Here is a 57671-nt window from a genome sequence, read left to right on the forward strand (position 1 = left end):
CCGCGACGCGCTGCGCGGCCCGCACCGAATGCAGCAGCACGATCCGGCCCGCCGCCGCCGCGGTGAATTCGGCCGCATCGACCGGCACGTCGGCGCTCGCATAGACGATGACGGTCGGGTGGCCGCTGTCGATATGCTCGCGTCCGGCGAGATGCAGCGGCCGGTGCAGCCCCGCCGTGGCGGCGGCGGCCAGCGCCTCGTGCACGCCGCCGTCGCCGGTGACCGCGACGTGCAGCCCCGCCGCGCGCGCCACCGCCGCCGATTCCGCGCCGACCGCGATCACCGGCAGCGACGCGAGCCGCGTCAGCCCGGCGCCGGCGAGCCGCACCGCCTGGGCGCTGGTCACCAGCAGCGCATCGAACGCCGAAGCGTCGGGGGGCGTCCAGTCGATGGCGGCGGCGGCGAACAGCGGCCGGCTCAGCACCGCGCCGCCGCCCGCGCGCAGCCGCGCCGCGGTGCGGGCATTGCCGGGCTCGGGCCGCACGACCAGCAGGCTGGACGGGGTCACGGCTGGAACAGCCGCCGGACCACGTCGGGCGCGCGCGCGAGCAGGTCGGCGGCGAGTTCGGCGGCGACGAGGCTGCCGTCGGTGCCCTCGCCGCTGCCCTCGACGAAGGCGCTGCCGTCCTCGGCGATCAGTTCGGCGCGCAGCGTCAGCATCTCGCCCGACAGCGCCGCCAGCGCGGCGACCGGCGAATGGCAATCGGCCCCCAGTCCGGCGAGCAGCGCGCGCTCGGCCAGCACGCAGGCGCTGGTCGCGGGATCGTCGATCGCCGCGACGATCCGGGCGGCATGGCCATCTTGGGCGCGCACCTCGATCCCCACCGCGCCCTGCGCCGGCGCGGGCAGCATCGTGTCGGTCGGGATGGCGCGGCCGACGCCGTCGCGTCCCAGACGGTCGAGCCCCGCGGCCGCGAGCAGGGTCGCGTCCGCCTCGCCCGCGGTCAGCTTGGCCAGCCGCGTGTCGACGTTGCCGCGGAACATCACCACCGAAAGGTCGGGCCGCAGGCGCAGCAGTTGCGCGCGTCGTCTCGGCGAGCTGGTGCCGACCACCGCGCCCGGGGCGAGGTCGGCGACGCTCTCCGCGCCGATCAGCCGGTCACGCACGTCGGCGCGCGGCAGCATCGCCGCGATGCCGATCGCGGCCGGGCGGATCGTCTCGACGTCCTTCATCGAATGCACCGCCGCGTCGATCTCCCCGTTGAGCAGCGCGCGGTCGAGTTCCTTGGTCCACAGCGCCTTGCCGCCGATCTCGGCGAGCGGCCGGTCCTGCACCCGGTCGCCGGTGGTGCGGATGACGACGAGCGCGACATCGTCCTGCGCCCAGCCGTGCGCGTCGCACAGCGCGTCGCGCACCATCCCCGCCTGCGTCAGCGCCAGCGGCGATCCCCGCGTTCCCAGCCTGAATTTGGTCGCCAATGTTCTGCTCCCTTTTACTGCGCCCCTTCGCCGCCTTTTCCTCTGCCGTTGCGGACAGGACGCCGCCGGGGGAGCCGGACGGGAAGGGGGAGCGCAGCAATCTTTCATCCGCCATGGCCGAAATCCCCACCCTTCGACAACCTCCGGCAAGTTGCGTAAAGACTTGGCCATGCCCCCCCGGATCATCCTCGGCCTCGAATCCTCCTGCGACGAGACCGCCGCCGCGCTCGTCACCAGCGACCGGCGCGTGCTCAGCCACCGCCTGCTCGGCCAGGAGGCGGCGCACGCGCCGTTCGGCGGGGTGGTGCCCGAGATCGCCGCGCGTGCGCATGTCGAGGCGCTCGAACCGCTCGTCCGGGCCGCGCTCGACGACGCCGGCCTGCGGCTCGATCAGGTCGATGCGATCGCCGCGACCGCCGGGCCCGGGCTGATCGGCGGCGTCATGGTCGGGCTGGTCACTGGCAAGGCGCTCGCCCATGCCGCGGACAAGCCGCTGATCGCGGTGAACCATCTCGAAGGCCATGCGCTCAGCCCGCGCCTGTCCGATCCCGATCTGGACTTCCCCTATCTGCTGCTCCTCGTCTCGGGCGGCCATTGCCAGCTGCTGCTGGTCGAGGGCGTCGCCCGCTATCGCCGGCTCGCCACGACGATCGACGATGCCGCCGGCGAGGCCTTCGACAAGACCGCCAAATTGCTCGGCCTCGGCTTTCCCGGCGGGCCGATGGTGGAGAAGGCCGCCGCCCTCGGCCGTCCGATCGTGCCGCTGCCGCGTCCGCTCAAGGGCTCGGCGGAACCGCATTTCTCCTTCGCCGGCCTCAAGAGCGCGGTCGCCCGCGCCGTCGGCAGCCACGCGCCCGAGGATATCGCCGCATCCTTCCAGGCCGCCGTGGTCGACTGCCTGATCGACCGCACCCGCCGCGGCATCGCCGGCATCCAGGCGACCGCCCTGGTCGTCGCCGGCGGCGTCGCCGCGAATGGTGCCGTGCGGACCGCGCTACAGGATCTCGCCGCGGCCAATGGGCTGCGTTTCGTCGCGCCGCCGCTGTGGTTGTGCACCGACAATGCCGCAATGATCGCCTGGGCCGGCGCCGAACGGTTCGCCGCCGGGCTGACCGATCCGCTCGATACGCCGGCGCGGGCCCGCTGGCCGCTCGATCCCGACGCGGAGGCGGTGCGCGGCGCCGGGGTGAAGGCGTGATCCGCGGCAAGCAAGGGAGCGTAAGCGCATGAAGATCGGCGTCATCGGCGGCGGGGCCTGGGGCACCGCATTGGCGCAGGTCGCCGCCCACCGCGGCGAATCGGTCACGCTCTGGGCGCGCGAGCCCGAGGTGGTTGAGGGCATCAACACCGCGCACGAGAACCGCCTGTTCCTGTCCGGCGTGCCGTTGTCGCCGTCGATCCGCGCCACGGCCGACTTCGCCGACCTGGCCGATCGCGACGCGCTGCTCGTCGTCGCGCCTGCGCAGCATGTGCGCAGCGTGCTTGCGCAGATCGCGGTGGGCACCCGCCCGCTGGTGCTCTGCGCCAAGGGGATCGAGGCGGGCACCCGGCTGCTCGTCGGCGAGGTGGCGCGGCAGGTCCATCCGCAGGCGCCGGTCGCGGTGCTCTCCGGCCCGACCTTCGCGCACGAGGTGGCGGCGGGTCTGCCCACGGCGGTGACGCTGGCGGCGGCGGACGAGGCGCTCGGCCGTGCGCTGTCCGAACGGCTCGCTGCGCCGCATTTCCGCCCCTATGCCAGCCGCGATGTCGCCGGGGCGGAGATCGGCGGCGCGGTCAAGAACGTGCTCGCCATCGCCTGCGGTGTGGTCGACGGTGCCGGCCTCGGCCAGAATGCCCGCGCCGCGCTGATCGCGCGCGGCTTCGCCGAGATGACCCGCTTCGGCCTCGCGCGGGGCGCGCGGGCGGAGACGCTCGCCGGGCTGTCGGGTCTCGGCGACCTCGTCCTCACCTGTTCCTCGACCAGCAGCCGCAACTTCTCGCTCGGCGTCGGTCTCGGCCAGGGCCGGGCCGCCGCGGACCTCCTCGCCGACCGCCGCACCGTCGCCGAGGGCGCCTTCACCGCCCCCGTCCTGCGCGAGGCGGCCGCCGAGGCGGCGGTCGACATGCCCGTCACCGCCGCCGTCTGCCGCCTGCTGGAGGGCGCGCCGGTCGGCGACGTCATCGGTGCGCTGCTCGCGCGGCCGTTGCGGCCGGAGAGCTGAGGGCCGGCGCTCCGTCGCGGAGGGAGGGGCGCGGCGTAAGCCCTCAACGACCATTGCTCTCGCTCCAGGACGACGATGCCGCCATGCCTGAAGCCGCGCCGGTCGCGATCCGCGCTGCCCTCCGGGGCGCCATCGTGTGCGGCTTACCGCGCCAGTTCGCGCCAGCCGATATCGCGGCGGCAGAAGCCGTCCGCGAAGTCGATCGCATCCACCCCGCGATAGGCGGCGTCGCGGGCCGCGCGGATGTCTGCTCCGGTCGCGGTCACCGCCAGCACGCGGCCGCCGGAGGCCACCAAGGCATCGCCCTCACGCCGCGTTCCCGCCTGGAAGACGATCGCGCCCGTCGCCTCCGCTGCCTCGATCCCGTGGATCGCGCCGCCCGCCTTGGGCGTGCCGGGATAGCCCGCCGCCGCCAGCACCACCGTCATCGCCGCCGCATCGGTGAAGCGCGCCGGCGGCAGCGCGCCGAGCCGCCCCTCGGCGACCGCCAGCATCGTTTCGACCAGGTCGCCGTCGAACCGCGGCATCAGCACCTGGCATTCGGGATCGCCGAAGCGCGCATTATATTCGATCAGCTTGGGCCCGGTGCTGGTCAGCATCAGCCCGGCGTAGAGCACGCCGCTGAACGGAATGCCCTCCTCCGCCAGCGCCCTCACCGTCGGTGCGACGATCTCGTCGATCGCGCGGCGCTCCAGTTCGGGGGTCAGCACCGGTGCGGGGCTGTAGGCGCCCATGCCGCCGGTGTTCGGCCCGGTGTCGCCCTCGCCGACGCGCTTGTGGTCCTGCGCGCTGCCGAACGGCAGCAGCGATACGCCATCGGTGAGCACGAACAGGCTCGCCTCCTCGCCGTCGAGGAATTCCTCGAGCACCACCGGAGCATCGCCGCCGGCGAACATCGCGTCGAAGGCGGCCGTCGCCTCGGCTTCGCTGGTCGCGATCACCACGCCCTTGCCTGCGGCAAGGCCGTCGGCCTTGATGACCACCGGATAGGAGAAGGTGCTGGCCAGCGCCGCGTCCGCCGCGGCACGGCTGCCGACGCGAACATAGCCCGCGGTCGGGATGTCGGCACGCCGGCACAGGTCCTTGGTGAAGCCCTTCGACCCTTCGAGCTGTGCCGCCGCCTTGCCGGGCCCGAACACCGGTACGCCGGCGGCGCGCAGGGTATCGGCAAGGCCGTCGACCAACGGCGCCTCCGGCCCGATCACCACCAGCCCGACGTCATGCGCCGACACGAAATCGACCACCGCGGCATGATCGGTCGCATCCAGCGCGACGCACGTCGCATGGGCGGCGATGCCGGGGTTGCCAGGCGCGGCATAGAGCGTATCGAGGAGGGCCGACTGCGCCAGTTTCCATGCGAGTGCGTGCTCGCGGCCACCTGAGCCCAACAGCAGGACGTTCATGCCAGAGTTCCTATCCGATACCGACGACGCCCGGCTGCTAGCCGAGGAGCGGCCCGGCGACAACGCGCTCGCCATGTCGGTCGGCGAACTCAGCTTCAAGCTCAAGCGGATGGTCGAGGGCGAGTTCGGCCATGTCCGCATCCGCGGTGAGATCTCGGGCTACAAGCGCGCGACCTCGGGCCATGTCTATCTCGCGCTCAAGGACGATGCCGCGGTGATCGACGGCGTGATGTGGAAGGGGCAGGTCAATGCGCTCGCCTTCGCGCCGCAGGACGGCATCGAGGTGATCGCCACCGGCAAGCTCACCACCTATCCCGGCCGCTCGAAATATCAGATCGTCATCGAACGGATGGAGCTTGCCGGTGCCGGCGCGCTGATGGCGCTGTTCGAGAAGCTCAAGGCGAAGCTGGCGGGCGAGGGGCTGTTCGAGGGCGCGCGCAAGGTGCGCCTGCCCTATCTGCCGCAGACGATCGGCGTCGTCACCTCGCCGACCGGCGCGGTGATCCGCGACATCCTCCACCGGCTCGAGGACCGCTGTCCGACGCATGTGCTCGTCTGGCCGGTCAAGGTGCAGGGGCAGGGGGCGGCCGAGGAGGTCGCCGCCGCGGTGCGCGGCTTCGACGCGATGCCTGCGGATGGCCCGGTGCCGCGCCCCGACCTCGTCATCGTCGCGCGCGGCGGCGGCTCGATCGAGGATCTGTGGGCGTTCAACGAGGAGGCCGTCGTCCGCGCCGTCGCCGGCTGCACGATCCCGATCATCTCCGCGGTCGGGCACGAGACCGACACGACCCTGTGCGACTTCGCCGCCGATCTGCGCGCGCCGACGCCGACCGCCGCGGCGGAGCTGGCGGTGCCGGTGCTCGCCGACCTGCGCCATACGATCCAGAGCCACGCCTCGCGCACCCAGCGCTGCGCGCATCGCTATGTCGAACGGGGGCGCGAGCGGCTGACCGCGCTCGCCCGCCTGCTGCCCAAGCGCGACGCGCTGCTCGGGCCGCAGCGCCAGCGCGCCGACGATGCGGGCCAGCGGCTCGACCGCGGACTCGAACGGCGGGTGACGATGGCGCGGGGGCAGCTCGACCGGTCGAGCGGCGCGCTGCGCCCCGCGGTGCTGCAGCAGCAGGTCGATCGCAACCGCGACCGGCTCGCGGCGACGTGGCGGCTGGTCCAGTCGCTCAACCCCGATGCGGTGCTCGACCGCGGCTATGCGCGGGTCACCACACGCCGCGACGGCGGCGGCGGCGAGACCTTGTCGTCCGCCGCGGCGGTGCGCGAGGCGGGCGCGGTCACGCTGCGCTTCCGTGACGGCAGCGTCGATGCCGTGGTCGACGGCGGCAGCGTCCAGCCGGTCGCCGCCGGCGCGCCCGAGCGCAAGGTTGAGCGCAAGCCCGCCAAGGCCTATCCCAAGCCCGATCAGCCGACGTTGCTCTGACAGGATTTCCGATGCTCGTTTCCAATTCCGACCGCCCGGCGCGGCTCCATTACATGCCCAACGGCTTTCGCGTGCTGACCCCCGGCGATCATGTCGTCTGCGGCGTCAGCGGCGCGCGCATCCCGATCGAGCTGCTGCGCTATTGGAGCGTCGCGCGGCAGGAGCCGTTCGCCAGCGCGCATCTCGCCAGCGAGGCGCTTCGCCCGCAATGAGGCTGTCGGCCGCGCTGCTGCCGCTGGTCTGCCTCGCTGCTGCCGCGCCGGCACCGCAGGCCGCCGCTCCGGTCCCCGCGCCGGCGTTTCGCTGGACCGGGCTACCGACCCAGGGTGGTTTGATCGCGGGCACCGCACCGGCGGGGAGCGTGGCGGTGACGCTCGACGGCCAGCCGATCGAGGTGGAGGCCGGGCGGTTCATCGCCGGCTTCGATCGCGACGCCGGACCGCAGGCGCTGCTCGTCGCGACGCTCGCCGACGGCCGCCGGATCACCCAGCCGCTTGCCGTCGCCCCGCGGGCATGGCGGATCGAGCGGCTGAACACCTTGCCCCGATTTCCGGCGCCCGACCCGGTGATGGCCCGCCTTCGCCCCGCCGAACTCGCGCAGATCGCCGCGGCGCGGGCGCAGGAGACCGACGCGCAGGGTTGGCGCCAGCCGTTCCGCTGGCCGGCGACCGGCCGCATCTCCGGCCTGTTCGGGGCGCAGCGCATCTATCGCGGCGAACCGGGCAGCTACCATTCGGGGATCGATATCGCCAAGCCGACCGGCGCTCCGGTCGTCGCCCCTGCCGACGGCGTCGTCATTCTGGCGGCCGACCCTCCCTTCACGCTGGAGGGTAAGCTGCTGATGATCGATCACGGCCACGGCCTCAACAGCGCCTTCCTCCACCTGTCGCGGATCGACGTGCGCGTCGGCGAGCACGTCCGCCAGGGGCAGGCGATCGGCGCGGTGGGTGCGACCGGCCGCGCCACCGGACCGCATCTCCACTGGAGCCTGCGCTGGCACGACGCACGCCTCGATCCGCTGCTGGTTGCAGGAGCGATGCCGGGGGCGTGACGCCTGCCTGCTAAAACGACAGATCGCGTCGTTATGCTGCAATTGCGAGCAGCCATCGCATAGTCGGTTGGCGAATAGGCCAATGATTGTGTCATTTGGGAGACACTCTCTCGTAAAGCTGTGGGCCCTTCGCAAGCGTGCTTTACAGCAAAAAAATACCACTTCATTCCAGATGCATGTCTCTTGAGGGCTGCCGCGGCGGTCGAGGGGGGCTTGGCAAATACCCGGGCCGACACCGTCACAGCGGGTCGATCACGTTTGGGTCAAGCAAGGGAAGCATATGTTTACGATCCATCGTTCCACGCGGAAGGCGGCGCTGCTTGCTGCTGTCACGCCGTTCGCTCTGCTCTATGCTGGCGCCGTATCGGCGCAGACGGCACCTGAGGGCGCTTCTACCGATGCCGCATCTATTGCGCAGCAAACTCAGGGCACTGAGGCAGCAGATGACCAAGTCGGCAACGACATCGTTGTCACGGGTTCTATCATCCGCGGCACTGATTCCGGCCCATCGCCGGTCAGCACGATCACGACTGAAAATCTCGATGTTCGCGGCATCAATACGGTCCAAGCCGGTATCCAGGCGCTTTCATCGAACAATGGACCCGCACTAACCAATTCTTTCACTGCCAATGGCGCTTTCGCTTCCGGTGCCTCGTCGGTGTCGTTGCGCGGCCTCTCAACCAACTCTACGCTTGTGCTGTTCGACGGTTTGCGTGCGGCATATTACCCGTTATCGGACGACGGTTCGCGTAACTTCGTCGATCTCAACACCATTCCCGACGACATCGTCGAGCGGGTGGACGTGCTGCGCGATGGCGCATCGTCGAGCTACGGTGCGGACGCGATCGCCGGCGTGGTGAACATCATTACCAAGCGTTCGTTCCAAGGCGTATCTGGCCGTGCGGAAGCTGGTATCTCTGAGCGTGGCTATAACGCCAACCAGCGCCTTTCGCTGACCGCCGGCACGGGCGATTTGGATGAGAAAGGCTATAACGCTTACATCAGCGGCTTCTATTACCGCAGTGAGGGCGTGCAGTCTAAGTCGCTGCCGGCACCGTACAACAGCAGTGATGAGCGCGGTCTGTGTGGTGATCGCACCGGTCAGCGGGTCTGCGGTCCGAACAACGTTGCCAATGGTTTGGACGCCAATGGGGCCTTTACCAACGGGTTCGCGATCGGGACTGGTAACTTCTATGTCCGTCCCGCCGATGCGACCAACACCACCGCCCTTGGTCGTTACCAACTACTGAACCCGACGGCGGGCTGCCGTGTCGGCAACCCTTACAATCCGACCGCGGCCGAATTGGCACTGCCGATCAATGCCACGGCTCCTGGGACGGTCTGTCAGGTCGATACTCAGAACCTCTACGGCAATGTGACGCCTGATATCGAACGCTTCGGCGGCTCGGCGCGCTTCACCGCCAAGGTTGGTGATACGTCGGAGGCCTATTTCCAGGTCAATTTCCAGCAGTCGACGGCCAGCTATACCGGCATCCCGGCGACGATCCGCGCCAACGCACCCGCAGGCATCCTCTTCCCGCAATATTCGACGTCACAGAACGCGACGCCGGCGATCGATCCTCGCTCGGCCATCCTCGCCCTGCCGGTCTACATCTGCGCACGCGGCACGGCGACGTGCAACGCAACCAACGGAACGCTGAACCCGAACAACCCGTTCGCTGCGTCGGGGCAGGTTGCACGTCTGGTCGGTACGCTGGCCAACGAGCGCGAATTCAATGAAACCCGCAGCCGCGTGTACCGCGCCGCGATGGGCATCAACGGCACGATCTTCGGTGACGTCGATTACCGGGTCGATGCGACCGCGATGCACACCGACCTGCGTCGTCGTACGGACGGCTATGTCTACATCCAGCATCTGCTCGATGTGATCGCTGATGGCAGCTACAATTTCGTCAATCCGGAACTCAACAGCCAGGCGACGCTTGACTATCTGACTCCGCAGAACATCACCAACAGCAGTTCGGACCTGTATCAGGCGCAGTTTACGCTCGGTAAGGCCTTGTTTGCCCTGCCTGGCGGCGACCTTCGCGTTGCGGTCGGCGGATCGATCTTCTACGAAGCGGTCGATGCGCCCAGCGGCAACCCCGATACGAATGGCCCGACGCAGCGTTATTTCCGTCAGAATGCCTTTGGCACCAGCGGCAATCGCACCGTCACCTCGGCATTTGGCGAAATCAATGCACCGATCCTTGATCAGCTGACGCTCAATGCTTCGGGTCGCTACGATCACTATTCAACCGGTCAGAGCAACTTCTCGCCGAAGCTCGGCGCGATCTTCACCCCGATCCAGCAGGTCACGGTACGCGGTACTTATTCGCGTGGATTCCGTATTCCTTCGTTCGGCGAGGCGAACGCACTGCCGACGACCGGCTATGTGACGCAGCAGCTTTCAAGCATCCCGGCCGCGTTCCTCAGCCAGTACAGCACCAATCCCGGTGCCGGTCAGATCTGTACCGTAAATACGCCGGCAAATTGCTCGGCCTATATCACCGCTTACTCGATCGGACAGACCACGCTCGCATCGCCGGACCTGAAGCCGGAGAAGTCGCGCAGCTTCACCGCCGGCATCAAGTTCGAACCGATCCGCAGCCTGTCGCTGACGGTCGATTACTATAACATCAAGAAGACCGGTGCGATCACCACGCCGGACCTTTCGCCGGCGATCGCTGCTTATTATGCGGGTTCGGCAATCCCGACGGGCTTCGAAGTGATCCCGGACGCGGTCGACGTGAACAACCCGACTGCCAAGCCGAAGATCGCTTTCGTCCGCTCGCAGTTGATTAACGCACAGACGATCAAGTCCGAGGGTATCGACTTCGGCGCCAATGGCTTTGTTGATTTCGGTGGAGTGAAGTGGACCACCAACCTCAATGCCAGCCTTATCCTCGAGCTGAGCACCACGGTCGACGGCGTTCGTCAGACCTATGTCGATACGCTCGGCAACTTCAACCTGACGGCGGGTTCGGGTACGTTCGAGTGGAAGGGCAACTGGTCCAACACCTTCGACTTCGGCGATTTCGCGCTGACGGGGACGGTCAATTACACGTCGGGCTACGATCTCTCGGCGATGGATCAGGGCGACGCATATAAGGATTGCGGCCAGGCACCGGCTTACTCGGGTTGCCGCGTGAAGAGCTACATCACGGCCGATGCCAATGCGACGTTCAAGGTCAACGACAAGTTCTCGTTCTACGTGAACGCGTTGAACATCTTCAACCGTCTGCCTCCGATCGATCCGGTCACTTACGGCGCGTATCTGTACAACGCGGTGCAGGGTGGCGACGGCATTTTCGGCCGTTCCTATCGTGCCGGCGCGAAGTTCAACTTCTAAACGCCTCGTCTTCGAACGGAAAAGGGCGGGTCTCACGACCCGCCCTTTTTTATGCGGCTTCGCAAATCGCTTGTGGTCTATTCCACCGTCAGCACCAGCTTGCCGTCGCCCTCGTCGACATGCACCGTGGCGCCGTCCTTGACCTCGCCGCGCAGGATCATGTCGGCGAGCGGGTCCTGCAGGTAGCGCTGGACCGCGCGCTTCAGCGGGCGGGCGCCGTACACCGGGTCGTAGCCGACGCGGCCTAGCCAGTTGCGGGCGGCATCGGTCAGCTCCAGCGTCACCTTGCGATCGGCGAGCAGCTTGCCGACGCGCGACACCTGGATGTCGACGATCGGCGCCATGTGGCTCTGGCCCAGCCGGTGGAACAGGATGATCTCGTCGAGACGGTTGAGGAACTCCGGCCGGAAATGGGCGCGGACGACCTCCATCACCTGCGGCTCGACGCTCTCGACCTCCTGCCCCTCCTCGACCGCGGCGAGATATTGCGAGCCGAGGTTCGAGGTGAGGATGATCAGCGTGTTGCTGAAATCCACCGTGCGCCCCTGGCCGTCGGTCAGCCGGCCGTCGTCGAGCACCTGGAGCAGCACGTTGAACACGTCGCCGTGCGCCTTCTCGACCTCGTCGAACAATACGACCTGATAGGGCCGGCGCCGCACCGCTTCGGTCAGGACGCCGCCTTCCTCATAGCCGACATAGCCCGGCGGCGCGCCGATCAGCCGTGCGACCGCGTGCTTCTCCATGAATTCGCTCATGTCGATCCGGACCATCGCGGAAGGGTCGTCGAACAGGAATTCGGCGAGCGCCTTGGTCAGCTCGGTCTTGCCGACGCCGGTCGGGCCGAGGAACAGGAAGGAGCCGAGCGGCCGGTTCGGGTCCTGCAGTCCCGCCCGCGCGCGCCGCACCGCCGTCGACACCGCGCGCACCGCCTGCGCCTGGCCGATGACGCGCTGGCCCAGCACCTCTTCCATGCGCAGCAATTTGTCACGTTCGCCCTGCAGCATCCGCTCCATGGGGATGCCGGTCCAGCGGCTGACGACGCCGGCGATGTCGTCGGCGGTCACCTCCTCGCGCAGCATCGCGCCCTGCGTCGCACCCTGTGCCTCGGCGAGTTGCTTCTCCAGCGAGGGGATGCGGCCATAAGCGAGCTCGCCCGCCTTGGTCAGGTCACCGGCGCGCTGCGCCTGTTCCAGCTCGAGCCGGGTGGCGTCGAGCTGTTCCTTGAGCTTCGCCTCACGGCCGATCTTGTCCTTCTCAGCCTGCCAGCGCTGGGTCAGCGCGGCGGATTGCTCCTCGAGGTTGACCAGCTCCTCCTCCAGCGCAGCGAACCGGTCGCGCGAGGCCTCGTCGGTTTCGCGGCGCAGCCCCTCGCGCTCGATCTTGAGGCGCAGGATGCGGCGGTCGAGGCTCTCGATCTCCTCGGGCTTGCTCTCCACCTCCATGCGGATGCGGCTCGCCGCCTCGTCCATCAGGTCGATCGCCTTGTCGGGCAGGAATCGGTCGGTGATGTAGCGGTTGGACAATGTCGCCGCCGCAACCAGCGCGCCGTCGGTGATCCGCACGCCATGGTGCAGTTCGTACTTCTCCTTGAGCCCGCGCAGGATGCTGATCGTGTCCTCGACGGTCGGCTCGCCGACGAACACCGGCTGGAAGCGCCGCTGCAACGCCGGGTCCTTCTCGACATATTTGCGATATTCGTCGAGCGTCGTCGCACCGACGCAGTGCAGCTCGCCGCGCGCCAGCGCGGGTTTCAGCAGGTTGCCCGCGTCCATCGCCCCTTCGGATTTGCCGGCACCGATCAGCTGGTGCATCTCGTCGATGAACAGGACGATCTGGCCCTCGGCCTGCTTCACCTCGTCGATGACGCCCTTCAGCCGCTCCTCGAACTCGCCGCGATATTTGGCGCCCGCGATCAGCGCGCCCATGTCGAGCGCCATCAGCGTCTTGTCCTTGAGCCCGTCGGGCACGTCGCCATTGGCGATGCGCAGCGCCAGCCCTTCGACGATCGCGGTCTTGCCGACGCCGGGCTCGCCGATCAGCACCGGGTTGTTCTTGGTACGGCGGGCGAGCACCTGGATCGTGCGGCGAATCTCTTCGTCACGCCCGATCACGGGGTCGAGCTTGCCGTCACGCGCCGCCTGGGTGAGGTCGCGCGCGAACTTCTTGAGCGCGTCATAGCGATCCTCGGCGCTGGCGGTATCAGCGGTGCGGCCGCCGCGCAGGTCGTTGATCGCGGTGTTGAGCGCCTCGGCAGTGACCCCGGCGGCGGCCAGCGCACGACCCGCAGCGGTGGTGGTCGCGAGCGTCAGCGCGAGCAGCAGCCGCTCGACGGTGACGAAGCTGTCACCGGCCTTCTGCGCGACCTGTTCGGCCTGATCGAGGACGCGGACGGTATTGTTGTCGAGCCCCGGCGTCTGCTGCGCGCCCGATCCCGACACGGCCGGAATCTTGGCGAGTGCCGCGTCGGTCTCGCTGACCGCGCGCTTCGCATCGCCGCCTGCCGCCTGGATCAGTCCGGCGGCCATGCCCTGCTCGTCTTCGAGCAACGCCTTCAACATATGTTCCGGGGCGATCCGCTGATGGTTCATGCGGATCGCAACGGTTTGCGCCGATTGGAGAAATCCCTTGGCGCGGTCGGTAAATCGTTCGAGGTTCATAACATCCCCTTGCCTGTCTGGGTCGGATGTAGTGTTGCTTTTCTGCAACACAAGGGTTTCGCCGTCGCGCGGCGATAAACGCGTCGGCCCTCCGCCGCGTTGCCAAAAAAGCCGCTGGGTCGCTTGTCAGTGTTCATGCCCCGGCTATGCTCGCCCAATTCATATGTTCGGGACGTACCGGGGGGACTCTATTCTCATGACGAAGCTTATCGCACTTGCCGGCGTCGCATCGATCGCGCTGATCGCGCCGGTGCACGCGCAGACCCAGGCCGCCACCGCCGCGCCGGTCAAGGCCGCTCCGGTGTCCGCGCTCGTCAAGGCGGTGGACATTCCCTATCAGCAATTCACGCTAAAGAACGGCCTGCGCGTCGTCGTCCACACCGATCGCAAGGCGCCGGTCGTCGCGGTCAGCGTCTGGTACGACGTCGGCTCGAAGCACGAGCCGCAGGGATCGACCGGTTTCGCGCATCTGTTCGAACACCTGATGTTCAACGGCTCGGAGAATGCGCCGGGCGACTTCTTCGCGCCGCTCAAGCAGGTTGGCGCGACCGATTTCAACGGCACGACCTATTTCGATCGCACCAATTATTTCGAGACGGTGCCGACCGCCGGGCTGGAACGCGCGCTGTTCCTCGAATCGGATCGCATGGGCTATCTGCTCGGCGCGATCACGCAGGGCGTGCTCGACGAGCAGCGCGGCGTCGTCCAGAACGAGAAGCGGCAGGGCGACAATCGGCCTTATGGTCTGATGGGCTATGCGGTGACCGAGGGCCTGTTCCCGCCGACGCATCCATATGGCCACGACACGATCGGTTCGATGGCCGATCTCGATGCCGCCAGCCTGGATACGGTGAAGAACTGGTTCCGCAGCCATTACGGCCCGAACAATGCGGTGCTGGTGCTCGCCGGCGATATCGACGTCGCCACCGCGCGGACGCTGGTCGACAAATATTTCGGCGCGATCAAGCCGGGGCCCAAGAGCGTGCTGCCTGCCGCGCCGATCGTCACCCTGCCCGCTGCCAAGACGGTGACGCTGAAGGATCGCGTCGCGGCGACGCTGATCAGCCGCAACTGGACGGTGCCGGGCCTCAACGACAAGGACAATGCCGCGCTGGAGGTCGCCGCCGGCGTGCTCGGCGGGCTGGACTCGTCGCGCCTGACCAACGTGCTAATCCGGGAGGAGAAGCTGTTCACGTCGGTGTCGGCGAACAACAGCGCCTTCGCGCAGGTCGGCATGTTCGCGGTCGAGGGGCTGGTGCGCCCCGGCGTCGATCCGGCGGTGGCGGCGAAGCGGCTCGACGCGGTCGTCGCCGACTTCCTGCGCACCGGTCCGACGCAGGACGAGGTGTCACGCTTCGTCACCACCCAGGTCGCCGGCCGTGTACGCGGTCTGGAGGCGGTCGGCGGCTTCGGCGGCAAGGCGGTGGCCCTGGCCGAGGGCGCGCTCTATTCGAACGATCCGGGCTTCTACAAGAAGCAGCTTGGCGCGCTGGCCGCGCAGACCCCGGCGAGCGTCAAGGCCGCGGCGGACAAGTGGCTGAGCCGCCCGGTGCTCGCGGTCAACGTCGTGCCCGGCGCGCGCGACGCCTATGCCGAGGCGAAGGTGCCGCCGAAGGTCGATGTCGCCGCCGCACCCGAACAGCCTGCCAAGGGCACGCGCGGCGCGATCCCCGGCGTCGGCGCGGTCACCGGCCTGACCTTCCCCAAGGTCGAGCGCAGCCGCCTGTCGAACGGCATCGAGCTGGTCTTTGCGCAGCGTGCCGCCGTGCCGGTGACGCAGGCGGTGATCAGCTTCGATGCCGGCTATGCCGCCGATGTCGCGGGCAAGCTCGGCACGCAGCTGGTCGCGCTCAACATGCTCGACGAGGGGACGGAGCATTATGACGTCAACGCGCTCGCCGAGGCGCGCGAGCGGCTCGGCATGCAGCTGGCGTCGGGCGCGGGCAACGATCGCAGTACGCTGTCGATGAACGTGCCGAGCGCCAATCTCGGCGCGGCGCTCGACCTGTTTGCCGAGGTCGTGCGGCGGCCGGCCTATCGCGAGGCGGAGGTCGCGCGCTTCAAGGCCCAGCAGGTCGCGAAGATCCAGCAGGAGCTGACCAGCCCCGGCGCGCTCGCGCAGCGCATGTCGACGCGCGTGCTCGCCGCGGGCACGCCCTATGAGAAGGCGCAGGGCAGCGGCGATCCGGTCGCGGTGGCGAGCCTGACCCCCGCCGACCTGCGCCGCTTCCAGCAGGCGTGGCTGCGCCCCGAAAAGGCGAAGCTGTTCGTCGTCTCCGACCGACCGCTCGCCGAGGTGCAGGCGGCGCTCGAGGCGCGGTTCGGCGACTGGCAGGGCAGCGGCCCGGCGGGCAGCAAGGCGTTCGGCGCCGCGCAGCCGCCGCTCACGCCCAACATCGTCCTTGTCGACCGTCCCGACAGCCCGCAGTCGATCATCGTCGCCGGCCAGCGCACCGGGCTGAAGGGCACCGACGACCTGCTCGTCCTCAACACGGTCAACGACGCGCTCGGCGGCAGCTTCCTCAGCCGGATCAACATGGACCTGCGCGAGGAGAAGCATTGGTCCTATGGTGCCGGCGGCCGCTTCCAACCGTCCGAGTTCGCCGCCCCCTATCTGTTGCAGGCGGGCGTGCAGGCGGACAAGACCGGTCCGTCGATCGCCTCGGTGCGCGAGGACGTGGCGCAATTCGTCACGACCAAGCCGATGACCGAGAGGGAATTCGACTTGGCGATCAAGGGCGCGACGCTGCAATTGCCCGGCCAGTTCGAAACGTCGCGCGCGGTGCTGGACGCGATGCAGGCGAACGACCTGCTGAAGCGTCCCGACGATTATTACGCGACGGTCACGACCCGCTATCGTGCGATGACGCTGCCGCAGCTGCGCACCGCGGTGGCGCAGACGATCGATCCCGCCAAGCTGACCTGGATCGTCGTCGGCGAGGCGGCCAAGGTGAAGCCGCAGCTTGACAGCCTCGGCCTGCCGGTCGAGGTCGTCCCGGCAAGCGCAGTGGCCGGCGCCCCCGCCGGTACCGCGACCGCAGCGAAATGAGGAGAGAGGCAATGGCAGACGTCGATGGCAGCTGGGACTGCACCGTAAAATCGCCGCTGGGTGATCAGAACCTGACCCTGACCGTCACCAGCAACGGGGCGAGCTTCACCGGCACCGCGTCGGGCGCAATGGGTTCGAGCGACGTCACCGGCGAGGTCGACGGCAACACCATCCGCTGGAAGCAGCAGATGACGGTGCCGATGCCGATGACGCTGGATTGCGAAGCGACCGCCGAGGGCGACACGCTGACCGGCACGGTCGGCGCGGGCGCATTCGGCAGCTTCCCGCTGTCGGGCAAGCGTAGCGCTTGATTCGCCGGCAATAATCGCGACACATTGCGGCCCGCCTCCCACCGGAGGCGGGCCGTTTCGTTTTGGGGTTGCCGCCGCATGATCCGTCCGCTTCTCGCCGCCTGCGCCCTGGGCGCGCTTGCCACCGCCGCCCTTGCCGGTGCGCAGAGTTACGACGAGCGGCCGGCCAAGCTGGCGCCGCGCGACACCAATTACGACTATGTCCGCAAGGCGGTCGAGATCCCGATGCGCGACGGGGTCAAGCTCCATACGGTCATCGTCATCCGCAAGGGGACGAAGGACGCCGGCATCCTGCTCACCCGCACGCCCTATGACGCCGATGATCAGACGCGCGCGGACAGCGGCACCTTCGCCGGCATCCTGTCGCATGGCGACGGGCCGTGGGACCTGATCGCGGCGGACGGTTATATCCGCGTCATCCAGGACGTGCGCGGCATGCATGGCAGCCAGGGCATCACGCTGATGAACCCGACGCCGGCCGGATCGCCCAACAATCCCACCAAGACCGACGATTCGACCGACACCTACGATACGATCGCGTGGCTGGTGAAGAACGTGCCGGAGAGCAATGGCCGCGTCGGGATCAGCGGCATCAGCTATGACGGCTTCCTGCCGCTGATGGCGCTGATCAACCCGCATCCGGCGCTGAAGGTGTCGGTGCCGATGAACCCGATGGTCGACGGCTGGCGCGGCGACGACTGGTTCCACAACGGCGCCTTCCGCCAGATCGGGCTGCCCTATATGCTCGGCCAGCAGGGGACGCGCGACGCGAGCACGCCGTGGATCACCGACACCGCCGACGATTACGATTACTGGCTGCGCAACGTGTCGGCGGGCGCGGTGGCGAAGGCGCAGGGCGTCGACCAGGCGTCGGGCTTCTACCGCAAGGTCGCGGCGCATCCCGCCTATGACAGCTATTGGTCGAGCGCGGCGATGGACAGGATCCTCGCCGCCCAGCCGCTCAAGGTGCCGACGATGCTCGTCGCCGGCCTGTGGGACCAGGAGGACATCTATGGCGCCCCGGCGGTGTATCGCGCGCTCGAGCCCAAGGACGCGAACAACGACATGGTCTATCTGACGCTCGGGCCGTGGTACCATGGCCAGGAGGTCGGCGACGGCAGCGCGCTCGGCGCGATCAAATGGGATCAGGACACCGCCAAATGGTGGCGCTGGCACGTGCTGCGGCCGTTCCTGGCGCATTACCTCAAGAGCGACCAGCCGGCGATGGACGTCGCGCCGGTCACCGCCTTCCAGTCGGGCGCCAACCAGTGGCAACGCTTGCAGGCCTGGACGCAGCCGACGCCGACGCCGACGCCGCTCTACCTCAAGCCCGGCGGCGCCCTGGGCTTCGCCGCGGCGGGCGGGGCGGCGCAGACTGCGGACTATCTCTCCGACCCGGCGCATCCGGTGTCCTATCGCGTCCGGCCGACGCGACCGATCTATGCCGAGGGTTCGACGTGGAAGAACTGGCTGGTCGACGACCAGCGCGCCGTATCGGGGCGGCCGGACGTCGTCACCTTCACCAGCGACGTGCTGACCGCGCCGGTGACCGTCGCCGGCACGCCGCAGGTGCATCTCACCGCCTCGACCAGCGGCACGGACAGCGACTGGGTGGTCAAGCTGGTCGATGTCTATCCGGAGGTGATGCCCAAGCAGGCGGAGATGGGCGGATACCAGCTCGCCGTGGCGATGGACATCTTCCGCGGCCGCTATCGCGAGGATCTGGCCGTCGCCAAGCCGCTTGTCGCCAATGCGCCGCTGAAATACCAGTTCGCTTTGCCCGAGACCAACCACGTCTTCCTGCCCGGCCACCGGATCATGGTGCAGGTCCAGTCGAGCTGGTTCCCGCTGTACGATCGCAATCCGCAGACCTTCGTGCCGAACATCTTCTTCGCCCAGCCCAAGGACTATGTGGCGGCGACGCAGAAGATCACCGTCGCCGGGCCGGATGCGAGCTATATCGCGCTGCCGGTCGTCAAATGACGGCGCGCCGGTGAGACGCCGCCATGCCCCCGATCGTCCGGCGCTCGCGCTGGCGCTCGGGGTGCATGGCGCGTTGCTGTTGCTGTTCCTGACGATGCGGCCGCCGCTGCCGGTGCCGGCGGTCCCGTCCCTGACGCTGTTCGACGTCGCGCCACCGCCGCCGCCGCCGCCGGAGCTGCCGCCACCGCCGAAACGGCCGCCCCCTCCGGCCGCGGCTCCGCCGGGCGGCGCGCCGCCGACGGCCTCGCGACCGCCGCCGCCACCGTCGATCGACACCACGCCGCAGCCGCTCGCGCCGCCGCCGCCGCCGCGCGCGGTGGTGACGTCGCCGTTCGGCGCGGATCAGGACGTCGCGCACCTCGTCGGGCCGCCGTCGACCGGGGCGGGGCTGGGGACGGGAACCGGCCGCGGTGCCGGCAGCGGCGCGGGCGATGGCGGCAGCGGCAAGGTGCGGTACGCGCGGGCGAGCTGGATCTATCGGCCGTCGGACGCCGAGATGCGCCGTTTCTGGCCCCCCGCCGCGGTCGGCAACCGCATCTCCGGGCGTGCGGTGCTCGCCTGTCAGGTGCCGCGATCGGGCCGGCCCGACCGGTGCTGGGTGGTTTCGGAAACGCCCGCGGACATCGGCTTCGGCGCGGCTGCGGTGGCTATGGCGCCGCTATTCCGGATCCGGCCGGTGCTGCGCAACGGCAAGGTCCTGCCGGTGCCGGTGATCGTTCCGGTCGCCTATGATATCGCGCAAGCGTCGCCGAAGAAGACGCCGTGACCCGGCTCAGCGCCGGACGCGGGTGATGTGGCCCATCTTGCGGCCGGGCCGCGCCGCGCCCTTGCCGTAGAGGTGGAGGTGCGCGCCGGGCTCGGTCAGCGCCGGCTGCCACGCATCGTCGCCGATGAGGTTCTCGAGCGCCACCGCGCTCCCCGTCAGCGCGGTGCTGCCGAGCGGCAGGCCGCAGATCGCGCGGATATGGTTCTCGAACTGCGAGGTTTCGGCGCCCTCGATCGTCCAATGGCCCGAATTGTGGACGCGTGGCGCCATCTCGTTGAACACCGGGCCATCGGCGGTGGCGAAGAATTCGCAGGCGAGCACGCCGACATAATCGAGCTCGGCGGCGATGCGGCAGGCGAGGGCGGTCGCCTCCTCGGCCTGGTCGAGGATCGGCTGCGGCGCCGGCACGCGCGACGTGCGCAGGATCGCGTCGACGTGGACGTTCTGCGGCGGATCGTAGCGGACGGTCGTGCCGTCCTGTCCGCGCGCGATCAGGATGGAGAATTCGTGGCTGAAGTCGACGAACGCCTCGAGCACCGCGGGGCCGCCGATCGCCTCCCACGCCGCATCGGCGTCGGCGGGGCCGTGGAGGCGCATCTGGCCCTTCCCGTCATAGCCGAAGCGCGCCGTCTTGAGCACCGCGGGGGTGCCGACATGGTCCAGCGCCGCGGTCAGCGAGTCGCGGCTGTCGACCGCGGCCCAGCGCGCCGGACGGCCGCCGACGCGCTCGACGAAGCGCTTCTCGGCGATCCGCTCCTGCGCCGCGGCGAGCGCACGCGGATGGGGATGGACCGGCACGCGCTTGGCGAGCCATTCGACCGGGCCGAGCGCGATATTCTCGAACTCGTAGGTGACGACGTCGCAGGCGGCGGCGAAGTCGGCGAGGACGATGCGATTATGGTAATCGGCGCGGGTCAGGCTCGCCGCGGTCTGCGCCGCGACGCTGTCCGCCTCGGGGGCGAGCACGTGCGTGCGATAGCCGAGTTGCGCCGCGGCGACGGCGAGCATCCGGCCCAATTGGCCGCCGCCGAGGATGCCGATCGTGCTGCCGGGGGCGAGCATCAGGCGGGCTCGTCGGCGACCGCGTCGGTCTGCCGCTGGCGCCAGGCTTGCAGGCGTTCGGAGAGCGCGGCGTCGTGCGTCGCGAGGATCGCCGCGGCGAGCAGGCCGGCGTTGGTCGCGCCCGCCTTGCCGATCGCCAGCGTGCCGACCGGGATGCCGGCGGGCATCTGGACGATCGAGAGCAGGCTGTCCTGACCGGACAGCGCCTTGCTCTGGACCGGCACGCCGAGCACCGGCAGGTGGGTCATCGCCGCGGCCATGCCTGGCAGATGCGCGGCACCGCCGGCGCCGGCGATGACAACCTTGAGGCCGCGGTCCGCGGCGCCCTTGGCGTAGTCGTAGAGCCGGTCGGGGGTGCGGTGCGCGGAGACGACCTTCGTCTCATGCGCGACGCCCAATTCGGCGAGCACGTCCGCCGCGTGCCGCATCGTGTCCCAATCGGACGTCGAACCCATGATGATGCCGACCAATGTCATAGACGGCGGTTAGCGGCAGAGCGGAGGGAGGGCAACGGCTTGCACCCGTCCCGACCGCAGCGTGTCCGGCAACATGGACGAGACGGGCACCTTAACGGAAACGATCCGAGTTTATCGTTTCGGATTTTGTGATGATCGGGTCACGATGAGGCCGAGCGTGACGGGTGTAGCGCATACGGGTCGTGTAGGAGAGCGCGGGGGCGGCACTCGCCCGCGCCACCCGTCACCTCGGACTGATTCCGGGGTCCACCGGGCTGCCCGAGCGCGATAGAGCCTCAGGCCCTTTCGCCCGCCGCAGAGTGGACCCCGGAACCAGTCCGGGGTGACGAATGGGGGTGGCGCCGTTTCGAGCCTCGGCGCCCCGGCTTACCGCTCGCTGAGATAATAGCGGTCGGTGGCGTTCAGCGCGTCGTCGAGTTCGTAGACGATCGGCTGCGCAGTCGGGATTTCCAGGCCGGTGATCTCGTCGTCGGGGATGTTCGACAGATGCTTGACCAAGGCGCGCAGCGAATTGCCGTGCGCGGAGATCAGCACGCGCTGGCCGTCGCGCAGCGCCGGCACGATCCGTTCCTCGTAATAGGGCAAGACGCGCGCGATCGTGTCCTTGAGGCTCTCGGTGGCGGGAATGGCGATACCGGCATAGCGGCGGTCGGCCGACAGGTCATAGTCGCCGCCCGCCTCCATCGGCGGCGGCGGCACGTCGAAGCTGCGCCGCCAGATCCTGACCTGTTCCTCGCCATGTTTGGCGGCGGTCTCCGCCTTGTCGAGGCCGGTGAGGCCGCCGTAATGGCGCTCGTTGAGCCGCCAGTCCTTCTCGGTCGGCAGCCACAGCCGGCCCATCGCCTCCAGCGCGAGGTTGAGCGTCTTGATCGCGCGCGTCTGCAGCGAGGTGAAGGTCATGTCGAAGTCGAGGCCCTTGGCGGCCATCATCTCGCCGGCGGCACGCGCCTCGGCGGCGCCCTTTTCGGTGACGTCGACGTCCCACCAGCCGGTGAAGCGGTTTTCGAGGTTCCAGCTGGACTGGCCATGGCGGATCAGGACGAGGCGCGGCATCGGAAGCTCCCTTTAGGATCGAGGACGAAGGTCGAGGGCGAAGAACTGGTTGTGCGGGCTCGGGCGATAGTCGGCGAACGGCCCGGTGTCGATGAAGCCGGCGCGGCGGTACAGAGCGACCGCCGGCGCGTGCAGGGCGGCGGTGCCGGTTTCGAGGCTGAGCCGGTCGTAGCCGCGATCGCGGGCGACCGCGACGACATGATCGAGCAGCGCGCGGCCGACGCCGGTGCCGCGCGCGGCCGGGGCGGCGCGCATCGACTTGACCTCGCCGTGGCGCGGATCGAGCTGCTTGAGCGCGACGAAGCCGACCAGCGTGCCATCGCGCCACGCGGTCCAGAAGGTCACCGCCGGTGCGGACAGGCCGCCGGCATCGAGCGCGAAGGCGAAATCCGCCATCTGCCCGCGCAACTCCGTGAGGTGATGCGCGAGCAGGTCCGCGACATAGGGCGCGGCGGGATCGTCCTGCTTGATCTCCATCAGATCTCGTCGATCATACCGGCGAGCACTTCGAGGCACGACACGCCGAGCGCACGCGAGCGGTCGGGCGACCAGCCGAATTCGGCATCGGGATTGGGATCGTGGTCCTTGAACGGCATCTCCAGCGTCACCGACACCGCGCCGAAGCGATGCGCCAATTGGTTGGTCGACATCGAGAGATTGGCATTGCCCGCGCTCGACTTCTCATAGCCCTTTTCGGTTTGGAAATCGGGCGTGTGCTCGGCGAGGCGGCGGCCGAAGGCGTAGAATTTGGCGCCATGTTCGTCGGTCCAGTTGGGAATGCCCTCGAAGCCGGCGATGAAGTTCGCCGGGATCGCCTCGTCGCCGTGGACGTCGATCGCGAAGGCGACGCCGGTCTCGTCCATCGCATCGCGAACGCAGAGCACTTCGGGGCTGCGCTCGGGCGTCGGCGCGTGCCATTCGCGGTTGAGGTTCACCCCCGCCGCATTGGTGCGCAGATGGCCGCGGCGGGTGCCGTCGGGATTCATGTTGGGGACGACATGGACGGTCGCCTTGGCGAGCAGCGGCGCGGCGGCGGGGCTGGTCAGCCAGTCGAGCGCGCCCTCCATCCAATATTCGGTCATCGATTCGCCGGGATGCTGGCGGGCGTAGAGCCATACCGGCTTGGGACCGTCGCCGATGCGGAAATAGTCGATGCTCTGCCCGTCGAGCGAGGTGCCGAGCTCGCGGTGCGTGACGCCGGGGCGGGCGGCGATGCGCGCGACGAGATCGTGGTGCATCTCCATCGTGTAGGGCGCGAAATAGGCGAACCAGGCGAGTTCGCCCTCGACGGTATGATCGAACGACAGCACGCCATTGTCATAGGCGGTGTCGATCATCCGCCACGCCTGCCGGTCGGTGCTGACGCGCGTCTTGTAGCCGGGCCAGCCGAACGGATAGGCGGACTGGCCGGCGTTGACGATGCGGAAGCTGAGCCGCCGGCCGTGCGCGCCGGCGACGCGGAAATAGAACCATTGGAAGAAGTCGGAATCGCGATCCTTGACGATCTCGAGGTCGATGCGGTCGCCCTCGATGGCGACGACGCGGATGTTGCCGCCGTCGAAGGCGGCGTTGATGCTGAGGGTCATGAGGCGTGCCTGATTGGTAGAGGATGCTTGGCGAAGGGGATGACTTCACCCTCACCCTTTCGGCGCTTCGCGCCTCCCTCCCTCTCCCGCCGGGAGAGGAAAGACGCCGCAGGCGGCGCAGGGTGAGGGTGAGAGCGGTCACCTCACCGTGATGGTGCGCCCCGATTCGCCGGGGAAGCCGGTGAACAGCGCGCGGGCGAGCTTGCCGGCCTGCTGGTCGGCGCCCTTGATGTCGCTGATCCCCTGCGCCTTGCCCTCCCATACCGGTGACTGGTCGGCGCGGCGCTTGATCGTCACCGCGAGCTCGGCGACGAGCACTTCGGTCGAGCGGCTCTTGCCGATCGGAAAGCCGATGCCACCGCCCAGCCCGAAGCCGCCGCCGCCGCGCCGGCCACCGCCGCTGAAGCCGCCGCCGCCGATCCCGATGCTGACCGGCGACTGGCGCGGCGGGCCTTCGCGGCTGGTGCGGGTGAAGGCGACGGTGGCGACATATTCGGGCGTCGCGCCCTGCGGGGGCAGGGTATAGCCGACCTTGAGCAGCTCGGTCTCGACCGCCGCGGCATAGGTCTTGAACTCGAGGCTGGCCGGCGCGCCGCCCGACATCGGCTCGACCGCGATCGTGCCGCGCGCGATGGGTTGGCCGAGATGGTAGCGGATCACCTCCGTCGGCGGCAGCGACGACGTGGTCGCGCAGCCTGCGAGCGCCGCGGCGGCGACGCCGAGGACCAGGAACGGTCGGATGATCATCACGGGGGTTACCTTTGCGATACGTTGCGTCTGTGAAACGCTCTAACGCGTGTCGCGTTGCTTGACTATTACGCCCTCCGCCCTTAGGCGCTCGCGCTTTCACCGACACCGTCAATTTCGAAAAGAAGCGAATCGATCATGAAGATCCGCAATAGCCTGAAGTCGCTCAAGGACCGTCATCGCGACAACCGCGTGATCCGTCGTCGCGGCCGTACCTACGTCATCAACAAGACCAACCGTCGCTTCAAGGCGCGCCAGGGCTAACCCTTTGGGTATGCCCGCGGCCGACATGACGACCACGGCCCCGACGGCCGTGATCTTCGATGTCGGCCGGGTCTTGTACGATTGGGATCCGCGGATCCTCTACCGGCGCCTGATCGACGACGATCGGGCGCTCGATGCGTTCCTGCGCGACGTCGTCACGCATGAATGGCATTTCCAGCACGACGCCGGACGCGACTTCGCCGAGACCTCGGCGGAGCTTGCCGCGCTATATCCGGATCATGCCACGCTGATCGCACTCTGGGGACCGCGGTTCCTGGAGAGCATCGGCGCGCCCATCGCCGGCATGCCCGCGCTGGTCGACGAGCTGGAGGCGGCGGACGTGCCGCTGTTCGCGATCACCAATTTCAGCCACGAATTCTGGCCGCCGTTCCGCGCGCGCGAGGCGGCGATGTTCGACCGCTTCCGCGATATCGTCGTGTCGGGGGTGGAGAAGATGGTGAAGCCCGACCCCGCCATCTACCGGCTGGCGCTCGACCGGTTCGGGCTGGAGGCGGCGCGGACGGTGTTCATCGACGACAATGCGGCGAACATCGAGGGCGCGCGCAGCGTCGGGCTGATCGGGCTGCATTTCACCGATGAGCCGACGTTGCGGCGCGAGTTGGTGGAACTGGGGTTGCTGGCGGGTTAGCTCCAAGTCCTCCCCCGCCAGGGGGAGGCAGGCCGAAGGCCTGACGGAGGGGGAGGATACGGAGAGCCCCGCATTTGCGGCAACGCCCCCTCCACCACCCGCTTCGCGGGCGGTCCCCCTCCCCCGCTAAGGCGAGGGAGGAATGAGCGCCCATCCGCCCCGCCCATTCGCCGCTAGCCTCCTGATAAACGCCGTGTATGGTGCGGCCGCGCTGCCGGGGGGCCGCGTCGTTCACTTCCCCGCGGGATGATTCATGCATCGTATCCTGATCGGCGTCGCCGGCATCCTCGTCATTCTCGGCATCGCCGTGCTGCTGTCTGCGGATCGCCGCGCGATCCGGCTGCGCGTCGTCGGCGCGGCCTTCGCGCTGCAGGCGCTGATCGCCACCGTCGTGCTCTATTGGGGGCCGGGGCGACAGGCGCTCGCCGGCGCCTCGGCCGGGGTCGCCGCCTTGCTCGGCTATTCGCAGCGGGGCACCGAATTCCTGTTCGGCAAGCTCGCCGCGCCCGAGATCGGCGGCCAGAGCTTCGCGATCGCCGCGCTGCCGGTCATCATCTTCTTCGCCAGCCTCGTCTCGATCCTCTACTACCTCGGCGTGATGCAGGTCGTGGTGCGCTGGGTCGGCGGCGCGATCGAGACGGTGATCGGCACCTCCAAGGTCGAATCGCTCTGCGCGGCGGCGAACATCTTCGTCGGCCAGTCCGAATCGCCGCTAGTGATCCGCCCCTATCTCGCCGGCCTCACCCCGCCGCAGGTCTTCACGGTGATGACCAGCGGCATGGCGGGCGTCGCCGGCACGATCCTCGCGGCCTATGCGTCGATGGGCATCAAGATCGAATATCTGCTCGCGGCGAGCTTCATGGCGGCGCCGGGCGGCATATTGATGGCCAAGATCATCATGCCCGATCGCCGCGTCACGCCGGAAGGCGAACTGCCGCTCGGCGACCTGCCCGACGAGACTCGCGACATCCGCCTGGCGGAAGCGCGGATCAGCGGCGCCGGCCCCGCCGCGCTGCTGCCCGAGGGCACGCCGGGCGAGCCGCTGCCCGAGGCGACGCACGACGAGGAAAAGCCCGCCAACCTCATCATGGCCGCCGCGCAGGGCGCGCAGACCGGCGTGCGGCTTGCGGTGGCGGTCGGCGCGATGGTGCTGGCGTTCGTCGCGCTGGTGGCGCTCGCCAACGGGCTGCTCGGCGGGCTGGGCAATATGGTCGGGCTGCCGGGACTGAGCTTCCAGGCGCTGCTCGGCTATGTCTTCCAGCCGGTGATGTTCCTGCTCAACGTGCCGTGGAACGAGGCGGGGATCGCCGGCGGCCTGTTCGGCGAGAAGATCGTGCTCAACGAATTCGTCGCCTATATCGATCTAGGCACGCAGACGAGCCTGTCGCCGCGCACCGTCGCGGTGGTGACCTTCGCGCTGTGCGGCTTTGCCAATTTCTCGTCGATCGCGATCCAGATGGCGGTCACCGGCAGCCTCGCCCCCAACCAGCGGCCGACGATCGCGCGGCTCGGCCTGCGCGCGCTGGCGGCGGGCAGCCTCGCCAACCTGATGAGCGCGGCGCTCGCCGGGTTGCTGATCGGGTGAGCGCATCACGATGACCGGCCTGCGCCGGACCCTCGGGCCGGGCCAGCTGGCGATGATCGCGATCGGTGGCGCGGTCGGTACCGGGCTGTTCCTCGGCAGCGGGCTGGCGATCGGGCTGGCCGGGCCGGCGGTGCTGGTCAGCTATGCGATCGGCGGGCTGGTGACGCTGGCGCTGATGGGCTGCCTTGCCGAGATGACCGTCGCCGATCCGGTGACGGGGTCGTTCGGGTTGTTCGCCGAACGCTATCTCGGCCGGTTCGCCGGCTTCCTCGTCCGCTATGCCTATGCCGCGGCGGTGATCCTCGCGATCGGGACCGAGGTGACCGCGGTGGCGATCTATATGCGCTACTGGGCGCCGGGCGTGCCGGGCCTGTGGTGGATCGCCGGCTTCTCGCTGGCGCTGCTTGGCGTCAATCTCGCCAGCGTGCGGCTGTTCGGCGCGGTCGAATATGTCTTCTCGGCGATCAAGATCGCCGCGATCCTGATCTTCATCGCGGTCGGCCTGTGGGTGATCGGCGCGCATGGCATCGGCTTTTCCCATTATACCGATGCCGGCGGCTTCGCGCCGCACGGGCTGGGCGGGATATGGACCGCGGTGATCGTCGCGATCTTCAGCTATATCAGCATCGAGATGATCGCGGTGGCGGCGGGCGAGGCGCGCGATCCCGAGCGCGCGATCGTCCGCGCCTTCCGCTCGACGATGCTGCGGCTGGCGCTCTTCTATCTCGGCAGCCTTGCGGTGATGCTGGCGATCGTGCCGTGGACGCAGGCGGGGACGGCGACCAGCCCGTTCGTCACGGTGATGCAGGCGAGCGGCGTGCCCTATGCCGCGGGCGTGCTGAACGCGGTGGTGCTGATCGCGGCGCTGTCGGCGATGAACAGCCAGCTCTACGCCGCGTCGCGGATGCTGTTCAGCCTCGCCGAAAGCGGCCTCGCGCCGCGCGCGCTGGCGCGGGTCGACCGGCGCGGCGTGCCGGCGGCGGCGCTGCTCGTGTCGGCAGCGGGTATCGCGGTGGCGGGCGGCGTCTATGCGTGGCGGCCCGAGGCGGCGTTCGGGGTGATGATCGCGGTGTCGATCTTCGGTGCGCTGTTCACCTGGGGGATGATTTTCGTGACGCATCTCGCCTTCCGGCGGCGGCACGGACCGCCGGCGGCGTTCCGGCTGTGGGGGCATCCGTGGACCAGCCTTGCCGGGGTCGGCGCGATCGTCGCGATCCTGCTGACGACGCCGTTCACCGCGCCGTTCGCGCTGACCTTGGTGTATGGCGTGCCGTTTCTGGTGGTGCTGGCGGCGGTGTATGCGGTGTGGTTTCGCATCCCGCGCTAAGTCCTCCCCCGCAAGGGGGAGGTGGCACGGCGCAGCCGTGACGGAGGGGGAGGATATGGCACGCTGGCCGTATGCGGAGACGCCCCCTCCACCGCGGCCTTCGGCCGCGGTCCCCCTCCCCGCTAAAGCGAGGGGGGAATTGGCGACGCTATTCGCCGGTCCGCATCTTGACCTTGTTGGGCAGGTCCTTGCCCTTGGTGCGGCGCGAGGGGAGCTGCACCGGGTTCTTCTTCTTCCATTCCTTGTAGGTCATCGGCCCGTCGGGCGTGTCGACCATCGTATCGTCGAGGCTCATCGTGTCGGCTCCGGGGTGGCGCCGCTGTAATCGTAGAAGCCGCGGCCGGTCTTGCGACCGTACCAGCCGGCCTCGACATATTTCACCAGCAGCGGGGCAGGGCGGAACTTGGGGTCGCCGGTCCCTTCGAACAACACCCGCGTGATCTCCAGACAGGTGTCGAGACCGATGAAATCGGCGAGCGTCAGCGGCCCCATCGGGTGGTTGAGCCCCAATTGGCAGGCGAGGTCGATGTCGCGGATCGTCGCGACGCCCTCGCCGAGCGCGAACACCGCCTCGTTGATCATCGGCATCAGCACGCGATTGACGATGAAACCCGGCGCGTCGTTGGCGCGGACCACCGCCTTGCCGAGCCGGTCGGCATAGGCCTCGATCACGCCGACGGTGGCGTCGGAGGTGGCGAGGCCGCGTATCACCTCGATCAGGCCCATCACCGGCACCGGATTGAAGAAGTGCACGCCGATGAAGCGCTGCGGATCGGGCGAACTCTGCGCCAGCCGGGTGATCGGGATTGACGAGGTGTTGGAGGCGAGGATCGCGTCCGCCCCGAGCACCTTGCCGACCTGGCCGAAGATCGCGCGCTTGATCTCCTCGCGCTCGGTCGCCGCCTCGATGACGAGGCCGCACTCCGCCATCGTCTCGACGCTGGCGACGGGTTCGATGCGGGCGAGCGTCGCGTCGCGGGTCGCGGCGTCGATCTTCTCCTTCTCGACTGCGCGCGCGAGCAGTTTGGCGATGCCCGCCTTGCCCGCCTCGGCGCGCTCGACCGACACGTCGCTCAACAGCACGCGATAGCCCGCCGCGGCCGATACCTGCGCGATGCCCGCGCCCATCTGGCCCGAACCGATGACTCCGACTGACTCCACGTCCATCTCCTATGCTTTTGACGCGCCATAGCCGCTTTCGGCGCGTCTGCCAGCCGTCAGGGGGCGGGGCGCTCCGCCTGCGCCTCGGCGAGGAACAGGCCGAACAGGCCGTCGGGGTCGGTCCATTCGCGGATCGGCGTCCAGCCGCCCGAGCGCAGCAGGATGCGTGCGTCGCGCGAGCCGTATTTGTGGCTGTTCTCGGTGTGGATGGTCTCGCCCGCCGCCATGGCGAAGGCATGGCCGTCGACGGTGAAGTCGACATCGCGCGTGGCGACGAGATGCATCTCGATCCGCGCGCGATCGTCGTTCCAGCGCGCTTCATGCGCGAAGGCATCGACGGGGATCGTGCCGGCCAGTTCGCGATTGATCCGGTCGAGCAGATTGCGGTTGAACGCCGCGGTGACGCCGCCGGCATCGTCATAGGCGGCGACCAGCGTCGCCTCGTCCTTGATCCGGTCCATGCCGATCAGCAGCATCGCGCCTTCCCCGAGTGACGCGCGCATCGCCCGCAAGAGGTCGACCGCCATCAGCGGGATCATGTTGCCGATCGTCGAGCCGGGGAAGAAGCCGAGCTTGGGCGTACCGCTCACCGCCTGCGGCAGCGTGAGCGGGCGCATGAAGTCCGCCTCGAACGGCAGCACGAGCAGGCCCGGGAAGGCGTCCGCCAACGCGCGCGAGGAGTCGCGCAGGAAGTCGCCGGAGATATCGATCGGCACATAGGCGGACGGTTCGGCGCAGCGCAGCAGCAGCGGCGTCTTGACCGACGATCCCGAGCCGAATTCGACAACCGCGCGGCCGCGTCCGGCGACCTCCGCGACTTCCGGGCAGATCCGCTCGAGGATCGCGGTCTCGGTGCGGGTCGGGTAATATTCGGGGACGTTGGTAATGTCCTCGAACAATTCGGAGCCGCGGCGGTCGTAGAACCAGCGCGCCGGGATGGCGCGCGGACGACGCTCCAGCCCGGCGAGCACGTCGGCGCGGAACTGCGGATCGGCGAGCGTCTGCTCGCCGTCCTCCATCTCAGGCTTCAGCATCTAGAGGTCCTTGGCGAGCCGCACGCCGGTGAACTGCCAGCGCTGATGCGGGTAGAAGAAGTTGCGGTAGCTGGCGCGGGCATGGCCGCGCGGGGTGGCGCAACTGCCGCCGCGCAGCACGAACTGGCCGCTCATGAACTTGCCATTGTATTCGCCGACCGCGCCCTCGATCGTGCGGAAGCCGGGATAGGGGCGATAGGCGCTGCCGGTCCATTCCCAGACGTCGCCGAAGAAGGCGGGGCCGGACGCCGGGCGCGGCTCGACCGGGCCGGCGGCATCCATCTGGTTGCCGCCGCGCGCGTCATAGCCTTGCGCCGCGGCCTCCCATTCGAATTCGGTCGGCAGGCGCGCGCCGGCCCAGCTCGCATAGGCGTCCGCCTCGTAGAGGCTGACGTGCGTCACCGGCGCGGCGGGATCGATCGCGCGGCGGCCGTCGAGGCCGAAGCGCGTCCAATGGCCGTCGCGCTCCTCCCAATAGAGCGGCGCGACGATACCCTCGGCCTTCACCCAGGCCCAGCCGTCGGCGAGCCAGTGCGCGGGATCGCGATAGCCGCCGTCGGCGATGAACGCCGCCCATTCGCCGTTGGTGACGGTGCGGTCGGCGAGCGCATGCGGTGCGAGCAGGGCGTCGTGGCGCGGCCCCTCGCAGTCGAAGGCGAAGCCGTCGCCGTCATGGCCGATGCGGACGATGCCGCCGGGATGGTCGATCCAGCGGATCGGGCCGGGCATTGCCACCGGCACCTTGGGCGCGGCGGGCCAGATCGCCGGTTCGAGCGGATTCTCGCCGAACAGATGCAGGATGTCGGTGACGAGCAGCTCCTGATGCTGCTCTTCGTGATGGCAGCCGAGCGCGACGAGTTCGCGCGCCGCCTCGGGCAGGTCGGGAAGCGCGGCGGCAAGCGCGTCGTCGACATAGGCGCGATAGGCGCGCACCTCGTCGAGCGTCGGGCGGGTGATCATGCCGCGGCGGTCGCGCGCGTGGCGGCGCCCTTCCGCCTCGTAATAGCTGTTGAACAGGAACGGAAAGCGCTCGTCGTGCAGCCGATAGCCGGGGACATGGTCGCGCAGCACGAAGGTCTCGAAGAACCAGGTGGTATGCGCGAGATGCCATTTGGTCGGCGACGCGTCGGGCATCGACTGGACGGTGGCGTCGGCGTCGGACAGCGGCGCGGCGAGCGCCAGCGTCAGCGCACGGACGGCGCAATAGCGTTCGACGAGCGGCGCGCGCGGCCCGGGTGCGATCTTCAACATGGCCGGCCCTCCCCGCGCATCTTAATGCAAGTCAGGTTAGCGCGCGAAACGGCAAAGGGTTGCAGCCGCGATGGACGTTTCGCGAGATGTCGTGCGATTTTGGGGAGTTCGGGGCTGATCCATAAGCCGCGTCACCCCGGACTGGTCCGGGGTCCACTCTACGGCGAGGAGAATGGCTGGAGGCGCGAGCGCGCGCCTGCGGGCGGGTGGACCCCGGAACCAGTCCGGGGTGACGGAGGGTGTGGGACGGATGTCCCGCGGGGAAAGACGGTCCTAGCGGCTCGCGCCCGGCCGCCAGAGCACGTCGCCCTCGCCGGCGCCGTTGACCAAACGGGTGGCGACGAACAGCCAGTCCGACAGGCGGTTCAGATAGGCCAAGGCCGGCGGGTTGAGCCCGTCGACCGCCACCGCGCTGCGCTCGGCGCGGCGGACGATGGCGCGGGCGAGATGCAACGCCGCCGCACCGGCATCGCCGCCGGGCAGGATGAAGCTGGTGAGCGGCGCGAGATCGGCGTTCATCGCGTCGATCTCCGCCTCCAGCCGCGCGACCTGCGCGGGGACGATGCGCAGCGCGCCGTCGATCCCCCCGGGCGTGGCGATATCGGCGCCGAGGTCGAACAGGTCGTTCTGGATGGTCAGCAGCGCCGTGGCGGGCGTCCGGTCGCCGAGCGCGGCGATTGCCACGCCGATCGCGCTGTTCGCCTCGTCGACGTCGCCGATCGCCGCCATGCGCGGATCTGCCTTCGACACGCGCGACCCATCGACGAGGCCGGTCGTGCCGGCGTCGCCGGTGCGCGTGTAGATGCGGTTGAGCTTGACCAAGGGCTCAGGTGCGTCCGGCGAGGAACAGGATCAGCACGACGATCAGGATCGCCAGCGCCTGAAAGAAGATGCGCATCTGCATCATCTTGTTCGACTTGAGCGAGGCGGCGGACGGCCCCTGGCCGTCGCGGACCTGCGCGTGCGATTCCTGGAGGAAGGCGATGACGCCCCGGACCAGCGCGACCACCGTCGCCAGCATCGCCGCGATCAGCAGGAGGACGAGAAAGGTGTTCATCCGCTATAGGTAAGCGCTTGCGACGGCAAAGCCAATGGGAAGCCGCCCGGCACGCAGACCGGCGGCGAGCGCCGCTCCGTCCTCTCCGGCGGCGCGCAGGTCGGCGAGCGCAGGCGCGCCGTTGCGCTTGGCGAGGCGGGCGCCGTCGGGGCCGAGCAGGAGCGGATGGTGGCGATAGCGCGGCGTCGGCAGGCCGAGCAGCGCCTGCAGCAGCCGGTGGATATCGGTCGCGCGCATCAGGTCGCGACCGCGCACCACGTCGGTGATCCCCTGCGCGGCATCGTCGATCGTCACCGCGAGGTGATAGCTGGCGGGGGCGTCCTTGCGGGCGAGCACGACGTCGCCGAACGCCGCCGGATCGGCGCGTTGCGGCCCGGCGATCTGGTCGGTCCAGTCGAGCGGTCCGGCAAGCGCGACGGCGCGGCCCATCGCCAGCCGCCACGCATGCGGTACGCCCGCGGCGATCCGCGCCGCCGCCTCGCCGGCGGGCAAGCGGCGGCAGGTGCCGGGATAGATAAGGCCGTCGGGGCCGTGATGCGGGGCCGAGGCGCTCGCCGCGATGTCGGCGCGCGTGCAGAAACAGGGATAGAGCAGGTCGCGGCTGCGCAGGTCGGCCAGCGACGCGTCATAGACGTCCAGCCGCGTGGACTGGCGCAGCACCGGGCCATCCCAGGTCAGGCCGAGCCAGGCGAGATCCTCCACGATCCCCGCGACGAACGCCTCGCGGCTGCGCGTGCCGTCGATATCCTCGATGCGCAGCAGGAAGGTGCCGCCCGCCGCGCGCGCATGGTCGTGCGCCTGGACCGCGGCAAAGGCATGGCCGAGGTGCAGCCGCCCGGTCGGGCTCGGCGCGAAGCGGGTGACGATGCCGCCCGTCACGCCGGCAGTCCGCCGCAGAAGGCTTGACCGGCATCAACCCGGCGTGCTGTCATACCAGCGTCATCCTCGTGGGCGACATGGCCCGCGGGTAATCCGTGGGAGGAGCCGTGTTTCATCCCGATCTGATCCGTCACCCCGACAGTTGTCCGGCGCTGGTGCTCAACGCCGATTACACGCCGCTGTCCTATTATCCGCTCAGCGTGTGGCCGTGGCAGACCGCGATCAAGGCGGTGTTCCTCGATCGCGTCGACATCGTCGCGCATTACGAACGCTCGGTGCGCAGCCCGACCGCGGAGATCAAGCTGCCGTCGGTGATCGCGCTCAAACAATATGTGCGTCCGTCGGCATTCCCGGCATTCACCCGCTTCAACCTGTTCCTGCGCGACCGTTTCGCCTGCCAATATTGCGGCGTCGGGCGCGACCTGACCTTCGACCATGTCGTGCCGCGCGCGCAAGGCGGGCGGACGACGTGGGAGAATGTCGTCACCGCCTGCGCGCCGTGCAACCTCAAGAAGGGCGGGCGGACGCCGAAACAGGCGCATATGCCGCTGTACGTCGAGCCGATCCGACCGACCAACTGGCATCTGCAGGAACATGGCCGCGCCTTTCCGCCCAACTATCTCCACGACACGTGGCACGACTGGCTCTACTGGGACGTTGAGCTGGAAGCGTAACGAACGGAGACCGGGTTTGCGAACGGGGATCATCATCGCGGTGGCGGGCCTCGCCGCCGCGGGCGCGCTGGCCGGCTGTGGCCCGCGCGAGGACAAGGTGGCGGAGGCGGACGCCAATGCCGCCGGTTTCGTGCCGCCGGCGGTGACCAGCCGCGTCGATTTCACCAGCACGATGGAGCGTCGCTTCCGCACGCTCGACCGCAATGGTGACGACCGGCTCGACAAGACCGAACTGCCGCGCGAGAACAGCCGCCTGCTCACGCTGGACCGCAACGGCGACGGCGTGATCAGCCTGATCGAATGGGACGAGGGCACGCTCAAGCGCTTCGACCAGATGGACCTCAACCGCGACGGCACCGTCACCTCGGAAGAGGAGAAGGAATGGCGCGCGGCGCGCGATGCCGGGCGCGAGCCGGTGACGCGGCCGGCCGGGCCGGTGCCGGGCGACCCGCTGGGGAATAGCAGCGGGCGGTAGGCAACCTCGCCTCCCGGCAGGGCTGCGATCGTATTCGGGCTTCGGGGTGATGCGGCTCGATCGGCTTCCCGAAAGAGTCGCCTTCCAGAAGCATTCCAAACCCCTGCAAAAGTCCGCATCGCCGGTGGTGGCTCAGCACAGTGCTCCTGCGAAAGCAGGAGCCTAGGGCCAAGCAAAGCAACGTCTTATGGCGCTCGCGACTCCTGGGCTCCTGCTTTCGCAGGAGCACTGGGGTGCTTCACCGATGATGGAGACTTTCGCAGGTCTCGACCCCGTCCGGGGACGCGGCGGGCTCGCAAGACGGCGGGCTGACGTGGCGGGCCGTATGCGGCGACGCCCCACCTGCGTCCGGCAGGCCCGCACGCCCGCTAAGGCGAGGGAGGAATTGGGAAAGAACCTGCCATCCGCGGTTGACCCACCTCCCGCCGCAGCGCAGCATCGCGGCATGGCCACGCTCGACCCCGCATCGCTTCCGCCGATCGCCAACAACCCGGATGTCCGCTTCCTCGGCGCCAAGCTGGGCGACGTCATCCGCGCTTATGGCGGGGAGCGCCTGTTCGAGGCGACCGAGGCCATCCGCCGCGCGTCGGTCGACCGGCATCGCGGCACCGGCAGCAGCGACAGCGTCCACCAGCAGCTCCGGCACCTCGGCCTCGACGAGACGCTCGATTTCGTGCGCGGCTTCATGCTGTTCTCGATGCTGGCCAATCTCGCCGAGGACCGGCAGGGGATCGCCGCCGAACAGGGCGCCGATGTCGCCGCCGCGCTGGCGACGCTGGAGGGCGAGGGGATCGGCCGCGAGCAGGTCCAGCAGCTGCTCACCCACGCGCTGATCGTCCCGGTGCTCACTGCCCACCCCACCGAGGTGCGGCGCAAGAGCATGATCGACCATCGCAACCGCATCGCGCAGCTGATGGCGCTGAAGGATGCGGGGCGCGACGAGACGCCCGATGGCGACCGGGTCGACGATGCGATCACCCGCCAGATCGCCCTGCTGTGGCAGACGCGGGTGCTGCGCCGCGAACGGCTCTACGTCACCGACGAGGTCGAGACCGCGCTGTCCTATCTGCGCGAGGTGTTCCTGCCGGCGTTGCCGGCGCTCTACCAGCGTTGGGACCGTGCCTTCGGTGAGCGCGTGCCGAGCTTCGTCAAACCGGGCAGCTGGATCGGTGGCGACCGTGACGGCAATCCCTTCGTCACCGCGGATTCGCTGCGCACCGCGCTGAGCCGCGCCTGTGAAGCGGTGCTCGGCTTCTACCTGGAGGGCGTGCATGCGCTCGGCGCCGAACTGTCGATCTCGACGCAGCACGTACCCGTCGATGCCGCGGTCGAGGCGCTGGCCGAGGCGAGCGGCGATACGGCGGAGAGCCGGTCGGACGAGCCGTATCGCCGCGCGCTGTCGGGCATCTATGCGCGGCTCGCCGCGACGCATCAGGCGCTGACCGGCAAGCCGGCACCGCGGCCGGGTCACCTGCGCGGCGCGCCCTATCCCGATCCGCAGGCGTTCCGCGCCGATCTCGTCGCGATCGCGCGCGGCCTGTCGCCGAAGGATATTGGCGCCGGGGCGTTCAAGACCGGCGGCGCGCTCGGCCGGCTGATCCGCGCGGTCGAGACGTTCGGCTTCCATCTGGCGACGCTCGACCTGCGCCAGAACAGCGCCGTCCACGAGCGCGTCGTCGCCGAATTGCTCAAGACGGCGGGGGTGGAGGCGGACTATTGCGCGCTCGACGAGGCGGCGCGCGTCGCGCTGCTGCGCCGCGAACTCGCCAATGCGCGCCCGCTCGCCAGCCGCTACATGACCTATTCGGAGGAGACGACCTCCGAGCTGGCGATCGTCCAGGCCGCCGCCGACGCGCATGCGACCTACGGGCCGGCGTGCATCACCAACTACATCGTCTCGATGGCGCAGTCGGTGTCCGATCTGCTCGAGATCAACCTGCTGCTCAAGGAAGTCGGGCTCTACCGGCCCGGCGAGGAGCCGAGCGCCGCGGTGATGGCGGTGCCGCTGTTCGAGACGGTCGGCGACCTGGAGGCCGCGCCGGGGATCATGACCGACTGGTTCGCGCTGCCCGAAGTCGCCGCGATCGCGGCGAAGCGCGGCCATCAGGAGGTGATGATCGGCTATTCGGACAGCAACAAGGACGGCGGCTATCTCACCTCGACCTGGCAATTGTCGAAGGCGTCGACCGCGCTGAAGCCGGTGTTCGAGGCGGCGGGGGTCGGCATGCAGCTGTTCCACGGCCGCGGCGGCGCGGTCGGGCGCGGCGGCGGCTCGGCGTTCGCGGCGATCCGCGCGCAGCCGTCGGGGACGGTGCAGGGCCGCATCCGCATCACCGAACAGGGCGAGGTGATCGCCGCGAAATACGGCACCCGCGACAGCGCGATGACCAATCTGGAAGCGATCGCGGCCGCGACGCTGCTCGCCAGCCTCGAACCCGAGCGCCTGTCGAATACCGAAAGCGACGAATTCTGCGCGGCGATGGATGCGCTGTCGGACACCGCATTCCACGCCTATCGTGACCTCGTCTACGGAACCGAAGGGTTCCGCACCTTCTTCCGCCAGATGACGCCGATCGGCGAGATCGCCGGGCTCAAGATCGGCAGCCGTCCGGCGAGCCGCAAGAAGAGCGACGCGATCGAGGACCTGCGCGCCATCCCCTGGGTGTTCAGCTGGGCGCAGGCGCGGGTCATGCTGCCCGGCTGGTATGGCGTCGGGCAGGCGCTCGCCGCCTTCGAGGACAAGGGGCTGCTGAGGGAGATGGCGCAGGGCTGGCCGCTGTTCGCCTCGACGCTCGCCAATATGGAGATGGTGCTCGCCAAATCGGATATCGACATCGCCGGCCATTATGCCGAGCTGGTCGAGGACGAGGGGCTGCGCACCGGCATCTTCGGCCGCATCCGTGATGCGTGGCACCGGACGCACGACGGGCTGCTCGACGTCACCGGCCAGACGCGGTTGCTGGAGAAGCATCCGGCGCTCGACGCGTCGATCCGCCTGCGGCTGCCCTATATCGAGCCGCTCAACCTGCTTCAGATCGAGCTGATGAAGCGGCATCGCGCCGGCGAGGACGATCCGCGCATCGGCGAGGGCATCCTGCTGTCGATCAACGCGGTCGCGACCGCGCTACGCAACAGCGGCTGACCGCCGGCCGAGCAGCAGGTCGACGATCTCCATCGCCAGCATCGCCACCGCGGCACCGATGATCATGTCGATGAGGTAATGCGTCCCCTCGACCGGGGTGGCGAGCAGCATCGCCGCGACCAGCCACGTCAGCCAGCGGCGCAGCGGCGGCGTCCGCCAGATCGTGCGCCAATAGAGCGTGCCGGCGGCGGCGTGGAAGCTCGGCGCGGAGACGAGGCCGTGCAGCGCGCCGAGATCGATATGATGGATGGCATGCGCGCGCAGCGCCGGGATCAGGTTCGACTGCCATGTCTCGCTGACCGGCATATAGGGCACCGCGCCGCGCCAGAGATAGGAGAGCGGGCCGATCGCCGGCATCAGCGTGAACAGCGCCAGCGTCAGCACCGCGGCGAGCCAGAAGCCGGCGAGGAAGCGATGCGCCTCCCGCCGCTGGCCGGTACGGGCAAACCAGCCGAGCAGGATCGCGGGCGTCAGATAGATGCTCTCGTAACAGGCGACGCCGAGCAGCTGGAGCGGGCGGTGATCGGCGACGGTGCGATACCAGGCGAGCCAGTCGAAGCCGAGCGCGCCGTCGATCCGTTGCAGCGTGGCATCGGCATAGCCGTGGGTCAGCGCGGCGAGCGGATAGCTCGCCACCGCGCCGGTCAGCGCGATGACCGTGAAGACGGCGTAATAGCCCGCGCCGTCGCGCAGCGCCGCGGCATGGCGCCAGCCGCGCGGCACGACGTGGCTGCGCAGGGCGAAGACGCAGACCGCGGCGAGCGCGAAGGGGAGGGTGCTGCGGCTCCACACCATCACGGACAGCTCGGCGCGCTGGAGCAGCCAGGCGGTGGCGATCAGGCCGGCGAGCAGCGCGGCGACGATCGTCGGCCGCGAAAAGCCGTCCGCGCTCGCCACGGCGCGGGTCGGGGCATTCGGGGGAAGCGCGGCGGAGGCCGCGTGGACGCGCTGCGATAGCATTCATCTGCCTTGGTTCGAACGATGCTCGTGATCGCGAGTAGCTGAAGCGGTGATGAATTGAATGCGTCGTTTGCGTTGCGGTGGCGGCGGGACTCGCAGGCAGTCTGCGTTGCCGCGATCCGGGTGTGGAGGTGAGGCGGTGGTTCGCGCGAAGACGCGATGCCGTGAAAGGAAAAGGAGGGTGTTCGCGCAGAGGCGCAGAGGGCGCGGAGGTGCGCGTGCGGTCTGCTTTCCCGCTCCCCTCGTCATCCCGGCGGAGGCCGGGATCCATGGTTGCGATGCTCTTCGCGGTCGCGCGTACCCTTGCTGCCAGCTCGTCCATGCATCCCGACGTTCGTCGGGATGACGAACGAGGAGCTCCGCGACTCCGCGCGGACCCGGCCGTCAGGCCTCGCTGACCAGCAGTTTGTCGATCCGGCGGCCGTCGAGGTCGACCACCTCGAACCGCCAGCCCTGTTCCTCGAAGCTCTCGCCCTCGCCGGGCAGGTGACGGAAGGCGGCGAGCGCCAGCCCGGCGACCGTCGCGTAATCGCGATCCTCGGGCAGCTCGATGCCGAGCCGTTCGGCCAAAGCGTCCGCCGCCATCGTGCCGGCGACGAGCAGCGAGCCGTCCTCGCGCACCACCACCGAGGGCGCATCGTCGGGATCGGCGTCGCTGGCGAATTCGCCGGCGATCGCGGCGAGCAGGTCGGCAGGCGTGACGATGCCTTCGAAATGGCCGTATTCGTCGTGGATCAGCGCCATCGGCACCTCGGCCTGACGCAGCGCGATCAGCGCGTCCATCGCATCGATCCGGTCGATCACCACCGGCGCCTTGCGCATCAGCTTGCGCAGGTCGAGCGGCTCGCCGCGGAACAGCGCGGCGGCGATGTCGCGCGCCTGGACGACGCCGATCACCGCATCGACCGAACCGTCGGCGACCGGCAGCCGCGTATGCGGCGTCGCCAGCAGCGTATCGCGGATCCCCTCCGGCCCGAGGTTGCAGTCGAGCCAGTCGACCTCGGTGCGCGGCGTCATCACCTCGCGCACCGGCCGGTCGGCGAGGCGGACGACACCCGAGATGATCGTGCGCTCATGCTCCTCGATCACGCCCGACTTGGAGGCTTCGGCGACGATCAGGTGCAGCTCCTCCGCCGTCACCTGATCCTCCGATTCGCGGTTGAGGCCGAGTACGCGGAAGACGAGGGCGCTCGACGAATCGAGCAGCCAGACGAGCGGCGCGCAGACCACGGCGATATAGCGCATCGGCAGCGCGACCAGCGAGGCCACCGTCTCGGGCTTGCGCAGCGCGAATTGCTTGGGGACGAGTTCGCCGATGATCAGCGAGGCATAAGTGGTGAGGCCGATGACCAGCGCGAAGCCCGCGGTCTGCGCCGTCTCCGCCGACAGGCCGAACGCCTGCAGCCGCGCCGCCGTCGGCCCGCCGAGGCTCGACCCCGAATAGGCGCCCGCAAGGATGCCGATCAGCGTGATGCCGATCTGGACCGAGGACAGGAACTTGCCGGGATCGGCGGCGAGCTTGAGCGCGGCGGCGGGCCCCTTGCGCCCCGAACGCGCCATCGCCTCCAGCCGCGCCTTGCGCGACGAGACGATCGCCAGCTCGCTCATGGCGAACACGCCGTTGAGCGCGACCAGAGCGAGGATGATCACGACGTCGATCCAGGGGAAGGGCGGGAGCGGTGCCATCGGCGGACGTGTCTTTGCCGCACAACGCGCACGACGACAACTGCCTGTATCACGATGGCGTGATTATGCCTGTCAGCGGTGGTTCAGATCGCAGGCGGAACAAGCCATATCGGACCCGAGTTTAGCCGGGAACGAACGTGAAAGGGTTGTCATGAAGTCGAAGTTCCTCGCCGCCGCGGCGCTCGCCGCGCTGGTCACCACCAGCGCCTGCACCACCGATCCCGAGACCGGCGAGCGCCGCATCTCGAAGACCGCGATCGGCGGCATCGGCGGCGCGCTGGGCGGCTATCTGCTCGGCGACCTCGTCGGTGGACGGCGCGACCGGACCGAGAAGATCCTCGGCGCCGGCATCGGCGGCCTCGCCGGCGCGGGGATCGGCGCCTATATGGACAAGCAGGAGCGCGACCTGCGCGCCCGCACCGCCGGTACCGACGTGCAGGTGACGCGCGAGGGCGACAATCTGGTGCTCAACATCCCGTCGGGCATCACCTTCGCCTATGACAGCGCCGAGGTGCAGCCGCAGTTCCGCCGTACGCTCGACCAGGTCGCCGAGACGCTGGCGCAGTACAACCAGACCTATATCGACGTGTACGGCCATACCGATTCGACCGGCTCGGACGCGTACAACCAGACGCTGTCGGAACGGCGCGCGACGTCGGTGGCGGATTATCTCGCCAGTCGCGGCGTGCAGCCGGCGCGAATCGGCATGCGCGGCTTCGGCGAGACGCAACCGATCGCGTCGAACGACACCGACGCCGGGCGCGCAGCGAATCGCCGCGTCGAGGTGAAGATCGTGCCGATCTCGCAGAACGACCTGCGCTGATCCGAAGTACCGCCCCGGCCTTGGTCGGGGCGGTGTGATTCGGGCGGGGACGCGTTGCCCGCGTCCCGCTCTTCGTCATCCCGACGCAAGTCGGGACCCATGGACACGATACGGAATCGGTTGCGCGTAACCGCCGAGAACACCGCAACCATGGGTCCCGGCTTTCGCCGGGATGACGATGCAAGAGTGGCGCGCGCGTCGAGAGCGCCAAGCGCATCATCTCCGCGGCTCCGCGCCTTACCGCCGATCGCGAAAGAACGTCCGCAGCAGGTCGGCCGCCTCGCCTTCGCCAATGCCGCCATACACCTCTGGCCGGTGGTGCAGCGTCGGTTGCGAGAACAGCAGGGGGCCGTGTTCCACCGCGCCGCCCTTGGGGTCGCTCGCGCCATAATAGAGCCGGCCGATCCGCGCATGCGCGATCGCCCCGGCGCACATCGCGCAGGGCTCCAGCGTCACCCACAATTCGCTGTCTTCCAGCCGGTCCCGCCCCAGCGCGGCGGCGGCGGCGCGGATGACGCGCATCTCGGCATGGGCGGTGGGGTCGCACAGCGCGCGCGGCGCGTTCGCCGCGACGGCGACGATCTCGCCACCCCAGACGAGCGCGGCGCCGACCGGCACTTCGCCGGCCAGCGCCGCCTCGGCCGCCGCATCGAGCGCGCGGCGCATCGGGATCGGCAGCGGGAACATCGCCTTGCCCTGCCGATCCCGGCCGGTCGGGTAAAGCCTATTGCGCGTTGGCCGGCTTCTCGACGTTGACGGTCGGAACGGCGACCGTCTTGTTCTCGGTGCCGACGCTGACGCGCGCGACATCCGCCTTGAATTGCGGGGCCTGGACGACGGCGGGATGGGTCTGGTCGATGCTGACCAGGCCGAACTGCATTGCCGCGACCACGACGAGCGCGATGATCCCGAGCAGTGCCAGCAACGTGCGCATTCGTTTTTCCCCTACCGACGACCTTTACGATGGCGTAACAACGCCGGGGCAGCGACTCCGTTGCATCGCTGTCGGTGCGTGGCGCCGGTTGACGCCGGAGCCGATTGCCGCTAGTGGCGCCGACTTTCCGGGCAACCGAATTCAGGATCAAAAACCATGTCGCGCATTTGCGAGCTGACCGGCAAGGGCCGGCAGGTGGGCAACAACGTTTCCCACGCCAACAACAAGACCAAGCGTACGTTCCTGCCGAACCTGCAGAACGTCACGCTGATCTCCGACTCGCTCGAAAAGGGCGTTCGCCTGCGCGTGTCGACGCACGGCCTGCGTTCGGTCGAGCATAACGGCGGCCTCGACAATTGGCTGATCAAGACCAGCGAGGACAAGCTCTCGCTGCGCTGCCGCCGCCTGAAGCGCGAGATCGTCAAGAAGCTGGCGACGACCTCGTCGGCGGAAGCCGCCTAAGTCTTTCGCGTCGCGATTGCCACGGTTTGAAACCCGCTGCTCCATGGGAGCGGCGGGTTTTCGGCGTCGGCATGTGATCGGTGAAGACGGAGCGCATCGGGCCGTACGGCCGAATCACTGGTCCAGGCGAAATTTGAGCAATAGGGTACGTTGCAGGATCGACTGATTGTCGTCCGACACCAGCCAGACGATCGTCCTGCCTTGTTCCACCGTCGTCGCCACCCCTTCGAAATTCTCGTGGAGCAGCGGTGCGGCGAGCGTCGCCAGCCGACGGCCACGGGCAATCGCGCCGGGCCGAATCCGTGCGGCGGGGATCAGCGACAGCCGGTTGCTGAACCGGAAGGGCAGGCGGAAGGCACGATCGAGCACCAGCAGGTCGCCATTGGGCAAGGCGGTCGCATCGGCCGGATCGAACCGGCGATCGGGCAGATAGGCGAACGGCCGCGGGGTGGTGGCGATCGGGTCGCCGGGAAAGATCAGCGCATCGCGGCTGGCGAGCCGCACCGATTCGACGCCGCGCCAGCGCGTGCGCGCGACATGCCGGGTTTCGGCGATCACCACGAATCGCCCGTCGGGCAGCCGCGCGAGCGATTCGGGGCCGCCGTTGTCGGGCCAGGAGTCCATCGCCCGGGGTGCGCGCTGCGCCTCCGCCCGCGCAAAGCCGGGAGCATAGCGCCAGATCGCATTCGCGCCCTCGAAGCCGACCCAGATCGCCCCGCTCGCCGGATCGACCGCCATCGATTCGCTGTCGCGGTCGCGCTTCTCCCAGCCGGTGCCGGGACCGGCGGGCAGATTGCGGAAGCGCAACGCGCGCGGCGTCCAGTCGGCGCCCATCGTGAAGGCGACGACGTTGCCGCCGTCGCTGAGCAGGGTGAACCGGTTGCCGTTCGCCTGTGGCATGACGCTCAGCGACGAATAGCCGCCGAACGCGGGGTCGCGGCTGCGCAGGGCCACGCCGCCAAGATAGGTCAGCGATCCCAGCCGTCGCCGCCGCGGGTCGGCGGGGTCGAGCGCAACCGGAGTCGCGGTCATCTGCGGCCGGTGACCGAGCAGCGCCAGCCGCTCTTCGCCGGTCCAGCTCGGGACGCACAGCAGGACGGCGAGGACGACGAACAGGACGCGCATCGCGTCTCCATAGGCGGCGCGCGGCGCGGCGATAGCCTGAACGCACGATAACGGTCGCATTCAGGGTTCGCTCAACGCGACTCGGGCAAATGATGTGCATCGACGACGGGAAGGTCCCCACCGGGCCGCCGCCGAGTTGGACAGATTTTCGGGAGAAGACCCATGATGAAGACCCTGAGCCTCGCCGGCGCCGCCCTCGCGATGACCGCCGCCGCCCTCGTTCCCGCCACCCCCGCTGCCGCGCAGCGCGGCTATTACGGTGGGTACGACCGTGGTTACGAGCAGCGCGGCTATGACCGCGGCTATCGGGACGATCGCGTCTATCGCGGGGACCGCGGCTATTATGGTGATCGTGGCTATCGCGGCTACCGTGGTGGTCAGCGCTGCAACAGCGGCACCACCGGCACGATCGTCGGTGCGATCGCCGGCGGCCTGCTCGGCCGCACGATCGACACCCGCGGTGATCGCGCGCTCGGCACCGTCCTCGGCGCCGGTGCCGGTGCCCTCGCCGGCCGCGCCGTCGAGCGCTCGGACCGCCCCGGTTACTGCCGCTAAGCGGCAGTGGGTGACCCTCGCGTAGCGTTGGAGGGTGGAAGCCCGGTCACCACAGGTGACCGGGCTTCGTGTTGTTCGGGAGAGATCGGCGTGCAGCGCCGGCCGTGACGCGCGATGCGCGTCAGTACATATGCTGGCCGCCGTTGATGCTCAGCGTCGACCCGGTGACGAAGCCCGCCTCGTCCGAGCACAGGAAGGCGACGCCGCGGGCGATCTCGCTCGCCTGGCCGAGGCGGCCGACCGGGATCTTGGCGACGATCTTTTCCAGCACGTCGCCCGGCACCGCGGCGACCATGTCGGTATCGATATAGCCCGGCGCGATCGCGTTGACCGTCACGCCGACCCGCGCACCTTCCTGCGCCAGCGCCTTGGTGAAGCCGTGGATGCCCGATTTCGCCGCGGCGTAATTGACCTGGCCATATTGTCCCGCCTGGCCGTTGATCGAGCCGATGTTGACGATCCGCCCCCATTTGCGCTCGCGCATGCCGGGGAAGACCGCCTTCGCCATGTTGAAACAGCCGCCGAGGTTGGTGTCGATCACCTCTTTCCACGCCTCGTAGGTCAGCTTGAGGATCGTGCCGTCGCGGGTGATGCCGGCATTGTTGACGACGATATCGACCGGCCCCAGTTCGGCGGCGACCTTGGCGCAGCCCTCCTGGCAGGCGTCGTAATCGGCGACGTTCCATTTGAAGGCGGGGATGCCGGTCCGCTCGGTGAAGGCGCGCGCCCGCTCGTCGTTGCCGGCGTAATTGGCGGCGACGGTGACGCCGGCCTCCTGCAGGGCGAGGCTGATCGCTTCGCCGATGCCGCGCGTTCCACCCGTGACGATCGCAATCCTGGCCATGCCGTGCCTCTCCATTATCCTTGCTGAAAGGCTAAGGAGAGGGCGCGGAACTGGCAATGGCCGTAACGTAATTTTACGTGTCGGCCACCCATCCGGCCAGTTCGCGCGCGATCAGCGTGCGCAGCATCGCCATGCCCGGCGCGCCATCGTTGAGGCAGGGCAGGTAGGCGAAATCGGTGCCGCCGGCGGCCATGAAGCTCTCGTGACCGCGGATCGCCAGCTCTTCCAGCGTCTCGAGGCAGTCGGCGGAAAACCCCGGTGCGATCACCACGACCTTGCGGATGCCCTTTGCCGGCAGCGCCTCGAGCGTCTCGTCGGTCGCCGGGCCGAGCCATTTGGCCGGGCCGAATCGCGACTGGAAGGCGACGATCAGCTCGCGCCCCATCGCCTCGCTCAGCAGCCGCGCGGTCTTCTGGCAGTGGCAGTGATAGGGGTCGCCGAGTTCGAGCGTCCGCTTGGGCATACCGTGGAAGCTGGCGATCACCGCATCGGGAGCGAAGTCGAGCGCGGCGATCTGCATCTCGACCTGCGTCCTGAGCGCCGCAATATAGGCGGGGTCGTCGTGATAGGGCGGCAGCGTGCGGATCGCCGGCTGCCAGCGCATGCCGGCAAGCGCGGCGAACGCCTTGTCGTTGGCGGTGGCGGTCGTCGCGGCGCAATATTGCGGGTAGAGCGGTGCGATCAGGATGCGTTCGCACCCGGCGTCCTTGAGCGCGGTCAGGCGATCGGCGATCGCCGGATTGCCGTAGCGCATTGCATAATCGACCAGCACGCCCTCGCCGAACGCGCCCTGCAACGCCCGGCTCTGGCGGCGGGTGATCGCGGCGAGCGGCGAACCCTCCTCGCTCCATACCAGACCATAAGCGTGGGCGGACTTTCTTGGCCGCGTGTTGAGGATGATGCCGCGCAGGATCGGCTGCCACGCGATCGCCGGGATCTCGACGACGCGCCGGTCCGACAGGAATTCGCCGAGATAGCGCTTTACCGATTTGGCATCGGGCCCGTCGGGCGTGCCGAGGTTGGTCAGCAGGACGCCGACCTTGCGGGCGGGGATCGGCGGATGGTCGGCAGGGATCAACATGTTAGGACCTTAGCGGCAGGTGGCGCAGGCGGATACCGGTTGCGGCATGCAGCGCGTTGGCGATCGCCGGGGCGACCGCGGGCACGCCGAGCTCGCCGACGCCGCCGGGCGGCTCGTCGGAGCGGACGAACTCGACGACGATGTCGGGCGTGTCGGCGAGGCGCGGCAGGTCGAGGCCGGCCAGCCCGCGCACGTCGCTGCGCCCGGCGGTGAGGCCGGTCGAGGCGCCGAGGGCATGGGCGAGGCCGAAGATCAGCCCGCCTTCGATCTGTTGCAGCACCAGATCGGGGTTGATCATCCGCCCGCAATCGACCGCGGCGACGAGGCGCGCGACGTGCGGGCGGCCGTCGCGCAGCTCCGCCTCGGCGAGCACCGCAATATGGCTGCCGCGGAAACTGTGGCAGGCGATGCCCTGTCCCGAGCCCGCGCCGCCACCGCCCCAGCCGCCGAGCGCCGCGACCGTGGTCAGGCAGCGCGCCAGCCGCGCGTCGCCGCCGAGCATGCCGATCCGGTAGGAGAGCGGCTCGGTGCCGGCGACCTGCGCGAGTTCGTCGATGAACGATTCGGTGAAGAAGGCGGTATAGCCATGCGCACCGCCGCGCAGGTGACCGGTGGGGACGTCGATCGCGGCGGGATGATGATCGAGCCGCAGCGCGGGAATGCGATAGGGCGGCAGCGCGCCGGCGACCGCATAAAGATCGCCCCGGCCGTGCGCCCAGCCGGCGCCGGGGAGCAGCCGGCGGGCGAGCGCATGACCGGTGGCCGGTGCAGCCAGCGCCATGCTCCAGGCGGCGATCGCGCCGTTGCTCGACAGGCGCGCGCGCAGCCGGGCGCGGGCGGGCGGGCGATAGCGGTCATGGGCGATATCCTCGCCGCGCGACCAGACGAGGCTGACTGGGCGCTTGAGCCGCATCGCGAGCAAGGCCGCCTGTTCCGCGACCAGCGGATCGAGCGTCGCGCCGAAGCCGCCGCCGGCGAGGGTCGGGTGGATGACGACCGCGCGCTCGTGCAGCCCGGCGACCGCGGCGGCGGCGGCGCGGGCGGCGGTGGGCGCCGCGGTCGGCAGCCAGAGTTCGAGCCGGCCGTCGCGCCACGCCGCGGTGGCGCTGGTCGTCTCCAGCGCGGCGTGGACGCCGAGCCCGGCGGTATAGTCCGCCGCGATCACCCCGGCACCATCGAGCAGGGTGCCGATGTCGCCGCTGGCAGCGATCCGCTCGCCCGGTGCGGCGAGCGCGGCGTCTAGGGCGCGGGCGATGCCGGCGCTGTCGGGCAGCGGTGCATCGCTGGTGAAGCGCGGCGCGAGCGCGTCGAGCGCGCGTTGCGCCGCCCAGCCGGTGGTCGCGATTGCGGCGACCCAGCGCGGGGTCTCGATCACGCTCAGCACGCCACGGACGCGGTCCGCCGCGGCGCGATCGACGCGGGTCAGGCGGGCGTCGCCGACCGGACCCTGGCGGATCGCGGCATGGACCATGTCGGGCAGGCGAATGTCCCCGGCAAAACTCGCAGAGCCATCGACCTTTGCCGGTCCGTCGAGCCGCGGCAGCGATTGGCCGACGAGCTTGCCCGCGCCCTGCACGCCGATCGGCAGCGGATCCGGAACGCGCTCGCCGGCGGCCGCGGCGGCGAGTTCGGCGAATCGCAGGCGCTGCGTGCCGTGGGTGACGAAGCCGGCGTCGACGGTGCAATCGGTCCAGGCGACGTTCCAGCGCCGCGCCGCCGCCTTGCACAGCAATGCGCGCGCCGCGGCACCGGCGGTGCGGCATGGTTCCTCGAACATCCGCACCGAGGTGGACCCACCGGTGACGATCAGGCCGCCGCGCCGCGCCACATCCTCTTCGACCGGTTCGGGCAGGCGGGTGAGCGTGCCCTCGAACAGTTCGTCGAGCGCCAACGGATTGGCGTAGAGCGGATTGATCGGCGCCGCCTCCGCCCCGACGGTGCGCCAGTCCGCGCCGAGCGCGTCCGCGACGATCTGCGGAAGCGCGGTATAGACGCCCTGGCCATGTTCGAGCTGCGGCACCGCGACGGTGACGTGACCGTCGCTGCCGATCTTGAGCCAGGCGCCGAACGCCGTTTCGCCGGGGGCGACGGCGAGATTGGGCGCATAGCCACGCGGCCACAGGCCCCAGGCAACGATCAGCCCGACGCCGGCACCGCCGCCGATCAACAGGTTGCGTCGGGTGAGGCTCATCGGGCGGCTGTATCGAGGGGGCGCGCGCGAGGGAAGGTGGCGGGGCGTGGGGGCGCGGATGCCGGGGCGGGGGATTCGCTGTGCGCGATGGCCCGATGCGAGGGTCGCGACATGACCCTCATCCACCGGTCGGCCGGGCCTGTTCGAGACCTCTGCGCAATTGCCCCCGTGCTCCTGCGAAAGCAGGAGCCCAGGAGTCCCAAGCGCCAGACGGTATTTTGCTTGGCCCTAGGCTCCTGCGTTCGCAGGAGCACTGGTTGCTTCACCGCGATTTGGACTTTCGCAGAAGTCTCGACCTGTTCCGAAATGACGAGGCGAATGGGTTGGCGTGGCCTATGGCTTACCCGCCGCCATCGTCATCCCGGCGGACGCCGGACGCCTGTTCACGTGTCGCCCGAGATGCGCGCATCATATCGGCCAGCGCGTCCATGGGTCCCGACTTCCGTCGGGATGACGATCGGGGGGCGTATTATACTCGCCACCGCCGCCTCACCCCTGCGTTCTCTGCGCCTCTGCGCGCGCCCTCACGTCCCGACCCGCACCCTCAGCACGGATAGGTCTTCGCCAGCACCCGCGCATAGCCCTCCTTCAACGGCAGCTTCTTTTCCGCCGGCGAGAGCGCGTCGAGCCCGCCGAGCATCTGCAGAATGCCGATCTTGGCGCCGTCGGGCATGCAGGCGATCGGCTTCTTGCCGGCGGCGACGCGCGCGGCGCTGTCGGCGCGGAGTTGGCGGGTGGCGGCGTCGGCTTCCGCCTTGAGCACGGGATAATCGGGGTTGGTCAGCGCGGTGAACGGATTGGCGCGTAAGGGCGCGGCGCGGGTGAGGAAGGTGCCCACGGTCATCGTCGCCGCGGCCGGTGCAGCGGCGGCAAGCGAAATGGCAAGGGCGGTGAGGGCTTTACGCAGCATCGGCGGCACTCCGGATAGGAATGCCGCCGAGTAGCGCGCACAAACTGACGGCGGGCTGAACCGCCGTGGGGCCTTATGCCCCCGCGGGTGCGGGGTTGCCGAACGGGCCGCCGGGGCGGCGCGTCTTGGGGATCGAGGTGCCGGCACGCGGCACGCTCGGCTTCGGGCCCGAATCGACGCGGCCGATCTCCTCGCCGGCGATCAGCTTCTTGATCTCGTCGCCCGACAGCGTCTCATATTCGAGCAGCGCACCGGCGAGCAGATGGAGCTGGTCGACATGCTCGGTCAGGAGCTGCTTGGCGCGGGCGAGGCCGCCCTCGACGATGCCCTTGATCTCGTCGTCGATCAGCTGCGCGGTCGCATTCGACATGCGCACCGGCTGCGACGAGGAATAGCCGAGGAACGATTCGCCCTCCGGCTGGGCATATTCGACCGGACCGACCTTGTCCGACATGCCCCATTTGGTGACCATGTCGCGCGCCAGACCGGTGGCGTACTGGATGTCGCCCGACGCGCCGCTCGAGACCTTGTCGTAGCCGAAGATGATCTCCTCGGCGACGCGGCCGCCCATCGCCACCGCGAGGTTCGCGTACATCTTGTCGCGATGGTAGCTGTAGCTGTCGCGCTCGGGCAGGCGCATCACCATGCCCAGCGCACGGCCGCGCGGGATGATCGTCGCCTTGTGGATCGGGTCGCTCGCCTGTTCGTGGATCGAGACGATCGCATGGCCCGCCTCGTGATAGGCGGTCATGCGCTTCTCGTCCTCGGTCATCACCATGCTGCGGCGCTCGGCGCCCATCATGACCTTGTCCTTGGCCTCCTCGAACTCGGCCATCGCGACCAGCCGCTTGCCCTTGCGCGCGCCCATCAGCGCCGCCTCGTTGACGAGGTTGGCGAGATCGGCGCCCGAGAAGCCCGGCGTGCCGCGCGCGATCACCCGCGCATCGACATCGGGGGCCAGCGGCACCTTCTTCATATGCACTTCGAGGATCTTGATGCGGCCCTCGATGTCCGGGCGGGGCACGACGACCTGACGGTCGAAGCGGCCGGGGCGCAGCAGCGCAGGGTCGAGCACGTCGGGGCGGTTGGTCGCCGCGACGATGATGATCCCCTCGTTCGCCTCGAACCCGTCCATCTCGACGAGCAGCTGGTTGAGCGTCTGCTCCCGCTCGTCGTTGCCGTTGCCGAGGCCGGCGCCGCGATGCCGACCGACCGCGTCAATCTCGTCGATGAAGACGATGCACGGCGCGCTCTTCTTGGCCTGTTCGAACATATCGCGGACGCGGCTGGCGCCGACGCCGACGAACATCTCGACGAAGTCCGAACCCGAGATGGTGAAGAACGGCACGCCCGCCTCGCCCGCGATGGCGCGGGCGAGCAGCGTCTTGCCGGTGCCCGGCGAACCGACCAGCAGCGCCCCCTTGGGGATCTTGCCGCCCAGCCGCGCGAACTTGGTCGGGTCCTTGAGGAAGTCGACGATCTCGGTCAGCTCGGCACGCGCCTCGTCGATGCCGGCGACATCGTCGAACGTGACCTTGCCCTCCTTCTGCGTCAGCATCCGCGCGCGGCTCTTGCCGAAGCCCATAGCGCCGCCGCCGGTGTTCTTCTGCATCTGCTTGATGACGAAGAAGGCGATGCCGAGGAACAGCAGGAACGGCAGCGACTGGTAGAGCAGCAGCATCCACATCGACGTGCCCTCGTCGGGCTTCGCCGAGATCGACACGTTCTTCTGGCGCAGATGCGGCACCAGCGTCGGGTCCTGGATCGGATAGGTCCGGAACTTCTCGCCGCTCGAATAGGTGCCGGTGATGACGTCGCGGCTGATCGCGACATCCTTCACGGTGCCTTCATCGACCTGGTCGAGGAATTTCGAATAGGCGACGGTGTTGCTGGCGCCGGCCGCATTGGGGCCGTTGAACATCGTCACGAACAGCGCGAGCGCAAGCAGGATGCCGACCCAGATGAGCAGGCTCTTCATCCAGGGGTTGCCGCCGTTGCCACCGTTGCCGCCATCGCCGTTCTGGGGCTGCTTGTCGTTATCGTTCATGGGGAACCTTTCGCAGCACAAGATAGGCGCATGGAGGTTAATGGCAATGGAACGCTCAGCCTGATTCGGCCGATCCGGGTGAACGACGCGCCGGTGCGGCGCGGAATCGCCAGCTCTCGCCGTGCGGGGAGACGACCACTCCCGCCTGCGTCGCCCGCCGGCCGGAACCGAGCGCGTCGAGCAACGCCTCGATATTCGCCGAGTCGCTCCACTTGGGCGCGGTCAGCGCGGCGGCCTCGACCACCAGGCCGATCGCGCGGCGGGCGAGTCGGCGGACGAGTTCGCGCGGCAGCCCGGCCATGTCGATGCGCACGGTCGCACCGTCGACCACCGCGCGGCTCGACCACAGCCACTCGACGATCGCGCGCACGTCGCCGTCCGCCTCGGCCAAAGCGGCGGCGGCACGGGCAAGCTGCGGCGTGCCGAGCCATTCATTGTCGTCGAGCAGGCGGCGGAAGCGGGTGCGGTCGTGCGCCGGATCGGTGTTGGAGGGATCGTCGACGAACGGCGCCTCGGCGCGGCGGACGATCGCGCGCAATTCGGCACGGCGCCATTCGAGCAGCGGCCGGACCACCGTCGCATCGTCGATCGTCGCGCGCGGGCGCACCCCGGCGAGCCCGGCGATCCCGGAGCCGCGCGCCGCGCGCATCAGGAAGGTCTCGGCCTGATCGTCGGCATGGTGCGCGGTGGCGATCGCCTCGGCGCCGATGCGCCGTGCCTGGTCGGCAAGCAACTGGTAGCGCACCTGCCGCGCCGCCGCCTGGATGCTGGCGCCGGTGATCGGTTCGGCGGGCAGCAGCGTCGCATGCGGCACGTGGAGCAGCGCGCAATGGTTCGCCACCATCATGGCCTCGTCCGCCGCGGCGGGGCGCAGGCGGTGATCGACCGTCGCCACCTGGATGCGGCCGGGAAAGGTCGCCGCGGCCAGCGTCAGCATCGCCATCGAATCGGGGCCGCCCGATACGGCAAGCAGGATCGGTCCGCGCGGCTCGGCCCCGAGCGCGCGGTTCAGGTCGTGATGGAACCGCTCCGCCGCGACGGCGAAGGGGTCACTTACACTTGGCGGCGGTACGGCCCTTCTGGACATCGGCCTTCATGCTCGAAGAAATCTTGGTGCCGTAAACGTCGGTCAATTCGCCATAGACCTTGCATGCGTCGGCCGGCTTGTTGAGCTTCATCAGCGCCTGGGCGAGATAATAGAGGCTGTCGGGGGCGCGTTCGCCGTCCGGCATCTTCTTGTAATTGTCGTAGAAGGCCATCGAGGCGAGGCTCGGCTTGCCTTCGTCGAGATAGGCGCGGCCGAGCAGGTTCTGCGCCCAGCTGGCGCGGCGGTGCTTGGGATAGTCGGCCACCACCTTCTTGAGCTGCGCCTCGGCCTGCGGATATTGCTTCGCCGCCCACAGCCGATAGCCGTAGAGATATTCGTCCTCGGGCGTGTCGCCGGTATTGGGCTTTTCGACCTTGGCGCCGGCCACCGCGGCGGCGGAGGGGGCGGTGTCGCCGGCCGCCGCCGCCGAGACGGGCGTGGTCTTCGCCGGCGTGCCGCCGGGGCGCGATGCCGCATCGTCGCTGCCGCCGAGCGGCGCCGAGGCGGGCGTGGCGGCGAGCGCCGGCGTCGTCGCCAGCGACTTGAGCTGCGCGTCGTTGCTGCGCTTGTAGGCGTCGAACTGATCCTGGAGCTGGCGCAGCTTGAAGCCGGTCTGCTCGATCTGGTCGGTCATCGACGCCATCTGCTGCTCGAGCGCGGTGACGCGGCCGGTCAGGTCGGCGACCGCGCTGGTCGCCGGCGTGCCGCCGGCCTGCTGCGGCGCATCGGGGCGGGTGATCTCGGGCTGGAGATACTGGCCGGCGCCGCCGGGGAACACCTTGCGCTGGACCGCGCGCATCTCGCTCTCGAGCTTGCCGACGCGGCCTTCGACATTGCTCTGCGCCGCGGCGGCGACCGGCATCAGAGACGAGGCGGCGAGCGCCCAGATGATCGTACGCATAATCTTGGCACCCCCCGGCGCGGCATGGGTCAACGTCATGCCGTCATAGCTGCATCCGGCCACCTGTCGCCAGCCTTAAGGCGCGAAAGAATTGCCTGTCGTCGTCGACTCTTGCGGCACGATGCGGTCGGCGCCGGCGGTGGCGCCGGCGTCGCTGCGCCGCGCTGCCGGGTCGCGGCGCGCATTGGTGCTGCGCGTCGGCGGACCCGCGGGGGTCGGACCCGCGGGGGTCGGACCGGCGCCGGGCTGACCGTCGGCGGGCTGGCCGGCGAGGCGCAGCGCGATCGCCGAGCCGCTCACCGCGACGTCCTTGATCGGCCGCGACCCGTCGCCGAGCGGCGGGATCGCCGAGCCGTTCAGCGTCACCGCCAGCTTGTCGGGGCGACCGACGTTGATCATCGGGTCCTTGGCGGCGGCCGGCACCTCGAAGCGGTCGCCCGGCTTCATCGTGCCCTCGAACAGCTTCTTGTTGTCCGCGTCATAGACCCGCAGCCACACCGTATCGGTGGCGGTCAGCACCACCTGCCCGCCGGTCGGGATCGCCGGGGAGGGCGCGGCGGCCGGCTGCGGCGCGACCTGCTGCGTGGTGACGTCGTCGCTCGCGGCGGTCTTGGTGCCGGCATGCTGCTGGAAGACGCTGCTGCCATACCAGAGCGCGACGAGGATCAGCACCGCGAGCGCGACGCCGATGCCGATCGCCGCGATGCCGCGCGAGGGCACACGTGCCGGATCGGCGGTGACATAGGGGACATATTCGGGCTGGCGCGGCCCGAGCCGGTCGAGCTCGCGGCGCACCTCCTGCGCGATCGACACCTCGTCGGCGTCGACGGCACGGGCATAGGCCTTGGAAAAGCCCATCGCATAGGTCGGCGACGGCAACAGGCCGTAGTCGCCGGTCTCGAGCGCTTCCAGATGGCGTTGCGGCACGCGGGTCCGCGCAGCGACTTCGGCCAGGCTCAGCCCCCTGATCTCCCGCGCTTGGCGCAACCGTTCACCCGGACGGGCCGGGGCAACGGGGGTCGGGTTCGGCTGGCCGGGATCGACCTCGTCCATTCGTGTCTCCAAGGGAGGGCTGCGGATCGCTGACGCGCATGACATTCCCCGATGCCTTGTTGCAAGTCAACGCAGGGGCGGCCCGGTTCGACAGTCTTTCAGGCCAGATCAACGCCGCTGCGCAGCGCCCAGTCGGTCAGCGCGCCGCGCATGTCGCGCGGCGGCCGCGCGATCAGCTCGGCGACGAAGCCCCGTACGGCGGCATGATCGAGGCTGCGGACCATCGCCTTGATCGGCCCGACCGCCGCCGGGGTGATCGACAGGCGATCAATTCCCAATCCGATCAAGGCCATCGCCTCGACCGGCCGGCCGCCCATCTCGCCGCACACGCCAAGGTCGACGCCCGCCTCGCGGCACGGCGCGATCACCCGCGCCAGGAAGCGCAGGATCGACGGGCTCAGCCAGTCATAGCGTTCGGCCAGCCGCGGGTTGGCGCGATCGGCCGCAAATAAAAATTGCGTGAGGTCGTTGGTACCGACCGACAGGAAGTCGATATCGGGCAGCAACAGGTCGAGCTGCTCGGCGAGCGCGGGCACTTCGAGCATCGCGCCGTAGCGGATCGCCGTCGGCGGCCGGCGGCCGCGCGCGTCGAGCCAGACCCGCTGCGCTTCGAACAAGGCCTTGGCCTCGGCGAATTCCCACGCCTCCGACACCATCGGGAACATGACGTTGAGCGTGCGGCCCGCCGCGGCCTCGATCAGCGCGCGCGCCTGCACCTTCATCAGGCCGTCGCGATCGAGCGCGAGCCGCAGCGCGCGCCAGCCCATCGCCGGATTCTCCTCGTCGACATCCTCCTTGTTGAGATAGGGCAAGGCCTTGTCGCCGCCGATATCGACGGTGCGGAAGATCACCGGCCGCTCCCCCGCCGCGTCGAGCACCTCGCGGTAGAGCCGCTGCTGGCGCTCGCGCTGCGGCAGCGTTGCCGAGACGAGGAACTGGAATTCGGTGCGGAACAGGCCGATGCCGTCGGCACCGGTGACGTCGAGCGCGGCGACATCGTCACGCAGCCCGGCGTTGACCATCAGCGTGACGCGGTGGCCGTCGCGGGTCACCGGCGGCACGTCGCGCAGCGCGGCAAAGGCGGCCTTGCGTTTCTGGCGCATCGCGAGCTTGGCTTCGAACGCCTCCTCCATCGCCGCCGACGGGCGGACGAAGACATTGCCGGCGACCGAATCGAGCAGCAGCAGGTCGCCCTCGGCGATCAGCCGGCGAACGTCGCGGACGCGCCCTAGCACCGGCACGCCCATCGCGCGCGCGACGATCGTCACATGCGCGGTGAGCGACCCTTCTTCCAGGATGACGCCCTTCAGCCGGCGCTTGTCATATTCGAGCAGTTCGGCAGGACCGAGATTGCGCGCGATCAGGATCGTGTCCTGCCGCAGCCCCATCTGCGCCGCGGTGCCCATCTGGCCCGAGACGATGCGCAGCAGCCGGTTGGCGAGATCCTCCAGATCGTGCATCCGGTCGGCGAGCAGCGGATCGTCGATCTGGCGCATGCGCTGGCGGGTGCGCTGCTGGACGCGCTCGATCGCGGCTTCGGCGGTCAGGCCCGAATCGATCGCCTCGTTGATCCGCCGCGCCCAGCCTTCGTCATAGGCGAACATCTTGTAGGTCTGCAGGACCTCCTCATGCTCGCCGCCGACGCCGAATTCCGCCTCGCGCGTCATCCGGTCGATCTGCTCGCGCATCTTGTCGAACGCGGCATAGACGCGGTGGCGCTCGGCGTCGGTATCCTCGGCGACGGTATGTTCGACGACGATGCGCGGCTGGTGGAAGACGGCGTGGCCCGACGCCATGCCCTCGACCAGCTTCTGCCCCGGCAGGCGCACCGCCGCGGTCGACTGCGGCCGGTCGCTGCCGCTCGTCGCGCTGTCGATCAGCCCGGCATTGGCGATCATCTCCGACAGCACCATCGCGACGGTCTGCAACGCCTCGATCTCGACGTCCTGGTACTTGCGCTGCTCGCTGTGCTGGACGGCGAGCACGCCGACCGCGCGCTCGCGGCGGATGATCGGCACGCCGGCGAAGCTGTGATAGCGTTCCTCGCCGGTCTCGGGCTTGTAGGCGAAATCGGGGTGGCTCGCCGCCTCGTCGAGGTTGAGCACCTCGACATCCTCGGCGATCGAGCCGACCAGTCCCTCGCCCAGCGCGAGCTTGGTGACGTGCACCGCCGCCTGATCGAGCCCGCGCGTCGCGAACAGTTCGAGCACGCCCTCGCGCAGCAGATAGATCGAGCAGACCTCGCTATCCATCGCCTCGGCGATGATGCCGACCACCGCGTTGAGCTTGGCCTGCGCCGGGTTGCGGCCCGCCATCACGTCGTGAAGGCGGGTCAGGATCTCGCGGGCGGATGCGGCGGCCGATGTGGGCATGGCAGCAGGGCTAACAGATGCCGGGGCAGGGTGCCATGCACCATTCGTCGGGGGTGGCGTCTGGCCGGCATGTCCCGATGCGCGACCGATGCCCCGCATACCCCGTCACCCCGGACCTGTTCCGGGGTCCACCCCGCGGCCAGGAGAAAGGCTTGAGGGGATACCGGCCCCCTGCTGCCCGGTGGCCCCCGGAACGAGTCCGGGGTGACGGGGCGCGCGGCGCCCGGCCCCGAGCCTCACAAGTCGCCGGTGCGTTCGATGGCGGCCGGGGGGTACTTATATCAATTCCTCCCCCGCCAGGGGGAGGTGGCAGGCCGAAGGTCTGACGGAGGGGGAGGATACGGCGAACGCGGTCGATTGCGGCGACGCCCCCTCCACCAGCTTCGCTGGCCCCCCCCTAAAGCGAGGGAGGAATTGGGCCTCACCCGTCGCTCGCGCGCTCGATGTCGGCGCCGACGGCGGACAGCTTCTCTTCCAGCCGCTCGTAGCCGCGGTCGAGGTGGTAGACCCGCGCGACCGACGTCTCGCCCTCGGCGGCGAGGCCGGCGAGGATCAGGCTCATCGAGGCGCGCAGGTCGGTCGCCATCACCGGCG

Annotated in this window: 52 protein-coding genes (2 of these 52 only partly in view); 20 read left to right on the forward strand and 32 right to left on the reverse strand. The window is 69.2% G+C overall.

The features are described from left to right. Together HD841_RS01420 and hemC are read right to left on the reverse strand one after the other, a co-directional pair. Positions 1-508: the 5' portion of a uroporphyrinogen-III synthase gene (locus HD841_RS01420; RefSeq protein WP_179507103.1), read on the reverse strand. It extends 182 nt beyond the left edge of the window; 508 of the gene's 690 nt are visible here — the first part of the coding sequence; it begins with the start codon at positions 506-508; its stop codon lies off the left edge, out of view. Beyond that, the gene (hemC, locus tag HD841_RS01425) at positions 505-1419 is read right to left on the reverse strand and encodes a hydroxymethylbilane synthase (protein ID WP_257015170.1); all 915 of its coding nucleotides are present in this window, start codon (positions 1417-1419) and stop codon (positions 505-507) included. Before hemC ends, HD841_RS01420 begins: the two co-directional genes overlap by 4 nt. Positions 1420-1588: 169 nt before the next feature. Here hemC and tsaD point away from each other — a divergent pair, with 169 nt between their 5' ends. Together tsaD and HD841_RS01435 are read left to right on the forward strand one after the other, a co-directional pair. Beyond that, positions 1589-2617, forward strand: a complete 1029-nt coding sequence (tsaD, locus tag HD841_RS01430) for a tRNA (adenosine(37)-N6)-threonylcarbamoyltransferase complex transferase subunit TsaD (protein ID WP_179507105.1) — start codon at positions 1589-1591, stop codon at positions 2615-2617. 28 nt (positions 2618-2645) lie between these two features. Next, a complete protein-coding gene (locus HD841_RS01435) occupies positions 2646-3620 on the forward strand; it encodes an NAD(P)H-dependent glycerol-3-phosphate dehydrogenase (RefSeq protein ID WP_179507106.1) in 975 nt (324 codons plus the stop codon). 143 nt (positions 3621-3763) lie between these two features. Here the strand turns inward: HD841_RS01435 and purD are convergent, their stop codons facing one another. Then, entirely contained in the window at positions 3764-5023 is a 1260-nt protein-coding gene (purD, locus tag HD841_RS01440; protein ID WP_179507107.1) for a phosphoribosylamine--glycine ligase, read from the reverse strand. On the opposite strand from purD, the gene xseA reads away from it, so the two are divergent. The 4 genes from xseA (at position 5022) to HD841_RS01460 (ending at position 10858) form a co-directional block, all read left to right on the forward strand. Continuing rightward, positions 5022-6455, forward strand: a complete 1434-nt coding sequence (xseA, locus tag HD841_RS01445; RefSeq protein ID WP_179507108.1) for an exodeoxyribonuclease VII large subunit — start codon at positions 5022-5024, stop codon at positions 6453-6455. The genes purD and xseA overlap by 2 nt on opposite strands. A gap of 11 nt (positions 6456-6466) precedes the next feature. Continuing rightward, positions 6467-6667, forward strand: a complete 201-nt coding sequence (locus HD841_RS01450; protein ID WP_179507109.1) for a DUF2093 domain-containing protein — start codon at positions 6467-6469, stop codon at positions 6665-6667. Continuing rightward, positions 6664-7506, forward strand: a complete 843-nt coding sequence (locus HD841_RS01455; protein ID WP_179507110.1) for a M23 family metallopeptidase — start codon at positions 6664-6666, stop codon at positions 7504-7506. Before HD841_RS01450 ends, HD841_RS01455 begins: the two co-directional genes overlap by 4 nt. Positions 7507-7786: 280 nt before the next feature. Then, the gene (locus tag HD841_RS01460; protein ID WP_179507111.1) at positions 7787-10858 is read left to right on the forward strand and encodes a TonB-dependent receptor domain-containing protein; all 3072 of its coding nucleotides are present in this window, start codon (positions 7787-7789) and stop codon (positions 10856-10858) included. Between the two features lie 77 nt (positions 10859-10935). Here HD841_RS01460 and clpB read toward each other — a convergent pair whose 3' ends face one another. Then, positions 10936-13515, reverse strand: a complete 2580-nt coding sequence (clpB, locus tag HD841_RS01465) for an ATP-dependent chaperone ClpB (RefSeq protein WP_179507112.1) — start codon at positions 13513-13515, stop codon at positions 10936-10938. 196 nt (positions 13516-13711) lie between these two features. Here clpB and HD841_RS01470 point away from each other — a divergent pair, with 196 nt between their 5' ends. From HD841_RS01470 to HD841_RS01485, 4 genes are all read left to right on the forward strand, one after another. Beyond that, positions 13712-16564, forward strand: a complete 2853-nt coding sequence (locus tag HD841_RS01470) for a M16 family metallopeptidase (protein WP_179507113.1) — start codon at positions 13712-13714, stop codon at positions 16562-16564. An 11-nt stretch (positions 16565-16575) separates the two neighbouring features. Then, positions 16576-16875: a hypothetical protein gene (locus HD841_RS01475; RefSeq protein WP_179507114.1), complete on the forward strand. Its 300-nt coding sequence runs from the start codon at positions 16576-16578 to the stop codon at positions 16873-16875. A gap of 78 nt (positions 16876-16953) precedes the next feature. Further along, complete coding sequence (locus HD841_RS01480; RefSeq protein ID WP_179507115.1) at positions 16954-18858, forward strand: CocE/NonD family hydrolase; 1905 nt, start codon at positions 16954-16956, stop codon at positions 18856-18858. A gap of 10 nt (positions 18859-18868) precedes the next feature. Then, positions 18869-19624: an energy transducer TonB gene (locus HD841_RS01485; RefSeq protein ID WP_179507116.1), complete on the forward strand. Its 756-nt coding sequence runs from the start codon at positions 18869-18871 to the stop codon at positions 19622-19624. Between the two features lie 6 nt (positions 19625-19630). On the opposite strand, the gene HD841_RS01490 is transcribed toward HD841_RS01485, so the two are convergent. From HD841_RS01490 to HD841_RS01515, 6 genes are all read right to left on the reverse strand, one after another. After that, entirely contained in the window at positions 19631-20686 is a 1056-nt protein-coding gene (locus tag HD841_RS01490; RefSeq protein ID WP_179507117.1) for a 5-(carboxyamino)imidazole ribonucleotide synthase, read from the reverse strand. Next, on the reverse strand, positions 20686-21162 hold the full coding sequence (gene purE, locus HD841_RS01495; RefSeq protein WP_179507118.1) for a 5-(carboxyamino)imidazole ribonucleotide mutase: 477 nt from the start codon (positions 21160-21162) through the stop codon (positions 20686-20688). Before purE ends, HD841_RS01490 begins: the two co-directional genes overlap by 1 nt. Before the next feature lie 366 nt (positions 21163-21528). Next, positions 21529-22215, reverse strand: a complete 687-nt coding sequence (gpmA, locus tag HD841_RS01500; RefSeq protein ID WP_179507119.1) for a 2,3-diphosphoglycerate-dependent phosphoglycerate mutase — start codon at positions 22213-22215, stop codon at positions 21529-21531. 12 nt (positions 22216-22227) lie between these two features. After that, complete coding sequence (locus HD841_RS01505; protein WP_179507120.1) at positions 22228-22692, reverse strand: GNAT family N-acetyltransferase; 465 nt, start codon at positions 22690-22692, stop codon at positions 22228-22230. Continuing rightward, positions 22692-23801 (reverse strand): M14 family metallopeptidase, encoded by a 1110-nt coding sequence (locus HD841_RS01510; protein ID WP_179507121.1) that lies wholly within the window; start codon positions 23799-23801, stop codon positions 22692-22694. The genes HD841_RS01505 and HD841_RS01510 overlap by 1 nt, the downstream gene beginning before the upstream one ends. 138 nt (positions 23802-23939) lie before the next feature. Next, positions 23940-24548, reverse strand: a complete 609-nt coding sequence (locus tag HD841_RS01515) for a DUF4136 domain-containing protein (protein WP_179507122.1) — start codon at positions 24546-24548, stop codon at positions 23940-23942. A 138-nt stretch (positions 24549-24686) separates the two neighbouring features. Here HD841_RS01515 and ykgO point away from each other — a divergent pair, with 138 nt between their 5' ends. From ykgO to HD841_RS01535, 4 genes are all read left to right on the forward strand, one after another. Then, positions 24687-24812, forward strand: coding sequence for a type B 50S ribosomal protein L36 (ykgO, locus tag HD841_RS01520; RefSeq protein ID WP_003046794.1), 126 nt, complete (start codon positions 24687-24689; stop codon positions 24810-24812). A 25-nt stretch (positions 24813-24837) separates the two neighbouring features. Further along, positions 24838-25461 (forward strand): HAD family hydrolase, encoded by a 624-nt coding sequence (locus HD841_RS01525; protein WP_179507123.1) that lies wholly within the window; start codon positions 24838-24840, stop codon positions 25459-25461. A 253-nt stretch (positions 25462-25714) separates the two neighbouring features. Next, a complete protein-coding gene (locus HD841_RS01530) occupies positions 25715-27046 on the forward strand; it encodes a NupC/NupG family nucleoside CNT transporter (RefSeq protein ID WP_179507124.1) in 1332 nt (443 codons plus the stop codon). 10 nt (positions 27047-27056) lie between these two features. Continuing rightward, entirely contained in the window at positions 27057-28373 is a 1317-nt protein-coding gene (locus HD841_RS01535; protein ID WP_179507125.1) for an amino acid permease, read from the forward strand. 148 nt (positions 28374-28521) lie between these two features. Here the strand turns inward: HD841_RS01535 and HD841_RS01540 are convergent, their stop codons facing one another. The 7 genes from HD841_RS01540 to gluQRS all read right to left on the reverse strand — a co-directional run bounded on the left by HD841_RS01540 (position 28522) and on the right by gluQRS (position 33755). Continuing rightward, a complete protein-coding gene (locus HD841_RS01540; protein ID WP_179507126.1) occupies positions 28522-28668 on the reverse strand; it encodes a hypothetical protein in 147 nt (48 codons plus the stop codon). Next, entirely contained in the window at positions 28665-29534 is an 870-nt protein-coding gene (locus HD841_RS01545; protein ID WP_179507127.1) for a 3-hydroxybutyryl-CoA dehydrogenase, read from the reverse strand. The genes HD841_RS01540 and HD841_RS01545 overlap by 4 nt, the downstream gene beginning before the upstream one ends. Positions 29535-29590: 56 nt before the next feature. Then, positions 29591-30568 carry an L-histidine N(alpha)-methyltransferase gene (egtD, locus tag HD841_RS01550; protein ID WP_179507128.1) on the reverse strand — a complete coding sequence of 326 codons (978 nt, stop codon included), beginning with the start codon at positions 30566-30568 and terminating at the stop codon, positions 29591-29593. Next, positions 30569-31819 carry an ergothioneine biosynthesis protein EgtB gene (egtB, locus tag HD841_RS01555; RefSeq protein ID WP_179507129.1) on the reverse strand — a complete coding sequence of 417 codons (1251 nt, stop codon included), beginning with the start codon at positions 31817-31819 and terminating at the stop codon, positions 30569-30571. Positions 31820-32092: 273 nt separating this feature from the next. Beyond that, on the reverse strand, positions 32093-32641 hold the full coding sequence (locus tag HD841_RS01560; protein ID WP_179507130.1) for a cob(I)yrinic acid a,c-diamide adenosyltransferase: 549 nt from the start codon (positions 32639-32641) through the stop codon (positions 32093-32095). A 4-nt stretch (positions 32642-32645) separates the two neighbouring features. After that, positions 32646-32876, reverse strand: a complete 231-nt coding sequence (locus HD841_RS01565; protein ID WP_179507131.1) for a twin transmembrane helix small protein — start codon at positions 32874-32876, stop codon at positions 32646-32648. 3 nt (positions 32877-32879) lie between these two features. Then, entirely contained in the window at positions 32880-33755 is an 876-nt protein-coding gene (gluQRS, locus tag HD841_RS01570; protein ID WP_179507132.1) for a tRNA glutamyl-Q(34) synthetase GluQRS, read from the reverse strand. Positions 33756-33862: 107 nt separating this feature from the next. On the opposite strand from gluQRS, the gene HD841_RS01575 reads away from it, so the two are divergent. The 3 genes from HD841_RS01575 to ppc all read left to right on the forward strand — a co-directional run bounded on the left by HD841_RS01575 (position 33863) and on the right by ppc (position 38046). Beyond that, entirely contained in the window at positions 33863-34429 is a 567-nt protein-coding gene (locus tag HD841_RS01575) for an HNH endonuclease (protein ID WP_179507133.1), read from the forward strand. A 16-nt stretch (positions 34430-34445) separates the two neighbouring features. Further along, a complete protein-coding gene (locus HD841_RS01580; protein ID WP_179507134.1) occupies positions 34446-34904 on the forward strand; it encodes a hypothetical protein in 459 nt (152 codons plus the stop codon). Positions 34905-35349: 445 nt separating this feature from the next. Further along, positions 35350-38046, forward strand: coding sequence for a phosphoenolpyruvate carboxylase (gene ppc / locus HD841_RS01585; protein ID WP_179507135.1), 2697 nt, complete (start codon positions 35350-35352; stop codon positions 38044-38046). Here ppc and HD841_RS01590 read toward each other — a convergent pair. Both HD841_RS01590 and HD841_RS01595 read right to left on the reverse strand, forming a co-directional pair. Beyond that, positions 38029-39006 (reverse strand): phosphatase PAP2 family protein, encoded by a 978-nt coding sequence (locus HD841_RS01590; protein ID WP_179507136.1) that lies wholly within the window; start codon positions 39004-39006, stop codon positions 38029-38031. The two genes, ppc and HD841_RS01590, sit on opposite strands and share 18 nt — an antisense overlap. A 384-nt stretch (positions 39007-39390) precedes the next feature. Then, the gene (locus HD841_RS01595; RefSeq protein ID WP_179507137.1) at positions 39391-40692 is read right to left on the reverse strand and encodes a hemolysin family protein; all 1302 of its coding nucleotides are present in this window, start codon (positions 40690-40692) and stop codon (positions 39391-39393) included. Between the two features lie 151 nt (positions 40693-40843). On the opposite strand from HD841_RS01595, the gene HD841_RS01600 reads away from it, so the two are divergent. Continuing rightward, positions 40844-41515 carry an OmpA family protein gene (locus HD841_RS01600; protein WP_179507138.1) on the forward strand — a complete coding sequence of 224 codons (672 nt, stop codon included), beginning with the start codon at positions 40844-40846 and terminating at the stop codon, positions 41513-41515. 237 nt (positions 41516-41752) lie between these two features. Here HD841_RS01600 and HD841_RS01605 read toward each other — a convergent pair whose 3' ends face one another. Then, positions 41753-42181 carry a nucleoside deaminase gene (locus HD841_RS01605; protein WP_179508052.1) on the reverse strand — a complete coding sequence of 143 codons (429 nt, stop codon included), beginning with the start codon at positions 42179-42181 and terminating at the stop codon, positions 41753-41755. A 58-nt stretch (positions 42182-42239) separates the two neighbouring features. Beyond that, complete coding sequence (locus tag HD841_RS01610; protein ID WP_179507139.1) at positions 42240-42449, reverse strand: hypothetical protein; 210 nt, start codon at positions 42447-42449, stop codon at positions 42240-42242. 156 nt (positions 42450-42605) lie between these two features. Here HD841_RS01610 and rpmB point away from each other — a divergent pair, with 156 nt between their 5' ends. After that, on the forward strand, positions 42606-42911 hold the full coding sequence (gene rpmB, locus HD841_RS01615; protein ID WP_179507140.1) for a 50S ribosomal protein L28: 306 nt from the start codon (positions 42606-42608) through the stop codon (positions 42909-42911). A 114-nt stretch (positions 42912-43025) separates the two neighbouring features. On the opposite strand, the gene HD841_RS01620 is transcribed toward rpmB, so the two are convergent. After that, entirely contained in the window at positions 43026-44036 is a 1011-nt protein-coding gene (locus tag HD841_RS01620) for an esterase-like activity of phytase family protein (RefSeq protein WP_179507141.1), read from the reverse strand. Between the two features lie 162 nt (positions 44037-44198). On the opposite strand from HD841_RS01620, the gene HD841_RS01625 reads away from it, so the two are divergent. Then, positions 44199-44591, forward strand: coding sequence for a glycine zipper 2TM domain-containing protein (locus tag HD841_RS01625; RefSeq protein ID WP_179507142.1), 393 nt, complete (start codon positions 44199-44201; stop codon positions 44589-44591). A gap of 121 nt (positions 44592-44712) precedes the next feature. Here HD841_RS01625 and phbB read toward each other — a convergent pair whose 3' ends face one another. The 10 genes from phbB to murA form a co-directional block, all read right to left on the reverse strand. Then, entirely contained in the window at positions 44713-45435 is a 723-nt protein-coding gene (gene phbB / locus HD841_RS01630; protein WP_179507143.1) for an acetoacetyl-CoA reductase, read from the reverse strand. Between the two features lie 73 nt (positions 45436-45508). Continuing rightward, positions 45509-46516 carry a ferrochelatase gene (gene hemH / locus HD841_RS01635; protein WP_179507144.1) on the reverse strand — a complete coding sequence of 336 codons (1008 nt, stop codon included), beginning with the start codon at positions 46514-46516 and terminating at the stop codon, positions 45509-45511. A gap of 1 nt (position 46517) precedes the next feature. Then, positions 46518-48707, reverse strand: a complete 2190-nt coding sequence (locus tag HD841_RS01640; RefSeq protein WP_179507145.1) for a xanthine dehydrogenase family protein molybdopterin-binding subunit — start codon at positions 48705-48707, stop codon at positions 46518-46520. Between the two features lie 544 nt (positions 48708-49251). Then, positions 49252-49617 (reverse strand): hypothetical protein, encoded by a 366-nt coding sequence (locus HD841_RS01645; RefSeq protein WP_257015171.1) that lies wholly within the window; start codon positions 49615-49617, stop codon positions 49252-49254. Positions 49618-49690: 73 nt separating this feature from the next. Continuing rightward, a complete protein-coding gene (gene ftsH, locus HD841_RS01650; protein WP_179507146.1) occupies positions 49691-51664 on the reverse strand; it encodes an ATP-dependent zinc metalloprotease FtsH in 1974 nt (657 codons plus the stop codon). Between the two features lie 55 nt (positions 51665-51719). Beyond that, positions 51720-52751, reverse strand: coding sequence for a tRNA lysidine(34) synthetase TilS (gene tilS / locus HD841_RS01655; protein WP_179507147.1), 1032 nt, complete (start codon positions 52749-52751; stop codon positions 51720-51722). Then, positions 52714-53652, reverse strand: a complete 939-nt coding sequence (locus tag HD841_RS01660; RefSeq protein ID WP_179507148.1) for a tetratricopeptide repeat protein — start codon at positions 53650-53652, stop codon at positions 52714-52716. The genes tilS and HD841_RS01660 overlap by 38 nt, the downstream gene beginning before the upstream one ends. A gap of 75 nt (positions 53653-53727) precedes the next feature. Continuing rightward, a complete protein-coding gene (locus HD841_RS01665; RefSeq protein WP_179507149.1) occupies positions 53728-54705 on the reverse strand; it encodes a helix-turn-helix domain-containing protein in 978 nt (325 codons plus the stop codon). A 98-nt stretch (positions 54706-54803) separates the two neighbouring features. Then, positions 54804-57077: a phosphoenolpyruvate--protein phosphotransferase gene (ptsP, locus tag HD841_RS01670; protein WP_179507150.1), complete on the reverse strand. Its 2274-nt coding sequence runs from the start codon at positions 57075-57077 to the stop codon at positions 54804-54806. Between the two features lie 421 nt (positions 57078-57498). Next, on the reverse strand, positions 57499-57671 hold the 3' end of the coding sequence (murA, locus tag HD841_RS01675; RefSeq protein ID WP_179507151.1) for a UDP-N-acetylglucosamine 1-carboxyvinyltransferase. 1111 nt of this gene lie beyond the right edge of the window; 173 of the gene's 1284 nt are visible here — the last part of the coding sequence; its start codon lies beyond the right edge, outside the window — the gene reads right to left on this strand; its stop codon occupies positions 57499-57501.

The sequence above is a fragment of the Sphingomonas melonis genome, from assembly GCF_013409985.1.
Taxonomy (GTDB): domain Bacteria; phylum Pseudomonadota; class Alphaproteobacteria; order Sphingomonadales; family Sphingomonadaceae; genus Sphingomonas; species Sphingomonas melonis_A.

Coding starts and splice junctions, on each gene's coding strand:
- tsaD (WP_179507105.1), top strand. CDS start 1,589: ATGCCCCCCCGGATCATCCTCGGCCTCGAATCCTCCTGCGACGAGACC.
- HD841_RS01435 (WP_179507106.1), top strand. CDS start 2,646: ATGAAGATCGGCGTCATCGGCGGCGGGGCCTGGGGCACCGCATTGGCG.
- xseA (WP_179507108.1), top strand. CDS start 5,022: ATGCCAGAGTTCCTATCCGATACCGACGACGCCCGGCTGCTAGCCGAG.
- purD (WP_179507107.1), bottom strand. CDS start 5,023: ATGAACGTCCTGCTGTTGGGCTCAGGTGGCCGCGAGCACGCACTCGCA.
- HD841_RS01450 (WP_179507109.1), top strand. CDS start 6,467: ATGCTCGTTTCCAATTCCGACCGCCCGGCGCGGCTCCATTACATGCCC.
- HD841_RS01455 (WP_179507110.1), top strand. CDS start 6,664: ATGAGGCTGTCGGCCGCGCTGCTGCCGCTGGTCTGCCTCGCTGCTGCC.
- HD841_RS01460 (WP_179507111.1), top strand. CDS start 7,787: ATGTTTACGATCCATCGTTCCACGCGGAAGGCGGCGCTGCTTGCTGCT.
- clpB (WP_179507112.1), bottom strand. CDS start 13,515: ATGAACCTCGAACGATTTACCGACCGCGCCAAGGGATTTCTCCAATCG.
- HD841_RS01470 (WP_179507113.1), top strand. CDS start 13,712: ATGACGAAGCTTATCGCACTTGCCGGCGTCGCATCGATCGCGCTGATC.
- HD841_RS01475 (WP_179507114.1), top strand. CDS start 16,576: ATGGCAGACGTCGATGGCAGCTGGGACTGCACCGTAAAATCGCCGCTG.
- HD841_RS01480 (WP_179507115.1), top strand. CDS start 16,954: ATGATCCGTCCGCTTCTCGCCGCCTGCGCCCTGGGCGCGCTTGCCACC.
- HD841_RS01490 (WP_179507117.1), bottom strand. CDS start 20,686: ATGCTCGCCCCCGGCAGCACGATCGGCATCCTCGGCGGCGGCCAATTG.
- purE (WP_179507118.1), bottom strand. CDS start 21,162: ATGACATTGGTCGGCATCATCATGGGTTCGACGTCCGATTGGGACACG.
- gpmA (WP_179507119.1), bottom strand. CDS start 22,215: ATGCCGCGCCTCGTCCTGATCCGCCATGGCCAGTCCAGCTGGAACCTC.
- HD841_RS01505 (WP_179507120.1), bottom strand. CDS start 22,692: ATGGAGATCAAGCAGGACGATCCCGCCGCGCCCTATGTCGCGGACCTG.
- HD841_RS01510 (WP_179507121.1), bottom strand. CDS start 23,801: ATGACCCTCAGCATCAACGCCGCCTTCGACGGCGGCAACATCCGCGTC.
- HD841_RS01515 (WP_179507122.1), bottom strand. CDS start 24,548: ATGATCATCCGACCGTTCCTGGTCCTCGGCGTCGCCGCCGCGGCGCTC.
- ykgO (WP_003046794.1), top strand. CDS start 24,687: ATGAAGATCCGCAATAGCCTGAAGTCGCTCAAGGACCGTCATCGCGAC.
- HD841_RS01525 (WP_179507123.1), top strand. CDS start 24,838: ATGACGACCACGGCCCCGACGGCCGTGATCTTCGATGTCGGCCGGGTC.
- HD841_RS01530 (WP_179507124.1), top strand. CDS start 25,715: ATGCATCGTATCCTGATCGGCGTCGCCGGCATCCTCGTCATTCTCGGC.
- HD841_RS01535 (WP_179507125.1), top strand. CDS start 27,057: ATGACCGGCCTGCGCCGGACCCTCGGGCCGGGCCAGCTGGCGATGATC.
- HD841_RS01540 (WP_179507126.1), bottom strand. CDS start 28,668: ATGAGCCTCGACGATACGATGGTCGACACGCCCGACGGGCCGATGACC.
- egtD (WP_179507128.1), bottom strand. CDS start 30,568: ATGCTGAAGCCTGAGATGGAGGACGGCGAGCAGACGCTCGCCGATCCG.
- egtB (WP_179507129.1), bottom strand. CDS start 31,819: ATGTTGAAGATCGCACCCGGGCCGCGCGCGCCGCTCGTCGAACGCTAT.
- HD841_RS01565 (WP_179507131.1), bottom strand. CDS start 32,876: ATGAACACCTTTCTCGTCCTCCTGCTGATCGCGGCGATGCTGGCGACG.
- ppc (WP_179507135.1), top strand. CDS start 35,350: ATGGCCACGCTCGACCCCGCATCGCTTCCGCCGATCGCCAACAACCCG.
- HD841_RS01590 (WP_179507136.1), bottom strand. CDS start 39,006: ATGCTATCGCAGCGCGTCCACGCGGCCTCCGCCGCGCTTCCCCCGAAT.
- HD841_RS01595 (WP_179507137.1), bottom strand. CDS start 40,692: ATGGCACCGCTCCCGCCCTTCCCCTGGATCGACGTCGTGATCATCCTC.
- HD841_RS01600 (WP_179507138.1), top strand. CDS start 40,844: ATGAAGTCGAAGTTCCTCGCCGCCGCGGCGCTCGCCGCGCTGGTCACC.
- HD841_RS01605 (WP_179508052.1), bottom strand. CDS start 42,181: ATGCGCCGCGCGCTCGATGCGGCGGCCGAGGCGGCGCTGGCCGGCGAA.
- HD841_RS01610 (WP_179507139.1), bottom strand. CDS start 42,449: ATGCGCACGTTGCTGGCACTGCTCGGGATCATCGCGCTCGTCGTGGTC.
- rpmB (WP_179507140.1), top strand. CDS start 42,606: ATGTCGCGCATTTGCGAGCTGACCGGCAAGGGCCGGCAGGTGGGCAAC.
- HD841_RS01620 (WP_179507141.1), bottom strand. CDS start 44,036: ATGCGCGTCCTGTTCGTCGTCCTCGCCGTCCTGCTGTGCGTCCCGAGC.
- HD841_RS01625 (WP_179507142.1), top strand. CDS start 44,199: ATGATGAAGACCCTGAGCCTCGCCGGCGCCGCCCTCGCGATGACCGCC.
- phbB (WP_179507143.1), bottom strand. CDS start 45,435: ATGGCCAGGATTGCGATCGTCACGGGTGGAACGCGCGGCATCGGCGAA.
- hemH (WP_179507144.1), bottom strand. CDS start 46,516: ATGTTGATCCCTGCCGACCATCCGCCGATCCCCGCCCGCAAGGTCGGC.
- HD841_RS01640 (WP_179507145.1), bottom strand. CDS start 48,707: ATGAGCCTCACCCGACGCAACCTGTTGATCGGCGGCGGTGCCGGCGTC.
- HD841_RS01645 (WP_257015171.1), bottom strand. CDS start 49,617: ATGCTGCGTAAAGCCCTCACCGCCCTTGCCATTTCGCTTGCCGCCGCT.
- ftsH (WP_179507146.1), bottom strand. CDS start 51,664: ATGAACGATAACGACAAGCAGCCCCAGAACGGCGATGGCGGCAACGGT.
- tilS (WP_179507147.1), bottom strand. CDS start 52,751: ATGTCCAGAAGGGCCGTACCGCCGCCAAGTGTAAGTGACCCCTTCGCC.
- HD841_RS01660 (WP_179507148.1), bottom strand. CDS start 53,652: ATGCGTACGATCATCTGGGCGCTCGCCGCCTCGTCTCTGATGCCGGTC.
- HD841_RS01665 (WP_179507149.1), bottom strand. CDS start 54,705: ATGGACGAGGTCGATCCCGGCCAGCCGAACCCGACCCCCGTTGCCCCG.
- ptsP (WP_179507150.1), bottom strand. CDS start 57,077: ATGCCCACATCGGCCGCCGCATCCGCCCGCGAGATCCTGACCCGCCTT.